Source organism: uncultured Sphingobacterium sp., from assembly GCF_964277905.1.
Taxonomy (GTDB): Bacteria; Bacteroidota; Bacteroidia; order Sphingobacteriales; family Sphingobacteriaceae; genus Sphingobacterium; species Sphingobacterium siyangense.
This window is the reverse complement of the sequence record NZ_CAXYKD010000001.1, coordinates 288,358-346,028: the sequence shown is the minus strand read 5'-3', so window position 1 is coordinate 346,028 and position 57,671 is coordinate 288,358. Positions and strand designations below refer to the sequence as shown.

The 57,671-nt window shown below is 39.6% G+C and carries 33 protein-coding genes and 5 tRNA genes (2 of these 38 only partly in view); 24 read left to right on the top strand and 14 right to left on the bottom strand.

Annotation, left to right across the window (positions count from 1 at the left end; translation table 11 throughout):
- The 9 genes from ACHWSC_RS01350 to ACHWSC_RS01310 all read right to left on the bottom strand — a co-directional run.
- A protein-coding gene (locus ACHWSC_RS01350) for a S41 family peptidase (protein WP_394675543.1) crosses the window boundary here: on the bottom strand, positions 1-546 show its beginning. 1,035 nt of this gene lie to the left of the window's left edge; 546 of the gene's 1,581 nt are visible here — the first part of the coding sequence; its start codon is at positions 544-546; its stop codon lies off the left edge, out of view.
- 70 nt (positions 547-616) lie between these two features.
- Positions 617-1,162 carry a transcription termination/antitermination protein NusG gene (gene nusG / locus ACHWSC_RS01345; RefSeq protein WP_046672242.1) on the bottom strand — a complete coding sequence of 182 codons (546 nt, stop codon included), beginning with the start codon at positions 1,160-1,162 and terminating at the stop codon, positions 617-619.
- 20 nt (positions 1,163-1,182) lie between these two features.
- The gene (gene secE / locus ACHWSC_RS01340; RefSeq protein WP_028072657.1) at positions 1,183-1,377 is read right to left on the bottom strand and encodes a preprotein translocase subunit SecE; all 195 of its coding nucleotides are present in this window, start codon (positions 1,375-1,377) and stop codon (positions 1,183-1,185) included.
- Positions 1,378-1,400: 23 nt separating this feature from the next.
- Positions 1,401-1,471: transfer RNA gene (locus ACHWSC_RS01335), tRNA-Trp, on the bottom strand.
- A gap of 159 nt (positions 1,472-1,630) precedes the next feature.
- Entirely contained in the window at positions 1,631-2,815 is a 1,185-nt protein-coding gene (gene tuf / locus ACHWSC_RS01330) for an elongation factor Tu (RefSeq protein ID WP_070566283.1), read from the bottom strand.
- Between the two features lie 72 nt (positions 2,816-2,887).
- Positions 2,888-2,959, bottom strand: a tRNA-Thr gene (locus tag ACHWSC_RS01325).
- Positions 2,960-3,054: 95 nt separating this feature from the next.
- A tRNA-Gly gene (locus ACHWSC_RS01320) sits at positions 3,055-3,127 on the bottom strand.
- Positions 3,128-3,177: 50 nt separating this feature from the next.
- A tRNA-Tyr gene (locus tag ACHWSC_RS01315) sits at positions 3,178-3,258 on the bottom strand.
- A 26-nt stretch (positions 3,259-3,284) separates the two neighbouring features.
- Positions 3,285-3,357 (bottom strand) — tRNA-Thr (locus tag ACHWSC_RS01310).
- Positions 3,358-3,683: 326 nt separating this feature from the next.
- On the opposite strand from ACHWSC_RS01310, the gene ACHWSC_RS01305 reads away from it, so the two are divergent.
- On the top strand, positions 3,684-4,847 hold the full coding sequence (locus ACHWSC_RS01305) for a BamA/TamA family outer membrane protein (protein ID WP_120333429.1): 1,164 nt from the start codon (positions 3,684-3,686) through the stop codon (positions 4,845-4,847).
- 189 nt (positions 4,848-5,036) lie between these two features.
- Here the strand turns inward: ACHWSC_RS01305 and ACHWSC_RS01300 are convergent, their stop codons facing one another.
- The 4 genes from ACHWSC_RS01300 to ACHWSC_RS01285 form a co-directional block, all read right to left on the bottom strand.
- Positions 5,037-5,555 carry a hypothetical protein gene (locus tag ACHWSC_RS01300; RefSeq protein WP_120333430.1) on the bottom strand — a complete coding sequence of 173 codons (519 nt, stop codon included), beginning with the start codon at positions 5,553-5,555 and terminating at the stop codon, positions 5,037-5,039.
- Positions 5,556-5,638: 83 nt separating this feature from the next.
- Positions 5,639-6,958: a sensor histidine kinase gene (locus ACHWSC_RS01295; protein WP_394675542.1), complete on the bottom strand. Its 1,320-nt coding sequence runs from the start codon at positions 6,956-6,958 to the stop codon at positions 5,639-5,641.
- Positions 6,959-6,961: 3 nt separating this feature from the next.
- Positions 6,962-8,323, bottom strand: coding sequence for a sigma-54-dependent transcriptional regulator (locus ACHWSC_RS01290; protein WP_394675541.1), 1,362 nt, complete (start codon positions 8,321-8,323; stop codon positions 6,962-6,964).
- Between the two features lie 32 nt (positions 8,324-8,355).
- Entirely contained in the window at positions 8,356-9,738 is a 1,383-nt protein-coding gene (locus ACHWSC_RS01285; RefSeq protein ID WP_201670221.1) for a TolC family protein, read from the bottom strand.
- Between the two features lie 645 nt (positions 9,739-10,383).
- On the opposite strand from ACHWSC_RS01285, the gene ACHWSC_RS01280 reads away from it, so the two are divergent.
- From ACHWSC_RS01280 to ACHWSC_RS01200, 17 genes are all read left to right on the top strand, one after another.
- On the top strand, positions 10,384-11,637 hold the full coding sequence (locus ACHWSC_RS01280) for an efflux RND transporter periplasmic adaptor subunit (protein ID WP_120333433.1): 1,254 nt from the start codon (positions 10,384-10,386) through the stop codon (positions 11,635-11,637).
- A gap of 66 nt (positions 11,638-11,703) precedes the next feature.
- Positions 11,704-14,070, top strand: coding sequence for an ABC transporter permease (locus ACHWSC_RS01275; RefSeq protein ID WP_394675540.1), 2,367 nt, complete (start codon positions 11,704-11,706; stop codon positions 14,068-14,070).
- A gap of 91 nt (positions 14,071-14,161) precedes the next feature.
- The gene (locus ACHWSC_RS01270; protein WP_046672289.1) at positions 14,162-14,839 is read left to right on the top strand and encodes an ABC transporter ATP-binding protein; all 678 of its coding nucleotides are present in this window, start codon (positions 14,162-14,164) and stop codon (positions 14,837-14,839) included.
- 44 nt (positions 14,840-14,883) lie between these two features.
- Positions 14,884-17,289 (top strand): ABC transporter permease, encoded by a 2,406-nt coding sequence (locus tag ACHWSC_RS01265; RefSeq protein WP_394675539.1) that lies wholly within the window; start codon positions 14,884-14,886, stop codon positions 17,287-17,289.
- A gap of 48 nt (positions 17,290-17,337) precedes the next feature.
- Complete coding sequence (locus ACHWSC_RS01260; protein ID WP_394675538.1) at positions 17,338-19,713, top strand: ABC transporter permease; 2,376 nt, start codon at positions 17,338-17,340, stop codon at positions 19,711-19,713.
- A gap of 62 nt (positions 19,714-19,775) precedes the next feature.
- Positions 19,776-22,196 carry an ABC transporter permease gene (locus ACHWSC_RS01255; protein ID WP_394675537.1) on the top strand — a complete coding sequence of 807 codons (2,421 nt, stop codon included), beginning with the start codon at positions 19,776-19,778 and terminating at the stop codon, positions 22,194-22,196.
- Positions 22,197-22,230: 34 nt separating this feature from the next.
- Positions 22,231-24,702 (top strand): ABC transporter permease, encoded by a 2,472-nt coding sequence (locus ACHWSC_RS01250; protein ID WP_394675536.1) that lies wholly within the window; start codon positions 22,231-22,233, stop codon positions 24,700-24,702.
- 47 nt (positions 24,703-24,749) lie between these two features.
- Entirely contained in the window at positions 24,750-27,158 is a 2,409-nt protein-coding gene (locus tag ACHWSC_RS01245) for an ABC transporter permease (RefSeq protein ID WP_394675535.1), read from the top strand.
- A 69-nt stretch (positions 27,159-27,227) separates the two neighbouring features.
- Entirely contained in the window at positions 27,228-29,609 is a 2,382-nt protein-coding gene (locus ACHWSC_RS01240; protein ID WP_394675534.1) for an ABC transporter permease, read from the top strand.
- Positions 29,610-29,641: 32 nt separating this feature from the next.
- On the top strand, positions 29,642-32,005 hold the full coding sequence (locus ACHWSC_RS01235) for an FtsX-like permease family protein (protein WP_394675533.1): 2,364 nt from the start codon (positions 29,642-29,644) through the stop codon (positions 32,003-32,005).
- Between the two features lie 215 nt (positions 32,006-32,220).
- The gene (locus tag ACHWSC_RS01230) at positions 32,221-34,611 is read left to right on the top strand and encodes an ABC transporter permease (protein WP_205399675.1); all 2,391 of its coding nucleotides are present in this window, start codon (positions 32,221-32,223) and stop codon (positions 34,609-34,611) included.
- Between the two features lie 99 nt (positions 34,612-34,710).
- Positions 34,711-37,071, top strand: coding sequence for an ABC transporter permease (locus ACHWSC_RS01225; protein ID WP_394675532.1), 2,361 nt, complete (start codon positions 34,711-34,713; stop codon positions 37,069-37,071).
- Positions 37,072-37,170: 99 nt separating this feature from the next.
- Positions 37,171-39,564 (top strand): ABC transporter permease, encoded by a 2,394-nt coding sequence (locus ACHWSC_RS01220; protein ID WP_394675531.1) that lies wholly within the window; start codon positions 37,171-37,173, stop codon positions 39,562-39,564.
- A 51-nt stretch (positions 39,565-39,615) separates the two neighbouring features.
- Entirely contained in the window at positions 39,616-42,006 is a 2,391-nt protein-coding gene (locus ACHWSC_RS01215; RefSeq protein ID WP_394675530.1) for an FtsX-like permease family protein, read from the top strand.
- Between the two features lie 33 nt (positions 42,007-42,039).
- Complete coding sequence (locus tag ACHWSC_RS01210; protein ID WP_394675529.1) at positions 42,040-44,445, top strand: ABC transporter permease; 2,406 nt, start codon at positions 42,040-42,042, stop codon at positions 44,443-44,445.
- A complete protein-coding gene (locus ACHWSC_RS01205; protein ID WP_262707332.1) occupies positions 44,438-44,572 on the top strand; it encodes a hypothetical protein in 135 nt (44 codons plus the stop codon). Before ACHWSC_RS01210 ends, ACHWSC_RS01205 begins: the two co-directional genes overlap by 8 nt.
- 66 nt (positions 44,573-44,638) lie before the next feature.
- The gene (locus ACHWSC_RS01200) at positions 44,639-47,044 is read left to right on the top strand and encodes an ABC transporter permease (protein WP_394675528.1); all 2,406 of its coding nucleotides are present in this window, start codon (positions 44,639-44,641) and stop codon (positions 47,042-47,044) included.
- Positions 47,045-47,193: 149 nt separating this feature from the next.
- On the opposite strand, the gene ACHWSC_RS01195 is transcribed toward ACHWSC_RS01200, so the two are convergent.
- Positions 47,194-47,862 (bottom strand): hypothetical protein, encoded by a 669-nt coding sequence (locus ACHWSC_RS01195; RefSeq protein ID WP_394675527.1) that lies wholly within the window; start codon positions 47,860-47,862, stop codon positions 47,194-47,196.
- Positions 47,863-47,988: 126 nt separating this feature from the next.
- On the opposite strand from ACHWSC_RS01195, the gene ACHWSC_RS01190 reads away from it, so the two are divergent.
- The 6 genes from ACHWSC_RS01190 to ACHWSC_RS01165 all read left to right on the top strand — a co-directional run.
- Complete coding sequence (locus ACHWSC_RS01190) at positions 47,989-48,213, top strand: helix-turn-helix transcriptional regulator (RefSeq protein ID WP_070566237.1); 225 nt, start codon at positions 47,989-47,991, stop codon at positions 48,211-48,213.
- Positions 48,214-48,417: 204 nt separating this feature from the next.
- Entirely contained in the window at positions 48,418-50,859 is a 2,442-nt protein-coding gene (locus ACHWSC_RS01185) for an ABC transporter permease (RefSeq protein WP_394675526.1), read from the top strand.
- A 26-nt stretch (positions 50,860-50,885) separates the two neighbouring features.
- A complete protein-coding gene (locus ACHWSC_RS01180; RefSeq protein WP_394675525.1) occupies positions 50,886-53,333 on the top strand; it encodes an ABC transporter permease in 2,448 nt (815 codons plus the stop codon).
- Positions 53,334-53,589: 256 nt separating this feature from the next.
- Positions 53,590-55,983: an FtsX-like permease family protein gene (locus tag ACHWSC_RS01175; protein WP_394675524.1), complete on the top strand. Its 2,394-nt coding sequence runs from the start codon at positions 53,590-53,592 to the stop codon at positions 55,981-55,983.
- 101 nt (positions 55,984-56,084) lie between these two features.
- Positions 56,085-56,744, top strand: coding sequence for an ABC transporter ATP-binding protein (locus ACHWSC_RS01170; protein WP_046672265.1), 660 nt, complete (start codon positions 56,085-56,087; stop codon positions 56,742-56,744).
- A gap of 97 nt (positions 56,745-56,841) precedes the next feature.
- Positions 56,842-57,671, top strand: the 5' portion of a protein-coding gene (locus ACHWSC_RS01165; protein ID WP_394675523.1) for a transglutaminase-like domain-containing protein. It continues 22 nt past the right edge of the window; 830 of the gene's 852 nt are visible here — the first part of the coding sequence; its start codon is at positions 56,842-56,844; its stop codon lies beyond the right edge, outside the window.

Sequence of the window (57,671 nt, the reverse complement as noted above, 5' to 3'; positions counted from 1 at the left end):
ATAGCCGTCCGAGGTAAACGTTGGGCGATATTTTGTGTACAGATTTTGTGGTTGTATACCCTCAATAGAAAGAATTTTAGAGCCTGCTACCAAACTTGAATCTAACGTTCCATTTTTTGAGAGATAGAGTGTATTTTCCTGCCAATGAAATCCCAGTTGTGAAAAGGGACCCTTACTTTTTTGATAACGGACTTTATCCTTACCTTTCGGGTCAAATTTGGAAATAAGGGGACTCAGCGTCATATGCCCCTGCCGAACTTGAGCCAGTACAGATGCTAATGCCAACTGAAACTGATTCGGCAATAATGGCTGACGGATCGCCCTACGAAGGCTGTCGAACTTAACCTTTAACTGATCTTCCCGCACATATAGAAACAAGTCTGGATGCATTTTCCATAAGTTATGCTCAACATAGTTGATATCTTGCTGCATAGCTTCCACCGCCAGGGGAGTTTCAATAAATCGATTGTACTTCTCGACATTTGCACAGCTCAGCAATGTCAGCACATACACCAATACGAATAGATAAATAGTTGGCCTTTTCATTTGTAGTAAGATACAAAAAAAAGCCTTCCAATTTTCATGAAAAGCTTTTCTCTATCGTTAATTACTAATCTTACTCTTTTTCTACTTGCATGTAGTTTAGTTCAAGTGGCGTCTTACGACCGAAGACTTTCACCATCACGATTAATTTCTTTTTATCTTCGTGGACTTCTTCGATTTCTCCGGTAAATCCGTTGAAAGGACCGTCGTTGACTTTCACTGTTTCACCCACATAGTAAGGAACGTTAATGGTTTCACCTTGCTCGGCCATTTCATCCACTTTACCTAGGATACGATTTACTTCTGCTTGGCGCAAAGGAACCGCGTTACCAGCTTTATCGCCCAAGAAACCAATTACACTATTGATATTTTTGATGATGTGCTCTAACTCACCGTCAAGAGCTGCTTCTAATAAAACATAACCAGGATAGTAGTTACGTTCTTTAGCAACTTTCTTACCATCGCGCATCAAGTAGTATTTTTCCATTGGAATCAACACCTGAGGAATCAAGTGCTCAATACCTAAACGGCTAACTTCGGCATCAATATATTGCTTTACTTTCTTTTCTTTACCACTTACAGCACGAACTACGTACCACTTTAAACCTTGATCTGCCATAAATAAATACGATTGAAAAATTAAGAAGCAATACCGTACAAGAATTCTAACCCTACGCTTGAAGCTTTATCCATTACAAAGACAACCAATGCAATAAGAAGAGATGCAACAAGCACAATAACAGCTGAACTTTGTAACTGAGACCATGTAGGCCAAGTCACTTTCTCAGTGATCTCTACATAAGAGTCTTTAAAAAAATCAAGTACTTTTGCCATTTTAGTTTATCTGTTTTTATAAGCACGGGCACCAGGACTCGAACCCAGACCAAAGGTTTTGGAGACCTTCGTTCTACCTTTAAACTATGCCCGTGTATTTCTTATTTTGTGATGCAAATATAGTGTTTTAAACCACTTTCTGCAAATCTTTTTTCACTTTTTTTTATTTTAATCCGATAAATCGCTTATCGAAAAAATAAGCTAATCAACCTCAGTCGATTAGCTTATTTTATTTAGAATAATCTGATTCAGATTATAAAATTTCAGTTACTTGACCAGCACCTACTGTACGACCACCCTCACGGATAGCGAAACGTAGACCTTTTTCCATTGCAATAGCAGAAATTAATTTCACGCTGATTGTAACGTTATCACCTGGCATAACCATTTCAGTACCTTCTGGTAAAGAGATCTCTCCAGTTACGTCAGTTGTACGGAAATAGAATTGAGGACGGTATTTGTTGAAGAATGGAGTGTGACGACCACCTTCAGCTTTTGACAATACGTAAACCTCAGCTTTGAAATGATCGTGAGGAGTTACTGAACCTGGTTTACAGATAACCATACCACGTTTGATATCAGTTTTCTCAATACCACGTAACAATAAACCTACGTTATCACCAGCCTCACCGTAATCTAAGATTTTACGGAACATCTCAACACCTGTTACTGTAGATTTCAAGTTCTCAGCACCCATACCTAAGATCTCAACTGGATCACCAGAGTTGATTACACCTCTTTCGATACGACCTGTAGCAACTGTACCACGACCTGTGATCGAGAATACGTCTTCAACTGGCATCAAGAAAGGTAAGTCAGTCAAACGTGGAGGAATTGGAATGTAGTTATCTACAGCATCCATTAATTCCATGATTTTCTCAACCCACTCAGGCTCACCGTTCAATGCACCTAAAGCAGAACCTTTGATTACAGGGATATCATCACCAGGGAATTCGTAGAATGATAATAACTCACGAACTTCCATTTCAACTAAGTCTAACAACTCAGGGTCATCAACTAAGTCAGTTTTGTTCATGAATACTACTAACGCAGGAACACCTACTTGGCGAGCCAACAAGATGTGCTCACGAGTTTGAGGCATAGGACCATCAGTCGCAGCAACTACGATGATAGCACCGTCCATTTGAGCAGCACCAGTTACCATGTTCTTAACGTAGTCAGCGTGACCTGGACAGTCAACGTGTGCATAGTGACGGTTAGCTGTAGAATATTCTACGTGTGCAGTATTGATTGTGATACCACGCTCTTTTTCTTCAGGAGCAGAGTCAATTGAATCAAATGAACGAGCTTCTGACAAACCTTTATCAGCCAATACTTTAGTGATAGCAGCTGTAGTTGTAGTTTTACCGTGGTCAACGTGACCGATAGTACCAATGTTTAAGTGTGGTTTACTACGGTCAAATTTCTCTTTTGCCATGTTTATGCGAATTAGTAATTATAAATTATTTCTATTTGTTATATACTCTTGCTTAACTTTTACACAAGTACGAGCCAAAGATGGGATTTGAACCCACGACCTCTTCCTTACCAAGGAAGTGCTCTACCCCTGAGCTACTTCGGCTTACTAAAAAACCTTATTTACGTATTAATGCCCCCACCTTTAGATACATTATTATCAAAGAAGATAGAGACTAAATTTAATACTTGAAAAATTTGAGCGGAAGACGAGGTTCGAACTCGCGACCTATAGCTTGGAAGGCTATCGCTCTACCAACTGAGCTACTTCCGCTTAATAATTAGAAACTAGAGTAAATCTAACACCCTAATTAAAATAAAGTGTGGAGGGAGAAGGATTCGAACCTTCGAAGCCGAAGCAACGGATTTACAGTCCGTCCCATTTGACCGCTCTGGAACCCCTCCAGACCTGTAACTTTCGTTACATTTAGAGCCTCTTATCGGAATCGAACCAATGACCTACTGATTACAAGTCAGTTGCTCTACCAGCTGAGCTAAAGAGGCTTCTAATATCTTTATTTAAACTTACATTCTATCAACGTCTGACCAAGTATTTCTACCTTTTCAGCGAGTGCAAATATCGAATTTACTTTTGATTTCTGCAAGTTTATTTTTTATTTTTTTTCATTTAAAGAACTAAGCAAACTTTCGTTGTTTTGAACCGTTGTTCCCTTGTTTGCTGATGCAAAGATAGACACAAAACTCACTTTACAAAAATATTTGTCAAAAAAAAAAGACAGTTTTTGGCAATTATACTGATATGCAGCACAATAATTTTTGATTGCATATTTACCTGTTTTGGTTATTTGGCTAATATACTATCTTTGGGCATGCAAATTTTACCGCAATCACTTTCAAAACTTACCCGATACTCCGTACTATTTACGGTACTTTTAATGGGATCGGCCGAATTGAAAGCTCAAAATATTATTCAAAAATTGAGTAAAAAATTTCTTTCCGCTGAAAGAGATTCTACACGTTCCGGTAGTTTTATGGTTTTACCGGCCGTTGGTTATGCGCAGGAAACGGGAGTTGAATACGGCCTGGCGAGCGCTTATAATTTTTATCTGGACAAATCTGATCCCAAAATCCGCACCTCCACTGTCATGGTCATGGGAACCTTTACATCCAATAGTCAGTCCAACTTCAAACTGCAGACCGATCTTTGGACTAAAAACAACGATTACCATCTGATTAGTGAAATACGCTACCGTAATTGGCCCTTTAACTATTATGGTGTCGGTATGGACACTTGGAAAGCAGATGAAGAACGCATTGATCAAAAATTATTTCGCGTCAAACTCGAAGCTGAGAAAAAAATCAGCAACGGCCTTTATTCAGGTATCAACATTCAATACGATAACTTCACCATTCGTAGCGATAGTGCCGATCGTATTTTCAATCATTCCGATCTTATTGGGAAGCATGGCGGGCAACAGCTACTGGTAGGTCTTTCGCAATTGTTTGACAATAGGGACAACGTTTCTTATACAACAAAGGGGTATTATGCTAAATTGCGGCTGGCCTATGCGCCAAAGTTATGGACAAGTACTGATTTTACGGGGGCAAACCTCGATGTAGATCTCCGTGGCTTTATTCCCCTGCACAACCAAGTCACGCTGGCCCTGCAAGGAATCTTTCGTTCCACATTTGGAAAAACCGTCCCATTTTACAACTACCGTGAGCTCGGTGGAGACATGATGATGCGCGGTTATTACCTCGGACGTTACCGGGACAAGAATTATCTTGCCTCACAGGCTGAACTGCGTTATCGCTTTCATCCACGCTTTGGCATCGTTGGATTTTCAGGACTCGGATCCACCTTTTCCAAGGAAAATAGCAGTCGATATGTCGCAAGTTATGGTGGTGGTTTACGCTACTTCTTTAGTCTCGAACACAATAGCAGCATACGCTTTGATTATTCTTTTGGTGAACAAAGACCCGGAGAAAAACGACAGTCGGGTTTCTATCTGTCCCTAAGTGAAGCTTTTTAATAAACAAGAGCATCCATATAGGCATGGATGCTCTTGTTTATTCTTGCCTAATGACATCCACTTTTTTCCCTCCTCTCTACTACCCTCAAAATCAGCTAAAATAGTTGATGCCCAACGGAACGCGGTAGATGACTGACCATCGACAGTCAAAAAAGAAATCGGAACAGCAGCCTAAATCGGAACAGCGGCCTAAAATCGAATCAGAAAATTCTCTTTTCGCTGTCCTTTTCTAAAGTAAACCAACCCAATTCGGTATAGATCTATCGTAACTACACTATGATCATCCTCCTTCAGCTTATTCCAATAGGCTTCCCTTTTCACTGATAAATGGGGCTCGTTTATAATTAATAGATCTCGATCCCCAACATTTTCCAAAAAATTCAGATCAAGATCGTCCTGGTCAATATAATAAATATGTCGGTACGCATAACGTCCACATTGGTCGTGCAAAAGATTCCTATAACTTTCGAGCGGCTGATCGGCCCAGTAGCTAAAATTGTCGTAAGCAAATGTCCTTAATAATCGATCGATTAATGCATACTTTTTCTGTTCTACCTTGCTCTCGTTTTGAATAGTTTGTGGTAATTCTGAAACGCTCGCTTTGGATGTCTTTTGATAAATTACTTCGTCTACCAATTTATAAACAAAAGGAGAATGGGTCCCATGGCGACTATGGGATACAAAATAATGTCGCCAATACTTAAGCATGTAGTTCATTTCGCTGCAAACATCGCTAAATTTTATGATTTTTCACATGGAACATTAGGTTTTAGTTTGCAGGAATGATCCCCCTAAAACTGGAGAATAAAAACACTTCCTTCTCCTTCCGTACTATTGAGGAAAATAGTTCCCTTGTGCAAAAGCATAATCTGTTTGCTTAGGGTAAGGCCGACCCCTGTACCCGTTTTCTTCGTTGTAAAAAATGGTGTAAAGATCTGCTCCTGAAGATCAGCAGGAATTCCTGCCCCGTTATCTTCAATCCGAATCTGCACCTTTCCGTCTACTTCAAGAGCAGATAAACTAATATAGGCTTCTTCCCTATTTTTAACCGCATCTATTGCATTCAACATTAAGTTGATAATAACCTGCTCGATCAAATTGACATCGGCAGATAAGATTAGCCGTGTATTTTTCAGAATAATATCGACATCAATATTTTTCTGGATCAAGGTTGGTTCAAGCAACTGATAGATATGTTCAAATAACTGCGAAATTTGGATCGGCGCTAGCTGAGGCTGATCGACCTTATTGATCATACGATAACTCTTCGCAAAATGTAAAAGTCCTTCGCTACGACGTTTGATGGTGGAAATGCCTGTTTTTAGATCATCAATATCTTCAGCTCCTTTAAAATGGTCCAAACGACCGTTTAAGGTTTCAGCAAGTGAGCTGATCGGAGCGATGGAATTCATGATTTCATGTGTCAGTACACGTAATAATTTATGCCATGCCTTTGTTTCAGTCTCATCAATTGCTTCGTTGATATTTTGATACACCACAATGCGAAACAAGGCGTCCTGTGTCTCAAAGCTTGAACTCTGAATCAATAGCTTTATTTTTCCTTTACTTGATTGAATAGACTCCATCTGCTGCTGCCCGTTTTCAAGCAACATGGTTTTTTCATAAAGATCATTGTTTTTTTTCTTCAATCCCGTGATATTTCCAAGGTGTGGCAAATGAAATAGCTGTTTGAAAGCCTCATTTACCCACATGACCTTACCACTATCCATCTCATAAAAGATAATCGCCGAATTTAGCATATTGATCACACGATCCAGGTATTGGTGCTGAATCTCCTGCTTAATGCTGATCTCCTTATAAGTCTCGTTGATCTGATTAAAGGCCATAAAAAGCTGCCCTTCAACTGACTTTGTATTTTTCACCAAGAAACGTCTGGTAAAGTCGCGGTATTTGACCGCTTCGGAAAATTCAATCAGCTGCCTGGCCAAAAAATTATACTGTGCATATAGGTTAAAACCCAGGTATAGCATCATACAAAAGATCAAAGTCGCCTGTACATATTCTCTTTTAAGTAGCAAATAAGCGCTCACAAGTGCTGCTACCAGCAGTAAGATAACCTTGATTGCATTTAAGATTTTTCCGTGCCTCATCGACTAAATATCATATTTCTCCAAACGTCTATAAAGTGCCGCCCTGGTAAGCCCTAATTCTTTTGCGGCTTTACTGATATTTCCGTTATAACGTTCAATCGCCGATTTGATTGCTTTACGTTCCAATTCTTCCAGATTTTGACTGCTGGAACTGGATTCGACAACGCGGTTATCTATTTGTTGTTCTATTGGCGAGAAAAAAAGATCATTTCCAGCTATACTGAGCTGATCAGCCATAATAACAGCACGCTCGATGCTGTATTGGAGTTCTCGGACGTTTCCGGGAAAATGATACGCACACATTTTTTTTACCGCATCCGTTTCAAAGCCTTCAATCCGCTTATTGTATTTCTTCGAATAGATATCGAGAAAATGATCAGCCAATAGCTTGATATCCTCTCCTCGTTCACGCAATGGCGGCACCTGAATTTCAACGGTATTGATCCGATAAATTAAGTCTTTTCGAAAACGGCTTTCATCTGCGAGCTGTTTCAAAGGAACATTGGTTGCTGAAATCAAACGTATATCCACCGATATTGGTTGATAGGAACCCAACGGTGTAACCTGTCTATTCTGCAGTACGGTTAACAGTTTGGCTTGTTGCTGCAAAGAGATATTGCCAATTTCATCGAGGAACAATGTTCCCCCATTTGCAGCTTCGAATCGACCTTGGCGGTCTTCACGTGCATCTGTAAATGCGCCCTTCTTATAACCGAAAAGCTCACTTTCAAATAATGTTTCTGTCAGCGCCCCGACATCAACCTTAACATAAGTCCGATCTGAACGTAAGGATCTTCGCTGAATGGCTTGAGCAATCAGGTCTTTCCCGGTCCCATTTTCACCTAATATTAATATATTCGCATCTGTAGGGGCAATTTTCTCCAATTTATATTGCAGTTCGTCCATAACAATGGAATTACCAATCAAATCAGGACTGCTTCCACTACTGAGTAAGGAACTTTTACTTTTCTTTTCTTTATTTTTTGATTCGGCAAGAGCGCTTTCGATCGTTGCCAATAATTGCTCATTTTCCCAAGGTTTCACGACAAAATCTGACGCTCCCTGTTTCAGCGATTTTACAGCGAGATCAACAGCTCCATAAGCGGTAATCATAATGACATGTACCTGTGGAAACTTTTCTTTGATCCGGGACAACCAATATAATCCCTCATTACCGGTATTAATCGTACTTTTAAAATTCATATCTAAAAGCACCAGATCATAAGGTGTCTTCTCCAGATGTGCTATTAGATTCTCCGGATTGGGTTCAACTTGAATATGACTAACTTTAGGTTTAAGCAAGATTCTTGCCGCAGTTAATAAGTCCTGGTCATCATCAACGACTAAAATAGATGCTTTTTTCATACTTCCTGACTTCATTGAAGATACTAAGATAACTATAAATTCAACGAGCCTGCGTAATAATCATTGATATATTTTTGCAGCAGCCATTCATACTGTTTGACGACCAATTGAATCTGGCTGTTATCGAATTTATTTTTTGCGGTTAAAAAAATCACTGAATTACTGTTTCCCAATTCGAAAACTACCTTGGCAATACGAAAAGATTCCGCGTAGTTTTCATTTTGACTACGTAATTGTGTAATCATGTTACTTGCATTCTGCAAGTTAAAAACCGCATTGGACGTCGCCGACCGCAAAACATTTTGTTGGATCTCTTTTTGAAATCTAGCCGTCTGCAGATCTAATTTTGCCAAGCGGACGTTGTTATAAACTTGCAAATGATTAAAAATCGGAACAGAAAGATTGAGAGAAATATACTTTCCTACGTTATTACGCATTTGGGACCAATACGTTCCTTGAATCCCCAATTTAGAATAATTTGATCCTAAACCAGCGCTCAGACTCAAGGACGGATAATAGTACGATTTTGCAATCTTAATATCCCGCTCCGCCACTTTGATCCGATAATCCAGCGCCTGTATATCGGGCAATTGATCAACAGCCATTTCATAGAGCTGTTTCGCATCCAGTCGTTGCCCGCTTTCTTTTATTCCGAGGTTATCCAATTCGCCCAATTGATTTTCATCCATATTTAGTAAGGCAGCAAGCTTCACACGGCTACTGTATAGTAACTGACGATTATTTTCAATCGTGTTGACATCATTTGCCAGTTGTCCTTTCAGATCAAAGTAATCCCCAGGATTAATTGCACCTTCCTTATGCATACTCTCCGCACGTCTGACCTGTTCTCGGGTTACTTCAGTCTGCATTTCTGATTGCCGCAATATATCCTGAGCAGTTAAGCTTTGGATATAAGCGGTAATAACGTCTAGTTTTAACGCATTAATCTGCGTGTCAAAAGTCAATTTACCCGCTGTCTTTGCATCAGCACGCATCCTGATATCGTGAAATAAACGGAACCCTCTAAATATTGGAAGGCTTGCGCCCAAAGAAAAATTTCCTGTTGAGTTGTTGGATGAAATATATTGAAGGGTCGAATTATCCTGAGATCTTCCTGATGTTAGGCTATGTTGTAGGCTTGCATCAACATCGGGAAGTCTATTCGCTTTAGCCTGTGCTAAATTCACCTCAGCACGTCTCACATCGAGTTCATTCTGCAATAAGGTTGGATTCGCCTTTATTGCCAACTGAATACACTCAGCTAAGCTCCGCTTGGTAATTTGTTTATCGTCGACCACTGCAATTGTTGCTGTCCCAGCCACTCTTTCCGTTAGTCGCTGCTCCGTCTGTTGCGCCCCTGCCTTGGCATAACTCAATAAAAAGCATAATGTACTATATATATAGACTCTCTTCATATCCATTTTTTATTTTCTTGCTGACCATCGCCATGCCAAACAACAAAAACACTAACTATCAAATAGATACAAAAAACATATTTTCAAAAATGTTCATTAATGAACAGTCGGTGTGCGTAGTTGGACAATAGCAAAGACAAACTGTATAAATAGAAGAATAATTCAAATCAAGTTCGATAATTATTCTTCCATTCAATGGATATAAGTCGGTACTTCTTCGGTGTTTCTTCGGTCACAACCGAAGAAGCACCGAAGAAGTACCGAACAAGCTCCGACTAAGCACCGAACAAGCACCGAGTAAATAACGAAAGTAATACAGTTAAATCCTAAATTTTAACAGACCATTTTTACCAACCTTTAGGACCGATCGGTCAATATAGCGACCTACCCCTTACCTAATTTACACCAACAGAGTAACCTTTGCTCCACCGGAACTAATGTGCTTCACGGCAGCCAGATTATATTTGCCAAAAGCGCTTCAGTTGACGCCCAAAACAGCAAAAAACTTCCAGTTGTACGCCTTCGTACAAGAAGTGTCCGCTATCGAACACCAAGCTTAAAACTAAACAAAACAAGAACCTATCAATCAATAATTTACATTCTTGGCACAGCTTTCATAGTTACATACAAAATTGATATTAAATTATGGACAGACCTTTAGAAAAGAAGAAGTGGAATAGCAAACGTATCATGACTATTGTGGGGGTTGCTGGCTTAGTTGGATTGATCAGCGCCAGTTTCTATTTTACCTCCGGCAAAAGCAAACTGAATGTTGAAGCTGACCGCATCTCTATCGTCGAAATAAAAAATGGAAACTTTCAGGAATTTATCCCTATAAATGGCACTGTGCTTCCTATTAGCAGCATATACCTCGATGCTTCTGTTGGTGGACGTGTAGAAGAAAAGTTTGTAGAAGATGGCGCTATCTTAAAAAAAGGGGATGCAATCATGCGTCTTTCCAATACCGATCAGGAGCTTACCTTGGTACAACAAGAAACGCAAGTACTGAATCTATTGACACAGTCCCAAATAGCGCAGACCAATGCACAACAAGCATCGATTAACAACCGCAACCAAATGGCTGATGTAGAACAAGCTTATCGTGAAGCTGAACGTATCTATACCTTAAATAGAAAATTACTCGCTGAAAAAGCCATTGGTACACAAGAGTTCGAAAAATCAAAGAACGAATACAACTATCAAAAAGAGCGGGTCAACTTGACCAAACAGATCCTAAAACAGGACGAAATCTCCAATGCGCAAAAAACTAATCAGGATAAGCAAACTTATCAACGTACACAGAGTGCATTGGAACTGATGAAAAGAAAAATTGGTGATCTGATCGTTAGAGCGCCTGTTGACGGACAATTGACGGCTTTCGATGCAGAAATCGGACAAAACAAAAATGCCGGGGAACGGTTGGGACAAATCGACGTTTTGACAGGATTCAAAGTGCGTGCTGATATTGACGAACATTATATCAACCGTATTTTTCCAGATCTACAAGGTGAATTTTCTATCGGTGAAAAAACCTACAAACTCCGTATCAAGAAAGTCTATACACAAGTCACCAATGGACGCTTCCAGGTTGACATGGAATTTATCAATGATGTTCCAAAAGGGATCCGTCGTGGACAAACTTTGCAGATACGTTTAGCGTTAAGTGACGAGACAAAAGCATTATTACTGGCAAAAGGAGGATTCTATCAACAGACCGGCGGTAACTGGATCTTCAAATTGGATAAAAATGGAAGCACAGCGTATCGTGTGGATATCCAACTAGGAAGACAGAATCCGGAATATTATGAGGTCATCAAAGGTCTACAACCAGGAGATAAAGTTATCGTATCGAGCTATGAGACCTACGATAAGGTTCAAGAACTGAATATTAAAAAGTAACATCATATAGCGGTTATCGAGAACATCAGGTATGTCGATAACCGCTTTTATCATACGACCATAATTATGATTAAAAACTTTATTAAAACCGCACTTCGTAACCTTTGGAAAACCAAAGGTTACAGCTTTCTCAATATTTTTGGACTGGCGGTCGGGATTGCTGCGGCATCGTTGATTTTTTTATGGGTTGAAAATCAGTTGAGCTTCAACGATAATTTCGCCAACAAAAAGGATATCTACATTGTCAAATCAAAACAGACATACGATGGAGCAACCTATGTATTTGAATCTACCCCAGGACCCTTTGCCCAAAGCATAGCGAAAGAAATCCCGGGCATCAAGCATGCAGTACGCATAAGCTGGAATTCGCCAATGCTGTTTTCCGTCGGAGACAATAATATATTTCAAAATGGTGTATATGCCGATGGAAGCATCGCTGATGTGCTATCCCTTGCATTTCTTGAAGGGGATCGAAAGACTGCCTTTGATCAGGTCAATAACATTGTATTATCAGAAACTGCAGCGAAGAAATTATTTGGCAACCGTCCTGCCCTGGGAAAAACCGTCAAAACAAACAATAGTGAGCCATTTATTATTGCGGGGGTAATCAAGGACCTACCCAAAAATAGCAGCTATGATTTTCAATGGCTCATCCCTTTCAAAAAATTTGAAGCGGGTCAGGATTTTCTAAAAAATTGGGGGAACAATAGTGTTCAAACGCTAGTTCAGGTCGAAGATAATGCCAACGTCGATCAGATTAACAAGCAGATGATGGATTTCGTCAAACACAAGACCAATGGTGAAGTCACTTTTTCACAGAATTTCCTCTATCCAATGGAACGTTGGATTACCTACAATCAGTTTGATAACAGTGGTATTGAAAAAGAAGGTGGCATTAAAAATATTCGTCTATTTACCTTTATCGCTTGGGTTGTCTTACTGATCGCCTGTATCAATTTCATGAATCTTGCAACTGCAAGATCTGAAAAAAGAGCAAAAGAAGTTGGGATGCGCAAAGTGGTTGGTGCAAGTCGCAAATCGCTCATTATGCAATTCTTGGGAGAATCCCTTGTTTTGGCAATTATTTCCTCTCTTGTTGCTATATTGCTAATCTATATCTTCATCAGGCCGTTCAACACCATGATAGGCCAGGATCTTCAGGTTAATCTTTTAGCTCCCTCACACCTGCTATTTTTAACGACAATAACATTAGCATGTGGATTATTTGCAGGTAGCTATCCCGCATTTTTCCTTTCGGCATTCAAACCGCTTTCAACGATCAAAGGGACGAAACAGAAGGCCGGTAGTGGAAGTCTCGTCCGTAAAGGGTTGGTCATCCTGCAATATACAGCCTCAGTAGTGTTAATTATCTGTACTATTATCATCTACCAACAGATTCAGCACAACAAGAACAGAGATCTCGGTTTTGATAAGAGTCAGGTGTTGACCACAGCGCTACAAGGCGATATGGCCAAACATCTGCCGCTCATTAAAAATCAATTATTGACAACAGGAGTTGTGCAAGAAGTCGGTGTCAGTGACATGAGTATCCTCAATATCAACTCCAATACGTCCGGTTTTAGCTGGGATGGAAAAGATCCAAATGCCAGTATTTTGATAGGTATGTTACGTTCTGATGAGGGCCTTATTCCAGCTTTAGACTTAAAGCTTTTTGACGGTAGAAACTTTCATCAAAATTTTGTGGGCGACAGCACATCGGTTGTCATCAACGAAGCATTTGCAAAACTGATCAAAAAAGATGGCCTTGTGGCCGGTAACATCATCAGCTACGGTGAGGAAAAGTTTACCATCGCCGGTGTCGTCAAGAACTTCGTTTATAACAATGTGTATGCCGATCCTGAGCCGATGCTGTTTCTACCAATGAATAGAGATAATGGGATCATGACCATCAAAACAAAGGCTGGAGTAGATTTACCAGATGCCATTCAACAAATCGAGAAGGTCATCGTCAAAAATAACCCAGGCTTCCCTTTTGACTATAAATTTTTAGATGATAGTTTCAATAATAAGTTTAAAGCGGAGCTTTTTGTACAGCAACTATCCAGTGTATTTGCACTGATGTCTATCATTATATCCTGCTTAGGTCTATTTGGTTTAGCCGCCTTTGCAACAGAGCAACGCGCAAAAGAGATCAGCATTCGTAAAGTCTTGGGCGCCTCTGTTTCGGGACTTATCCAAATGCTCAACCGTGAATTTGTCATTCTTGTAGCGATCTCATGTATCATTGCCTTTCCTATTGCGTGGATGATCATGAGCAAATGGCTAACTAATTATGCACATCATATCGATATTTCCTGGACCATTTTTATCATCAGCGGTCTGACAGCTATTATCATTGCCCTATTGACCATAAGTTCACAGGCATTTAAAGCAGCGATAGCCAATCCGACAAAGACTTTAAGAGATCAATAAACAATAAAAAAGAATTTAATAACAGAACTAGTAACTGTCCAAAGCAATTTCGCCAAGGATACAAAACATAAAAACCATGAGCACAAAAAATATGATCAAAATCACAAATCTTCAAAAGTATTACCGCACAGAAGAAGTTGAAACCGTCGCATTAAACAACCTCAATATTCATGTCAAAGAGGGAGAGTTTGTTGCTGTAATGGGGCCTTCGGGCTGTGGGAAATCGACTTTACTCAATATCATTGGTCTATTGGATGATTTGGATGAAGGAAGCTATCTATTCAACGAGATTGAAGTTGCCAAATTCAAAGAACGCGGTCGCTCAGATCTTCGCAAACATAACATTGGTTTTGTGTTCCAGAGTTTCAATTTGATCGATGAGCTGACCGTATTTGAAAACGTGGAACTTCCACTGGTTTATACCAATGTTCCAGCAGCAGAACGCAAAAAACGTGTAGAAGAAGTTTTGGAAAAAGTGCAGATCATGCACCGTCGCAATCACTTCCCACAACAGCTTTCCGGAGGTCAACAGCAACGTGTGGCTGTCGCTCGTGCGGTTGTCAATAATCCCAAACTGATCCTTGCCGATGAGCCTACGGGTAACCTCGATTCCAATAACGGTAACGAAGTTATGCAACTCCTGACTGAATTGAACGAGGCCGGCACAACCATCGTCATGGTAACACACAGTGAGCACGATGCAAAATTCTCTGACCGTGTAATCCGCATGCTAGACGGACAAGTGATTATGGAAACAACTTCGGTATAAGACAACTCATATATAACCAAGATATTAATCCTAATAACCTATAGATGATGAGCACGATTAAATTAATTTTCAGACAACTATGGCGCAACCGTCTTTTCACATTTTTAAATGTATTTGGGCTTGCCATCGGAATAAGTGCCTGTTGGCTAATTTTCCGTATCGTCAATTATGAATTTAGTTTTGACCAGCATCATCCGGAAAGTGAGCAGATTTACAAGGTCCATACCTCCTATGAGGAAAAGGATAAATTAGATCATTTCGATGGTGTTCCTGCACCATTACCGGCATATATCAAGGAAAACTTTGTCAATGTTGAACTGACAGTACCCATCTTTAAACAATACTTCGAGCGTGTCAGTAATAATCGCGGAGCGCAGAAAATAGAGTTTGAAGATCAGTCCGAAATCATCGGTACCACGGGAGACTATTTCAAAATGACACCTTATGTTTGGTTAGCTGGCGACCAAAGGAATATACTAAAAAATAGCCATGAAGTCATCCTGACAGAATCGCGGGCTAAATTGTATTTCCCAAACACGTCAATAGACCAAATCATAGGACAGACCTTATCCTATGATAGTACATTGTACAATGTCGCCGGTATTGTAAAAGATCTAGCGCATCCAAGCAGCTTTTTGGGTAAAGAATTTATCCGGATTCCAGAACAGGAATGGAATAGCACAAACTGGAACAATTCAAATTCCAATTGGCAGCTCTTTATTAAGGTAAAATCATCGGCTTCCCTTCCTAACCTTATAAAGACAGCCGACAAAAAGGCGTATGAGATGACACATGCTGAATTTGACAAGTTTGGATTTAAAATGCATGTTAATACAGTTCCTTTAAAAGACTTACATTTTACTTCTTACGCGCAAAATAATGTTGATCAGAAAATAATGTACGGTCTTATCGGCATAGGTATATTTTTGCTCTTACTCGCCTGTGTCAATTACATCAATCTCGCTACAGCCCAAATCCCACAACGCGCCAAGGAAATTGGTATCAGAAAGACATTGGGAGAAAGCCAGAAAAGAATTACAAAGTCCTTTCTGCTAGAAACATTTTGCATTACGGCTTTTTCGGTGCTTTTATCTTGGCCTTTACTTATTCTCATTCAAACAGTTTTAGCCGCATATATTCCCGATCAGCTCAAGCTATATCCAGATCCCTGGGGTGTATCGCTATTTTTAGCAACACTTACAATTACGATTACCTTAATTTCCTCAGGTTATCCGATTTTATTGACAAACAAAGTCAAGATTGTTGAAGTCATTAAAATCTCGAATGCGCAAACGCTCAAATTTGGCAATCTTTCTTTTCGAAAAATGCTCATTGTTTTTCAATTTTTGATTGCCCAGCTATTTGTTATTTCAACTTGCATCATTGGTCTACAATTGAAACATGCACTACAGAATAACTACGGCTTCGATAAGGATGCGATCATTACCCTACGTTTTCCGAGTAAAAGCTATCAGGACAGTAATGTTGATCCCTTTGTTTTCAAACAAGCGATTAAGCACATCGCAGGTGTAGAACAGGCTTCCTTGGGGCATCTGCCCATGAGTAACGACCATTGGGGAAATGCCTTGTTTGCCAAAAGTGATACGGGACAGGTACAAGCCGATGTACAAATGAAATTTGTCGACCAAGATAACTTTAAGCTCTATAATTTTAAAATGCTTGCTGGCCGCCCGCTGCAATTGGCCGATACCAGCACAGGCATCGTGTTAAACTTAGCCAGCGTTCAAAAATTAGGTTTTAAATCTGCTGAAAATGCTGTAGGGAGCTTTGTTACGTATACAGACAAACAGCGTCAGATTGTGGGGGTAACCGACAATTTTCACACAAAAAATCTCCATGCTGCCATCCAACCAGTTGTCATGCTGAGTTCCATTAAAAAATGGGAATTAAACAGACTAAGTGTGAAACTCAACAATAATTCAACTACCTGGCCGGAAACTTTAAAACAGATTGAGAAAGAATGGAAAAAATATTATCCCAAAGCCCCATTCAAATATGATTTCTATGATCAGCAAATCAAAGAACTCTATAGCAGTGATCTAAAATTCTCGAAGATCATCAATCTATTTACGTCGACGACAATTCTCATCAGCTGCTTGGGATTGATCGGCCTGGTTACCATCACCACGGTACAACGTACGAAAGAAATTGGTATTCGAAAAGTGTTGGGAAGTACGGTACTGGGGATTATTGGCTTATTATCAAAAGATTACATCAAACTTATACTCATTTCTATTTTGATCGCTACCCCAATTGCTTGGTGGGCGATGCACAAATGGTTGGATGATTTTGCTTATAAGATAGATCTATCCTGGTGGATGTTTATCATTCCGGCTGCCGCAACCCTACTTATTGCATTTTTTACGATGAGCTACCAATCCATAAAAGCGGCACGCGCAAACCCCGTAAATAGCTTAAGAGATGAATAAGATGACAAAGAAGCTCATTAATGATCAATACAACTAACACCTGTCCCTATGATAAAGAATTATTTAATAACCGCAATTAGAGAATTAAGGAAAAGAAAATTCTATACCGCTATCAATATATTAGGTCTGTCGGTCAGCCTTACTGCCTCCATATTAATTATTTTCTGGGTACAGGACGAAAAGAGCTTTGATAAATTCCACCCAGACTTTGAACAGATTTACAAAGTCAATTCTCATTTGGATCCCGAGCACAACGGTTCGATATGGGGGACATCCCCCGGGCCTATAGGAAACTATGCCCAAAATGTACCGGAGGTAGATTACGCAACGCGAGTTTCACAGGATTACAGTACCACATTGGTCAATGACAAACTGAAACGTCCGGTAACTGATATGAACATCTATTATGTCGATGGTAATTTTTTCAAGATGTTTCATTTTCCATTACAAGAGGGCTCCCTCTCAGGTTTTCAGGAAAATTATAAACAGGCGCTTATCACCCCGTCGACAGCCGAAAAACTTTTTAGTACGCAAAAAGCCATTGGAAAAACTTTCCGTTACCAGAAAGATCTCTTCACTGTAGCCGGTATCCTAAACGATATTCCACAAAATTCCTCGATGCAATTCGATGTCGTTATCCCACTGGGGTATCACGCACAGCGGTTTACAAACTGGGGTGGTAATGGTAAATGGAAAACAATCGATGAAGATATGGGTAACTATAGTTTTTCAACGTATATTAAAGTCAAACCTCATGCTTCTGCAGCACTTATCGGAAAATCGGTCACAGACACTTATACCAAAGCCCGCGACGGTGAAAACTCGACTATATTTGTTTTAGATCCACTCAAAACCATGCATTTAATCGCTCCTGACGGAAATAAATCGACACTTCGCATGGTTCAGATTTTTGGGATCATTGCGATATTGCTCCTGGTGATCGGTGCGGTAAATTATGTCAATCTAAGTACCGCAAGAGCATTGGATCGGGCGAAAGATGTTGGTATCCGCAAAATAATCGGCGCCAACCGTCTCCATTTATTCCTACAATTTATCACCGAAACTGTTGTTGTATTTCTTTGTTCACTACTGATCGCTTTCATTCTTATAGTGATCCTTCATACCGGATATAATCAGATCGCACAAAAATCAATCAGTCTGTCTTTCCATAACACGACGATATGGCTGTATATTGGGGCAGCAATTATAGGCACATTGGGACTGTCCAGTATATATCCTGCGGTACAGCTTTCTTCATTCAATCCCATAAATTCGTTAAAAGGAAAATCAGTGAAAGGTGTGTCCTCAAATACCATGCGTAAAATATTGGTGGTTTTCCAGTTTACGCTCTCTGTGACCCTTATTGTATGCACCTTGGTGATCCGAAACCAATTGGCTTTTATCCAAAAGATTAACCTCGGCTATGACAGAGACCATGTCCTGACGCTCGGCCTTCCAGAGGAAGCCTACAAACATATGGACGCGATACGTGCTGAACTCAAAAGCAACAATGCCATACAGGCGGTCTCTCTATCCGGTGTTTACAACATGACGGATTTCGGAAATGCCACGGGCGATATCGATTGGCCCGGCAAGTCCAAAGACAACAAACTCATTGTTGCTCAAGCGACCATCGATAAGGATTTTATTCCTTTGATGAACATGCAATTCCTGGAAGGAAAAAACTTTAGCGGAATGCCGGTTGATTCGTCCGGCTATATTATCAACGAGACTTTGGCGAAACAAATGGGATTAAAACCGCCATACGTGGGATCCAATATGAGTTTCCACGATTTCCCTGGACAAATTATCGGTGTTGTGAAAGACTTCCACTTTAAATCCATCAAAGATAAAATAGGTCCAATGGTCTTCTGGACGCGCTGGGGATCGGGTACACTTTATGTTAAAACGAGTACGACAAAAGCCCCTGAGGCCATTAAAGCTTTAGAAAAGATCTATAACCGCTATCCATCGGATGCTCCTTTTAACTACACCTTTATTGATCAGCAATTTGATAATCTATATAAATCCGAGCAGCGCACAGGTTTGTTGTTCAATATTTTCGCTGGCATCGCCATTTTTATATCTGCTTTAGGTCTGTTTGCGTTGGCAACTCACGAAGCGCAAATGCGTGTAAAGGAAATCGGTATCCGTAAAGTTCTTGGCGCTAGCACCTTTGGAGTCGTCCGTCTATTGGGGAAAAATTTCGTGATACTCGTCTCCATTTCCATTCTGATTGCCTGCCCTATTGCAGTTTACCTGATGAAACAATGGTTAAGCAATTTTGCCTATAAAACAGATCTAGAGGTGCAAACATTTGTCTTCGGTGGTATCCTGGCCTTGCTGATCGCCATTTTCACCGTCAGCTACCAGGCTGTTCGGGCAGCTTTATCCAATCCCGTAGATAGTTTAAGAGACGAATAATAAGAAAAATACAGTAAAAGTGGATTAAACATATTGATACACTAAAACTAAAGAATAAAGCAATGATCAAGAACTATATAAAAATAGCCTGGCGCAATATCTCCAAAAATAAAGGGTATTCAACCATAAACATAATTGGCTTAGCAATAGGATTAGCCTGTTGCCTATTGATAGCAATTTATGTGCAAAATGAATTGTCATACGACAAATATCATGTGAATAAAGATCGAATTTACCGCATCGTCCATGACTATAAAGATGTAAGCAGCACAGAACAGCATCAAATCTGGGGCAATGGTCCAATCGGTGAAGCCATCAAAGCAGATTTCCCTGAAATCGAAAAGGTCGTTCAATTTTCAGGGCAAACGTCTATCCTTCTCAAACAAGGCGATAAAAGATTCCAGGAGGAAAATGTATTTTTCATGGACTCTACTGCATTTGATGTCTTTAGTTGGAAGGTTTTGGCCGGCGACCCTCATACAGCCTTAAAGAACGCCTATTCTGTCGTATTAACAGAAAGTACCGCTAAGAAATATTTCGGAGATCAAAATCCCATTGGCAAGACGCTTGAGGGAGGTTTAGCTGCTGGTCGTGCCGATGCAGGTCTATATACTGTAACGGCAGTCATGGCCGATGTCCCCCCTAATTCACACTTTACGTTCGATGCATTGCTCTCGATGAGTACATTCCGAAAAGCACGGCCGGACGTATTTAATAAAGAAGGCTGGGATTATGTAGACTTCTACACGTACTTTCTCGCTTCAAAAGACTTTGATCCTGTAAAGTTCGACCAGAAAATACCGGAGTTTCTCAAGCGGCAACTCCCAACAAATGAAAACCCAAATGCAAAATACAATTTCCATATCGAGCCACTTCTGCAAGCTTACATGCACTCGTCTGCGGATCGTCAACCCGGTACCAATGGAAGCTATCAGAATTTATACATATTCAGCATTATTGGCGGATTCATCTTACTGATCGCCTGTGTGAACTTTATGAATCTGGCTACATCAAGGTCAATGGAAAGGGCAAAGGAAGTAGGCGTACGAAAAACCATAGGAGCAAGCAAAAGCAATCTGATCTTTCAGTTTATGTCTGAATCATTGGTTCTTGTATTCGTCAGTAGTATTTTGGCTATACTGCTCGTTATGGCCTTTCTCCCCTTTTTGGAAGCATTCTCGGGCAAACACCTCAATTATTCATCCCTGAAAAATGGGACGACCTGGGCAATATTCCTATTCACCACCATTTTTACGGGACTTCTTGCTGCCAGCTATCCCGCGTTGATTCTAGCAAATTTCAAGCCGATTGCAGTACTTAAAGGAAGTTATAGCAACAGCAAAGGGGGTACATTATTACGTCGCGTATTAGTTGTTTTCCAATTTTGCCTTTCTATTGCGCTCATTGCAGGTACAGTCGTCGTCTTTTCTCAACTAGATCAATTACAGCACCGAGATCTTGGATTTCAAAAAGATCAACGGCTTGTGATAGATTATAATTTCGATGATAAGGTAAACAATAACCTGGAAGCGATAAAATCTACACTAGCAAAAGATAAAGATGTTTTGTCTGTCACTGCATCACGTACGGTACCGGGAACATTTTTTCCAAATGCAGGAACAGAAATCATGTCGGCAAACGGAACGATGAGTCAATTTGCTCCTTTCTTATATGAAGTCGATGTTGACTTTATTCCTAATATTGGTCTGCAAATGGCCGCGGGGCGTGCGTATTCCAGAGATTTCCCAGCGGATACGGCCCATTCACTTGTTATCAATGAATCTGCTGCAAAACAATGGGGCTATTCAAATCCACAAGATATTATTGGCAAGCAATTTCGTCAATGGGGAAGAGAAGGAACGGTTATCGGTGTAGTGAAAGATTTCAATTACCTTTCTTTACACCGTAAGATTGAGCCTTTAGCTTTGCGACTTGAACCAAGCAGCAGCCGGTATTTAACCTTGAATATCCAACATGTAAACCAGCCTGAGACCGTTGCCAGAATCGGCAAGCTGTGGAATGAACTTGTACCAAACCGTCCATTTTTATATAGCTTTCTTGACGACAATTTCAATCGACAATATGAAGCGGATTTTAATTTTAGAAGACTTTTTACAGCCTTTTCCGGACTGGCACTTTTTATTGCCTGTTTAGGTTTATTGGGACTTGTTACGTATACAGCCCAACAGCGTACCAAAGAAATCGGCGTACGGAAAGTTCTCGGCGCATCCATCTATAATTTAATCCTCCTGCTCTCTTCCGACTTCATCAAGTTATTGGCTGTAGCGCTTCTCATCGCGACACCGCTATCTTGGATGGCGATGAAAAAATGGCTTGACAACTTTGCGTATCACATTGAACCACAATGGTGGATGTTTGTCTTTGCTGGTTTTGCTACAATCATTATCGCATTAGTAACGGTGAGTTTTCAAACACTCAAGGCTGCCAAGGCAAATCCTGTAGATAGTTTAAGAGACGAATAACAATATAATTTAATCCCATCACGATATTCCAGCTATGAACAACCTCCTATTAAAATCGGCAATTCGACAGCTTTGGAAGAATAAACTATTCTCCCTATTAAATATTATTGGACTAGCCATCGGTATTACGTCATGTTGGGTCATATTTAAGATTGTCAATTATGAGTATAGTTTTGAAGCTGGAGTTCCTCAGCTTGATCGAACCTATCGGATCATTTCTCAGTTTAAAAATGATGGCAAGGATAATTACAATGGGGGATTGGCCAAGCCGTTTTATCAGGCCATCCGAAAAGAAATTCCGGGCGTGGAACTGGTCGCTCCAGCATTCAGAAATTATCAAATGGAATCTGTCACAATCAACAAGGGACAAAAAAATCAAAAACTTGTCGAGGACTTTGATGAGGCTGAAGGCAATGTGACGGAGACTACCAGTGACTACTTCAAGCTCGTTGGCTACAAATGGTTAGCAGGTTCACCTGAGAAAGCATTTTCAACTGCCAACGACATCGTATTGACAAAAAAAAGGGCAGCCATTTATTTCCCAAACCAGGCTGTCCAGGGCTTAATCGGCAAAACCATCTTTTATAACGACAGTATACCCAAAACAGTAACTGGCATTGTTGATGACCTTGGCTTCAACACGGAGTTCAATGGCACAGAATTCGTCTTGCTTAAAGAAGAAGTCTACCCACTGAATGTCTGGACGAATACCAATGGTACTGACAGACTTTATATCCGATTAAAAGATGGTGTAAAAGACCTTCCAATCCAGGCAACTATCAATAAAATCGGACAAAAAAAATGGCAGGAATTCAGCCAGGAAAAAAAACCTAAGTTTGACTACAACCGTAAGGTCGTGGTCATGCCACTAAAAGATTCCCATTTTGCAGTCCACATAAAAGAATGGTACGCCGAAAGAACAAGCAAAACCGTTATATATGGATTAATTGCCGTAGCTGCTTTTCTGATGCTTTTGGCCTGTATCAACTATATCAATCTTAGTACGGCACAAATCCCAGCGCGGAGTAAAGATATTGGTGTCCGTAAAACATTGGGAAGTAGTCAGGGAAAATTGGTTAGCCAAATTATTTTTGAATCGCTTTTAACCATTGCCATTGCACTTGTTTGTTCGGTCTTTCTGACGAAACTGGCCTTTTTCTATTTTCAGGAAATGATTCCGGAGAAAGTAAAGGATTTTACGAGTTCGACGACATCAATGCTGTTTATCGCAATTTTACTGACCGTAACGATTTTAATTTCCTCGGCATATCCCTCTTGGTTAATTAAAAAGGTACAGCCTGTCAATTTATTTCGGGCTGGCAAGCAGTTTCAAATCGGAAAAACACAAATCAACCTTCGGAAAACGTTGATTGTATTCCAATTCTTTATTGCTCAATTCTTTACGGTTTCAGCACTCATTATCGGCCAGCAACTCTCCTATACCCTCAACAAAGATATGGGATTCGACAAAGATGCTGTTGTTACCTTCGATCTACCTTCCAAGCTCATCAACAAATTTTATGAGGAAAAACTGGATCAAAGTAAGAAACAAACACTCCTACATGAGATCCAAAAAATAAAAGGTGTTTCGGCAGCGTCAATCGGTAGCAAGCCCCTATCAAATAATTATTCATCATCTTGGTTTCATCGACAAGACCCTACACTAAAAGAAAAAATTTCATCCGATATTTTCTTTAAAAATGCAGATCCGAATTATATAGCTGTATATGACATGAAGCTAATCGCGGGAAATAATCTACCACAATCAGATACTGTCAATGCCTATATTATCAATGAATCTGCTGTCAAGGCATTCGGTTTCAATTCCCCTCAAGATGCTATCGGGAAGTCAATTGGTCAAGAAGATAGTACTTTCCCGATTGTTGGCGTTATTAAAGATTTTCATGCCCAGGAATTCTATAAAGAGATCACACCTTTGGCTTTGCGCAGTTTTAGTCGCGGTGCTTATACCTTTAACATGAAACTATCGGGAAACAGCAAGGAATGGAAAAGTAGTATTGAAGCGATCAATAAAATCTATGCGCGGTTTTTCCCGGAATACCCGATCGAAGTAAAATTTTACGATGAAACGATTGCCTCTCTTTATCAAAAAGAGCAAAATCTAGCCAAATTAATTAACGTAAGTACAATTGTTGCTGTTTTAATTGGTTGTTTGGGTCTCTTTGGGCTGATTACCCTTGCGGCTTTCCAACGCAGCAAAGAGATCGGTATCCGTAAAGTTTTGGGTGCGAGTATTCCAAGTATCTTTCATTTATTAGCAAAGAACTTCGTACAACTCATTTTAATCAGCATCCTAATTGCCGCACCATTGACCTGGTGGACGTGTAGCAAATGGCTGGAAGATTTTTACTACCGCATCGATCTTACAGCAACACCTTTTATTTTAGGTGCTGGGCTAGCACTATTTGCAGCAATACTGACCATTAGTTTTCAATCGATCAAGGCGGCTATCCAAAATCCTGTCAATAGTTTACGGGACGAATAGCAACACTATAATATCAAATCAGAGGGTTAACAAAAAACGAAATAACAATGATTGTAAATTCACTTAAAACAGCCTATCGTTTTTTAAAAAAACATAAGTTGATCACGTTCATCAATATCACGAGTCTCGCGATTGGTATTACCGCGACGCTGGTTATTTTCCTGATGATCCAATACGACTACAGTTTTGACAAACATGTTCCCAATCAACAACAGGTCTATCGTGTTGTCAATAACGGAGAGTTCAAAAATGCCGGCGTCTACGTACCATTGGTGCGTACCATGCAAGCAGAGTTACCCAACTTGGAGGCCGTAGCCCCGATTTATCGAAGCCATGTCCAAAAGCTAAAAGTTTCTCTGGCGACAGACAAATTTCAAACTTTTCCAAAAGAACAAAAGATAGTTTTCACTAACAGTCAATACTTCGATATTTTCCCTTCAAAATGGTTGGCCGGAAGCGTTAAGGCTTTGAACTCATCAGGAAATATTATCCTTACAGAGAAAACATTAGAAAAGTTTTATGGAAAAGAACTGCCTGCAAATGTGATTGGCAAAACCATTATCTATGCAGATAGTATCCCACTTCAGGTCGCTGGTGTTATTGAAAATCCACAGCATAATTCGGATTTCAATTTTGAAAGCTTCATCGCTGAGCAGACGATCCCTCAGGATAACAATCTAAAAAACATGTATACATGGGAAGCTTGGAACAGCATATCTGATTCACATCAGGTCCTCATCAAAACAAAAGCACAAAGTAACCCTCTTTTAATAGAGCGTAATATTGCTAATCTCCTTAAAAAATATAAATACAAAGAAGGAGAGAAAATTAACGATAAGCTTGAATTACAAGCATTGGCAGATGTACATTTTGATACAAGATTTAATTATGAAGCGACCCATCCTGAAGCGCTTCGCAACCTCATTTTACTTGCATTTTTCCTGTTAGCCCTGGGGGCCGTAAATTTTATTAATCTATCCACAGCACAATCCATTGAAAGAGCCAAAGAAGTGGGTATTCGCAAGACACTGGGTAGCTCTAAGGCAACATTAATTAAACAATTCTTACTAGAAACATTCCTGATTACCTTGTCGGCTACACTACTCGCTGTTTTATTGCTTCCTTTGTTTCTACATGTCTTTGAAGGATTTATTCCCAAAAATTTAAGTTTAGACCGTTTAGACAAAACTGTTATTCTTTTATTCTTATTCGGGCAGCTTATCGTGGTCACCATTCTTGCGGGGTTTTATCCAGCTTGGGTATTGACCGGATACGCTCCTGTATTGGCGCTCAAAAACCAGCTTGGAAAAAATACCAATCTATCCCGAAGCACATGGATACGCAAAGCACTGACTATTTTCCAATTTGTATTAGCTCAGGCTTTTCTGATCTGCGTACTCGTTGTTGTCCGGCAGATCAATTACGTTTCCCATCGTGACATGGGATTTCAAAAGGACGCTATTGTCAATGTCTACATTCCGGGAGCTTTCCAAAATTCGGCAAAAGGTATAGTCCTTAAAAATGAACTCAAAAAGCTAACAGATATTAAGGCAATCAGTTTTGGGAACATTGCACCCGCGATGAACGGCTGGATGACCACAGGAATAACTTATGATCAGTCACCAACAAAGGAGTCGCTAACATTCGATAGCCGCTCTGGTGATGAAAATTATTTGGAAGTCTATCGGATTCCACTTTTAGCAGGGAGAAATATCCGTCTATTGGATTCAACCAGTGAAATGCTGATCAATAGAAAAGGTCTTGAGCTACTACATATCAAAAACCCGCAGGATGCCATTGGCAAAACCTTCGAAAATGGAAAAAATATCATCGTTGGAGTAATGGAGGATTTTGATCTAGCCTCTGCCCGGCAGGCGGTTAAACCAGTCTTGTATACCGGCAGTAAGGAAGGATACGTACTCCATATTGCTTTGGATCAATCACATCCCGAGAACTGGAAAAATACCATTGATAAAATAACAAGCAGTTACAAATCGGTCTTTCCAGACGACGAGCTCGATCTTAAATTTTTGGATGATGTCGTCCAAAATTTTTATACCCAAGAGAAACAGCTTTCTAAGCTTCTATCCTGGGCTGTAGGGCTTTCAATTCTGATTGCCGGCCTAGGCTTATTTGGATTAGCCATATTTACGGCAAATCAACGCACAAAAGAAATTGGAATCCGTAAAGTACTGGGGGCATCTGTTTTCCAGATCACATTTTTACTGCTTCGGAATTTGCTATCACTGGTTGCAATAGCCTGTCTGGTAGCTTTTCCAATTGCTTATTATTTTATGCATAGCTGGCTGAACGACTTTGTTTATAGAACTACGATAAGTCCCTGGATTTTTGGACTGTCTGCACTGGGATTGATTGCCTTTGCAAGTCTTGTACTATCAACCAAAAGTGTCTTTGCAGCAAAAGCAAACCCGATCAATAGTCTAAGAGATGAGTAAATCAGCGAGTAAAAGAAATAGGCTTATGTGTATTCATAACATGTATTAAGAACTTAAAACCCCATAACAATGATAAAGAACTTCATCAAAACCGCATGGCGAAGTATTTTTTCTAACAAATTCTACAGTGCCATTAATATTTTAGGATTAACAGCAGGAATGGTTGTGGGGATATTCCTATTGCTATGGATACAAGATGAGCTGTCCTTTGACCGATTCCATAAACATCAGCGCTCCATTTACAAAATTGGAATAGAGGGGGGAACGGGGATATCAAAACGAATCTTTGGATCCATCATTGCTCCCGTAGGAAATTTTGCAAAAAAGGAAATTCCTGAAGTCCAAGATGCAGTCCGTATTTTCAAAATTGGAGATGCTGCACTTAAATATAAAGAGAAGAGATTTAACGAAAAGAATTTTGCATTTGTAGACCCCAGTTATTTTACGGTTTTCGATTTTCCGCTACTACAGGGAAATTCAAAACAACCCTTCCCTGACAACAATTCCATTGTACTTACTCAGCGTACGGCACGTCGGTATTTCGGTGATGAAAATCCAATTGGAAAAACCGTAACATTGGGTATCGAGGACCTTTGTGTTGTATCAGGTGTCATTGCTGATTATCCTGAAAACTCTTCCTTTCAATTTCAAGTTCTGCTTCCCATTTCGAGATTTAATGAGCGGGCTTACATTAAAAATAAAACGACCTATGATAATAAGACCTTTCTATCTTCCATGGATGAAGATTGGTCTAATTTTTCATTCGAAACCTATCTGCTGCTGAGGCCTGATGCAAATCTTGCTACAGTTTCAAAAAAGCTACAGGCGATACACGAAAGGAACAAACCTGAGGATGCCCCTGTCCCCTACGTTACACAAGCACTCGCAAAGGTGCATCTCTACCAAATGGATGGTAGTGATGGCGGAATTGACAATGTTCGAGTTTTTATAGGTGTAGCAATTATGATTCTTGTAATAGCAAGTATTAACTATATCAATCTTTCTACTGCACGGTCGTTGTCGCGCGCCAAAGAAGTGGGGATACGTAAAGTTATCGGCGCAGGTAGAAAGGAACTTTTTTTCCAATTTATATTGGAAACAACCATACTATTTGTCATTGCATCAACATTAGCACTTGCCTTCGTATTTATTGGTCTCCCCCTATTTAATAATTTCTCAGGGAAGCAGATTTCGCTACAGCTCTTTAATCCTACGTTATGGATAAGCGTATTGATAATGCTTGTAGCAACACTGGCACTTACAAGTATATACCCTGCCCTGCTTTTATCGAAGTTTGATCCAATAAAGGTATTGAAGGGTCGATTTACCATAAAAAATTCCAGTGCACGAAAAATACTGGTTGTCCTGCAGTTCACTGTTTCTATAATCCTTATCACCTTAACAATTGTTATTGGCCGTCAATTGGATTTTATAAAACATCAAAATTTAGGCTACGAAAAGGATCATATTATTTCCGTTACTATGGCGCCAAAAATGTCCAAACATTTTGATGCTGTCAAAACCGAACTTCTAAAAAATAAGGATATTGATGATGTTATCCGTCTTGGCCGCGACATGGTTTATGGTGGTGCTTCAACTGGGGACAACGATTGGGAAGGAAAGCCCAGCAAATCCAATCTTTGGTTCAATATGACATATTCCGATCAATCGGCGCTCGACTTTTTTAAGATAAAACTTACGCAAGGTCGTAATTTCACAGGCTCCATAGCAGATTCAACCCATTTCATTATCAATGAATCGGCAGCGCGGGAAATGGGTTTAAAAGATCCGATTGGCGTACGTTTACGTATTCGAACAGTTCCGGGAACTATTATTGGGGTTGTAAAAGACTTTAATTATGCGAGCGCCAGACAAAAGATTGAGCCTATGGTCTTTCAATATAGCCCAAAAGATTGCTGGCAGCTATACATTAAAACAACAACTTCTGGTACAAAATCCGCATTAAACTCCTTGCAACAGATCTGGAAAAGTTATTATGATGATATGCCGATGAATTACAGTTTCCTGGACGAAAGCTATCAAAAGCAATATACGAATGAGCAGAAACAAGGCTCCTTATTCAATTTTTTTGCCCTGATTGCCATCGTCATCTCCTGCTTAGGACTCTTAGGACTATGCACCTACACCGCGCAGGTTAAAACCAAAGAAATTGGAATCAGAAAAGTTCTTGGCGCAACTGTATTTAACATTATACAATTACTAAACAAGGAATTTTTACTCTTAGTCATTTTAGCCAATGTCATCGCAGTACCAATCGCTGTATATTTCAGCATAAATTGGCTCGATGGTTTTGCCTTCAGAACGACTCTCCCATTTACCATATTTCTATATGCGGCGGGGATAACCATTGCTATTGCATTATTTACGGTGAGTTTCCAGTCCATCAAAGCGGCATACGCCAATCCTGTAAAAAGTTTGCACGATGAATAGTTTATATTTGAGAACCAAAACAACAGCATAAAATGATTCGATTATTCCTAAAAACAGCGCTGAGAAATTTGAAGCGCAGTCCCTTAAACACAACAATAAATATTTTGGGATTAGCATTGGGGTTTACTGTTGCCCTGATAAGTACATTATGGGTACTGAAACAATTTTCTTTTGATAAACATTACAGCAATTATCAACATATTTATCAGGTCATGATGACTGGGACTTTCAATGATGAGAAATCTACTGATCGCTCCACCCCTATTCCCTTGGTCAAAACGATCGCGTCTGATTTCAAAAATGAAATGCAAGATGCAGCACTGGTCACGAATATGGAGAGCAATAATCTTAAGGTAGGTGATAAGAAGCTTAATGCACCAGGGTTTTACGCCATGGGGAAATTTGCCGAATTATTTTCTCTCAAATCTGTACAAGGAAATAGTACCACACCGAGCAATCCATCGACCATCATAATTTCAGAATCCTTAGCAAAACGACTGTTTGATAAGGTAGATATCATCGGGAAAACACTTCAATTGAATGGCAAAGAACAGTATACTGTTCAAGGTGTTTATAAAGATATTCCTGACAACAACACTTTTTATGGCTTAGATTATGTATTGCCCTTTGTCGATTATCTTGCAAAAGACCAAGGTATTGAAGAAAGCTGGTCCAGCTGCTATTTCAGCACTTTCGCCAAGATCGACAATGATGCCTTTGTTCCCGCTTTGGAAAATAAACTAACCAATATCATCAACAAAAAACTGACGGATATAAAACCTGAGATCCTGTTACATCCGATGTCCAAATGGCATTTATATGATTCGTTCAAGAATGGAAAGAACGTAGGCGGACAGATTCAATATGTATGGATGTTTGTTTGGATAAGCGTATTCATCATTTTATTGGCTAGTATCAATTTCATTAACCTGAGTACGGCAAGAAGCCTAAAAAGAGGAAAAGAAATCGGGGTTTTAAAATCTGTTGGCGTCAATCGCAGACAGCTTATCGCTGGCTTTCTTGTGGAATCCATCCTCGCAGTAGCCTGCGCATTTTTGTTAGCTGTTCTATTCGCGACATTGCTTTTGCCTTGGGTCAAAACGATTACACATACGACACTGCATATCCCTTTTACCGATATTCGTTTCTATGGCTACTCCTTAGTAGGAATAGGCGTTATAGGTCTTTTAGCAGGCATGTACCCGGCGTTATTTTTATCGGCATTTAATCCTATTCTTGCCCTTAAAGGTAAAATCAACAGCCGAAAAGGCGGATCAAGAAGTAGAAAGGCAATGGTCATCGTGCAATTTGCTATTTCTATTTTTCTGATGATATCCACTTATCTGGTGATTCAGCAACTGCATTACACAAAGGATCGTCCAATAGGTTATAAAAGTTCAAATTTGATAAACATTACTTCATCCAATTCAACTATCGTCAAAAACTTTGATGTACTTCGAAAAGAGTTGATCGGTCAGCGCCTTGTGGCAGATGCCGCCCTTTCTTCCAACTTTGTGAACCACCTATCCTTAACAGGTGGTGGCTTTAATTGGCAAGGTAATGATTCCAAAGACGGTGCGATCATGGGGATCTTCACCGTAGATGAAAACTTCGCGAATACTGTACAGTGGAATTTTATAAAAGGACGCAATTTTTCAAAAGATTTCAAAACAGATTCAACGGCTGTTATTCTGAACGAAGCGGCGGCCAAATTTATGGGAGTTACCGATCTAAACAGTAAACAGCTTTCACGTGCCGGTATCAATTACCACATCTTGGGTATTATTCAAAATACGCTTTCCGAATCTCCTTTCAAATCCATTACACCGACGGCTTATTTTCTAAAATTTTTACCAAAGAATAAAATAACGCTTCAACTGGATGAAAATCAAGACCTCAAACAAAACCTAAAAGCGATTTCCACAGCGTTCAATCGCATAGACCCTGATCTTATTTTTGATTATACATTTACGGATCAGGAATATGCCAAAGAGTTTCAACAGATGGAAATGATCAAGAGCTTAACCAGTTTATTTACAGGGTTGGCCATACTCATTTCATGTCTTGGTCTCTACGCGCTGGTTTCCTTTCTTACGGAGCAACGAGAAAAAGAAATCGGTATTCGTAAAGTATTGGGTGCATCAGAACTTGGCTTGTGGCGGCTACTTTCCACAGAATACATTTGGCTCACAGGCATTGGCTTTTTAGTCGCAGCCCCTTTAGCCTATCTCCTCATGGAATCATGGCTCGAAGACTATGTTTACCGCATATCAATTACATGGACGGTCTTTGCTATCACAGGCTTAACCGCGCTAATCATCACCTTATTAACCGTTAGTTACCAAGCGATTAAAGCAACATTAGCAAATCCTGTAAAAACCTTAAGAAGCGAATAATACCAATTTGTTCGGGGACGGACACTATACTGTCCGTTTCCGAACATTTAAAACCACCATAAAAACACATCAAAAACCTAAAAATCAATACATTATATTTATGGCAAACGAATTGAACTACTTGGCTTTGCTATTTTTCGAATAACGGAGCCTTCTACTAAAGCGAGCTAAGTGACAAGAATATAGCCTAATTAACAGTCTAAATGCTCATAACCATGTTAAAGAACTATTTTAAAATTGCTTGGCGGAATATCAGAAAAAACAAAGGATTTTCTCTTTTAAATACGTTTGGCCTCAGCATCGGGATAACATGTTTTCTATTGTTGGCAGCGTACATATATCATGAATCCAGTTATGAGCGTTTCCTTCCCAATGCGGACCGTCTAGCTTATATTAGCCTCACCTATAAAGCACCCAATAGCACAGAGGAAGTAAATTCTGCGGTAACACCAACAGGTTTAGCTCCTGCTTTACAAGCTGAATTTCCGGATGTAGAACAGGCAACCAGATTCTACAGCTATTCCAAAGGCGGTAAAATAGAATCCAAAGAGGCACTAATAACTGAAAAAGGCCTACTTTATGCTGACCAAAATGTTTTTAAAACTTTAGGTTATACCTTTCTCGAAGGTGATTCTCGATCAGCCTTAGCAGAACCAAATCAGATTGTCTTAACAAAAAAACTCGCAGCGAAATATTTCCCCAATCAGTCGGCCATCGGTCAGACACTATCCATTGACAAAGTCAACTGGAAAATCACAGGTATCATTGCAGACCTGCCCACAAATACACAGTTGAACTTCTCTGCACTCCTTTCCAACAAAGGATTAGAACGCTACAAAGAAATGGCTTGGTCATCTGCAAATGATATAACCATAGCGCTCCTAAAAAACAAAGATCAGTTCGGTTCGATCCAACAGAAATTGGACCAAATGACAAAATCAAAATTCGCCGAAGCAACAAAACAGGGCTATCAATTTCGATTTATCCTAGAAAAGCTGACCGATATCCATCTTCACTCCAAAGCAGCAGGTACAGGAAACATTACTTATATCTATATTTTACTGGCGTTAGGTGCTGCGCTTATTATTTTAACCTGCATCAATTTTACAAATTTGGTATTAGCGCATGCCCTTGAACGCAAGAAAGAAATCGGTGTCAAGAAAGTTCTGGGTGCAGCAAAGAAAACAATATTCTTTCAGTTCTTTTTTGAATGTAGCCTCATGGTTTTTCTAGCGGTTGCTTTTAGTCTTCTGACTACAGTACTTTTGTTACCCGTATTCAGTTCATTTATGGGTACCGAAATGAAATTAACCGTATGGACAGACCCTCGGTTTTATACGATTTTACTTGTCTTCATAGCCTTGTTGACGCTTCTGTCGGGTGGCTGGCCTGCCTATTCAATTGCTAGTTCAAAACCTATTTCCATTTTTAAGCGAAAACTAACTGAAAGACAACATGGTATATCATTAAGCAAGGTGCTCGTTACTTTTCAATTCAGTATCTCTATATTTTTTATTATCTGCACCTTATTTGCGGGTAGACAGATGGATTTTATCCAGTCTAAAAACACTGGATTGGATCGCTCTGATATGCTGGTCATTGATGGCCGAGGATGGCAAGATAAAGAAAGGCAGCTATTAAAAGAAAAGTTAATGCAGCTCAATAGTGTCCAGGGTGTTACCGCTTCGTATGACAATCCCGTCAATATCCAAGGAGGCTACAGCATTAGGGAGGTCGAAGGCCAACCCAATGATTTTGATATGGATGTCACTGCAATTCCGATTGAAAAAGATTTCGTATCCGTTTTTCATATTCCATCTGTCGCAGGTACACCGTTGTCAGATGCGGACATTTTGCGCGCGCAGGACACTATTTCACCAGAATATGGCTTTGTAGTGAATACACTTGCTGCATCCGCCATGGGTTTTACTCCTGAACAGGCTATTGGAAAGAAAATCAATTTGAACGGACGTAAGGGCAGTATCAAACAAGTTGTGGCGAGTTTTAACTTTGCATCATTACACAACGAAGTCAAACCAATTGTACTTTTTCCAGAATATGATTATTTCGGCAATATTTTCATTCGACTCAATCCGACGTCGCCGGTAAAAGATGTTCTTGCGCAGATCAAAGCTGTTATAAAAGATATTGATTCAAAAAACAGTTTTGAATATCACTTTCTCAATGATGATTATAACAAGTTATATCTCAAAGATCAGCAAACAACACGGGTAATGCAGTTATTTTCCTTCATTACAATTGCTATCGCCTGTATGGGACTATTTGCATTATCAGCTTATGCCGTGCAACAACGCTTTAAAGAGATCGGTATCCGTAAAGTATTAGGTGCTTCAACGATCAAGATTGTCAACATATTGAGTGTTGACTTTATGGCCCTAGTCCTGTGTGCTGTATTGATCAGTGTACCCTTAGGCTGGTATGCCATGCACCGCTGGGTAGAGAATTTTGCTTACCACATCACGCTAGACTGGTGGGTATTTATTGTGGCGGCGATAAGTGCATTATTGGTATCATTTATCACCATTAGTTTTCAAACCATAAAAGCTGCGATTCTAAACCCGGTTGATAGTTTAAGAGACGAGTAATTGTTTTAGTAGCTAAAAACAATAAAGACACCTGATAACTAACAAGCTGGACCTTTAAAATTCAAGTTTTCTCTATTTATCGATAAAAATACGACAAATATGCTTAAAAATTACATCAAAATAGCATGGCGGAACCTATGGAAAAGCAAGGGGTACTCTGCGATTAATATTATTGGACTTTCTATCGGAATGACAGCGGTACTGATCATCGGTATATGGATAAAACATCAATTGCAATTCGACAATTTTTACAGCAATAAGGAAAGCATATATAAACTTTGGAACAAATATGAAGATCAGCAAAAAATCTACGTAAACGATATCACTTCGGCACCGGCATCTCAGGCTCTGCTAGCAGATTACCCCGAGGTTGAACGCGCTGCGCGGATGTATTGGAGCAGTACCGCCCTGATGTCTTTTGGCGATAAGAAGATTAAATCCAAGGGAAATGAAGTCGATCCAGCATTTATTGAATTATTTGATTTCAAACTTCTTAAAGGGAATAGCAAGAAGGCTCTAAAAGATACAAAAGATATCGTCCTGACGGAAAGTCTTGCTAAGAACATATTTGGCAAAACTGATCCAATAGATAAAACGATTCTTCTCGACAATAAAGAACTGTATAGGGTATCGGCAATTATGCAGGATCTCCCCAGTAACACAAGTTTCGACTTTACCTATCTGATACCTTTAGAAAAAGCCGAAACCTATTCATCTGGCTGGGGTTCAAACACTTTCTATACTTATATCAAGCTGAAAGAAGGAACCGATGTTGATCTTTTTAATAAAAAGCTAAATAATATAATCAACAAGAAAACAAACCATGAAATAAAAGGCTCCATGTTCCTCTATCCGATGTCCAAAATGCATCTGTATTCAAAATTTGAGCAGGGTATTGCTGTTGGCGGAAAAATAGATCAAGTTAAATTGGTGGCGGGAATAGGTTTATTAATATTATTGATCGCCTGTATCAATTTTATCAATCTCAGTACTGCCCGCAGCCAAAAAAGAGCAAAAGAAGTCGCAGTAAGAAAAGTTGTAGGAGCCCAACGCTTCCATTTAATCATACAATTTCTTTCCGAATCTTTATTGTTAACCTTTATTTCAGGTACATGTGCTATCGTATTGACAATACTGACTCTTCCTCTATTTAACCAGGTTTTAGATAAAGCATTAATCTTTTCATTTTCAGATTCATCGATCTGGTTTTCCCTGATTGGTTTTATTTTCCTTACAGGGATACTTGCAGGGCTATACCCTGCTTTCGTGCTCTCTTCTTTTAAACCGATAAAATCGCTCAAAATATTTGGACGGACAAACAAGTTTTCCCTGAATTTTCGAGAATTACTGGTTGTATTTCAATTTGGTATTGCTATTATACTGATTATAGCAACCATTATCGTACGCAAGCAAATAGAATATGCCAGCCAGCGTGAAATAGGTTATGAAAATTCACAACTTATCGAAGTACCCATTGAAGGCGGCATGGAAAAGAATTATGAGGCTATTAAGTCGGAGCTGATCACTGCCAACATTGCCGAAGCTGTTACTCGTACGGGCTGGTCAATTACTAAAAATGGAGCCAGTTCCGGAGGTAGTTTCCTTTGGCCTGGAGCTAACCCAGAACAAGCAAAGAAAATGGGTTTTGAACTTGGACGCACTGAAAGTGACCTTGTTAAAACTCTTGGATTAAAGCTCATTGCTGGTCGAGACATCGATTATGGCAGGCTGCCGGGAGATAGTGCTTCTGTAATGGTTAATGAAGTTGCTGTCAAAGAAATGAAACTGGAAAATCCAATAGGAAGCTATCTCAAATGGGGCGATAAAACTTATACTATCGTTGGTGTAATCAATGATTATATTACGGGGTCACCTTATAGTCCAATAACCCCCTTACTGATTTATCCTTCAAAAAATTGGATGTTGAATATGGTTATACGCACCAGTCCAAACAGAGCTATGGAAATGAACCTAAAGCAAATTGAGGAAATTATTAAAAAGTTCAATCCGGCCTACCCCTTCGAGTACCAGTTTGTGGATCAGAAATTTGCAGCTAAATTCAAAGATCAGCAACAGACTGCTCAACTCGCATTCATTTTTTCGGGATTAGCTATTTTCATCTCTTGTCTGGGCTTATTTGGGCTTGCTTCTTATATTGCTGAGCTAAAGACCAAAGAAATTGGCATTCGTAAGGTACTAGGCGCCTCGGTAACTGGAATTACGGCTATGTTATCCAAGGATTTTGTTAAGCTTGTCATTATTTCCATTCTAATTGCTTCGCCAATAGCTTGGTGGGCAATGAACAAATGGCTACAGGACTTTTCCTATCGAATTGAAATACAATGGTGGTTTTTTGCACTAGCAGGAATTTCTGCTTTATTCGTAGCTTTCTTTACGGTAAGTACACAAGCCATAAAGGCTGCCAATAGTAATCCCGTAAAGACATTAAGAGACGAATAAGCGCAAAAATTAAGTACGTAAAAAGTAAAGGGTAAAAAATAGAGCGACAGTTGGTTCGCTTCAATCGAATAAAGCATTGCAAAACGAAAAATTAAAACCATGATAAGGAACTATATCAAAATCGCATGGCGCAACCTGATGAAAAACAAATCCTTCTCCCTGATTAACATCATCGGATTGGCGATCGGTATGGCCGGAGCATTACTTATAGCACTTTGGTTGCAGAACATGTTAACCATGGACCGCTTTCATGAGAAGGGTGATCGCCTGCACGTATTGAGTAATCGTGACGAATTTCAAGGCGAAAAATCAGCCTGGGCCTATACACCTAAAATACTAGCGCCCTCATTGGCTGCAGATTTTCCAGATATCGAAGCTTTTACCAGATATAATGAGGGGCCTCAATTTTTAACAACTTTCAATGAAAAGAAACTGATCGCAAATACTGTTTTCATCGATCCTGGTTTTTTCAAAATGTTTTCTTTGCCTTTTGTGAAAGGAGAACAGAATGTGAGATTTGATCATCCCAAAGGTCTTGTGCTCACGGAAAGTTACGGAAAAGCGCTGTTTGGAAATGAAGATCCAATTGGAAAATCAGTTCGGATAGACTCTGTTAATCAAGTCACCGTACAGGCTATACTTAAAGATCTTCCGAGTAATTCAAGTTTCAAATTTGACATCCTCCTCCCATTTGAATATGCAAAAATAATCGGTTACGTAGACGATAACTGGAGCAATAATTCAATAACTACTTATGTCTTGTTAAAAGAAGGTACTTCAGTCAACGCATTTAACGACAAAATCAGAACCTATCTGAGAGATCATATCAATACGAGTAATAAAGCTGCCGGTTATACTTCTGCAAGAAATACGGGTGAGATTTTTGCCTTCCCCTATCCAGATTCTTTCCTTTACAATAGCGGAAAAGGAGGAAATTATACTTCCGGACGTATCGATATCGTCAAGCTATTTGCTTGGATTGGTGTATTTATTTTATTGGTGGCAAGCATCAATTTTATGAATTTGAGTACGGCACGTTCCGAACGCCGTGCGAAAGAAGTCGGTGTCCGCAAAGTAATTGGGGCAAATAAGACAAGCCTAATGGCGCAGTTCCTGGTTGAAAGCATATTAATTAGCCTGATCGGCATGGTACTCGCAACTATCCTTGTTTTTATGGTCCTGCCATTTTTTAACGAGCTGGTGGGAAAACAGCTTAGCCTATCGTTATTAAACTTACCAACCTGGCTTTTTTTAATTGGTTTTGCCTTATTTACGGGTGTGTTAGCGGGTACCTACCCAGCCTTTTTCCTTTCTTCATTTCAGCCTATTAAGACCTTGAAAGGGAAATTTGTTTCTAAAACAAGAGGCCTTAGTATTCGCTCACTTTTAGTCGTCATTCAATTTAGCCTCGCTATTATATTGATTATCGCAACAGTCATTGTCGCGAAACAAATCCAATATACCAAACAGCGCGACCGAGGTTACAATGAAAATGGGCTACTTTATAGCAGTATCCAAGGTGACCTCGAGAAGAATTATAAAATTCTTAGAAATGAATTGTTAGCCAGCAACGCAGTTGTTTCTGTATCTAAAAACATGTCGCCGGTAACTGATTTCTATAGCAATGGCTGGGGGTTTACGTCCGGGACACCAACGGAACAGGACAAACGCATTTCCTATAACCGTTTTAGTACCGATGCCGATGCCGTAAAAAATCTAGGCCTAACACTAATACAGGGGCGGGATATCGATATTTACAAGTTTGCGACAGACAGTACTGCCTTGATTTTAAATGAATCCGCGGTAAAAAGTTTGCACCTCAAAAACCCAGTCAATAGCATTGTGGATGGTGATGGAACAAAATGGACCGTAGTTGGGGTGGTCAAAGATTTCATAATGGGATCGCCATTTGGAGACAATAAACCTATGGTGATATTAGGACCGCAAGCCTGGTTTACAACGATCCATTATCGTTTAAATCCAAACAATGACATCGCAGACAACTTAAAAACGATTGAGTCAATCTTTAAAAAGTTCAACCCAGACTATCCTTTTGAATATAAATTCATTGACAAGACCTACGAAGAAAAATTTAAGGAGACAAAAGCTATAGGTACACTGGCCATGATCTTTGCTGGATTGACGATCTTTATTTCCTGTCTGGGTTTACTGGCATTAATCGCCTATATGGCCGAAACACGTATGAAAGAAATTGCTGTCCGCAAAGTTCTTGGAGCAAGTGTCACCCAAGTAACCTCTTTGCTTTCGATCGATTTTATTAAGCTTGTTGTGGTCGCAATTTTTATCGCCACACCTATCGCTTGGTGGGCCATGGATAAATGGTTACAAGATTACAGTTATCGAATTGAGATACAGTGGTATTATTTTGTCATTGCTGGACTATTGGCTATTCTGATCAGTATGGCCACGATAAGCTATCAAGCAATTAAGGCTGCATTAGGCAACCCTGTTGACAGTTTACGCGATGAGTAGCCCAAAGTTTAACAACATTGTTTCGTATAGTTTTAAACCATAAAGAAAGGAATGAATTCATTCAAACTTACTTTTCGCAGCCTCATTAGCAACCGACAATATACCTGGATCAATATCTTGGGCTTAAGTATTGGTTTTTCCTTGTGCCTTCTCGTATTTGCTCTTGTCATTGAAGAAAATTCGTATGACAAAAGCTGGAGAAATGCGGATCATCTCTTTCGGATTGTGACCATAGATTCAACGGCTGGCCTTGAACGCCAAATGTCCAGAACATTCGTTAATTTAAGTACGGAACTCAAACAAGTATTCCCGGAGATTCAAAATGAGGCTCGGATAGAATCCAGAAAATATTATTTAAAACCGCATGCAAGCTCAGCACACCCCATAGGCATACAGGTTTTGGAGTCGGAAATAAATATCTTGGATATGTTGAGCATCAAGGTTCTCGAAGGCAATCCCAAACAGCTGGTCCAAGGAAAAACAAACTTGCTCATCGGCAAAGAATTCAAAGAAAAGTACTTTAAGAACGAAAATGTCATCGGCAAAGTCATCCAAAGTGCCGACCCCTATACCGATAAACCATCCGATTATATCATTACGGGTGTTATGGATAATCTTCCTTATAATTCAACGCTTAGAGCTTCCGCCATTGCTTTAGTCCCCAAAATATCGATGGAATTAAGCAAAGATGGGTCAGGCTACTACACCGAACAATTTGTACAACTAAAACCCGGAACACCAAGAATAGATCTTGAACAGAAACTAAATCATTGGTATAAAGGATACCTCAGTCCCAACACAAAACATGTGACTTCCTTTCGCCTGCAGCCTATTCAGGATATATATATGGAGCCATTAGGCAGTGCAGATATCAGCGGCAACCAAAAAACAACAAACATATTTGTGGGTGTTGCCGTTTTGGTCTTTATTATTTCCTGCATCAATTTTATTAATATTTACGCTGTAAGAACAGTTAAAAAATTAAGGGCACTTCATATACATAAAGTATTGGGGGCCAGCCGATCCCAGATGATCAGACGAATGCTATTAGAAACAATCCTACTGTTTTTTATTTCCGCATTATGTAGTTTGGTACTCTTTAGACTTGCACTGTCCCAACTGGAACACTTTATAGGCTATGATCTCGCTTATATTAAATCCATACAGCTCCCGTTGCTATTGGCATTTATGACGACTGCAATTGCCCTCGGCGTGCTAATTGGTTTTTATCCAGCATGGCTAATCTCTGGTATTAAGAGTTCAGATGCCTTAAAAAATAAGCTATCAAAAATTCCCAATGCGGAAGTCTTTATCAAAAAAATGCTTATCACAACACAGTTTAGCATTACTATTATCGTCATCATTGGCCTTATAACAATCAAGTCCCAACTCAGTTATATGCAAGCAGCTCCCTTGGGAATGGAAGTCAAAAATGTGCTAAACATCGATTATTTCAATAAGGGTACACAAAATACAAATATAAAAGATCGAATTGGTCAACTTACCGGGGTTGAATCGGTCAGCGTCGCTGCCTGGACGCCGACAATCGGGTCAGGCTACCTTGCCAAGACAATCGTTGACAAGGACGATCCAGGGAAAAATATCCAAGTCAGTTTCATCGGTGGCGATGTCGATTTATCCAAGACTTTGGGAATCCAGCTGGTTAAAGGTCGATTATTGACTCCTGAAGATTATACGCATGTTGAAATGGATCTGGGAGAAGACGAAGGTATAAATAATGCCCTTGTGACCGAAAGTACGGCAAGAAAGCTTGGGATAGAAAAACTCGGTATCCTGTATAAAGACCTTCAAATTATCCCAGTCGGAATCATTAAAGATTTCCATAGTGAGTCTTTTCGTAGAAAAATAGTACCAACAGTGATTTTGGCAAAAGATTTTAACGGAAGCGGCAATATGCTGATAAAAGTAGGGAAAGGACAAGAACAACAAATCTTTCGATCGGTATCTCAAATTATACAAAATACCTATCCTGATAAACACGTTTCCTTCCATTGGATAGATGAGTTGATTGCAAAACAATATGAAAAAGAGAGCAAGCAAGTGCAATTATTTATCCTATTCAGTGCATTGACATTGTTGATCTCTGCCTTAGGAATTACAGGATTGATCATGCAAAATCTCGAACAGCGTACTAAAGAAATTGGCATACGCAAAGTCCTAGGCGCAACAGTGCTCGACATATCACGTCTCTTTTCAAAAGATTATCTCATCTTATCCACCTTGGCTATTTTTATTGCCAGTCCAATAGCGGGGTATTTTTCAAAAAAATGGCTTGAAGATTATGCGTACAATGTGGGCGTACAATGGTGGTTCTTTATCCTTGCCGCGCTTGCCATCTTTTTGATCAGCATCATTACTGTCAATTTCCAAACAATACGTGCCGCACTAAACAATCCAGTAGATAGCTTACGAAACGAGTAAATATTCATTTATAGTAATAGAGGGGGCCTCAATATGATCAAGAATAATTTAAGAATAGCATGGAGAAATTTAACCCGCAATTTCTCCACTTCGTTTATCAACATCGTTGGGTTGGCCATGGGAATTGCAACCTGCCTTCTGATCAGCTTATATGTGACCGATGAATTTAGTTTTGATCGTTACAACGAGCATGCAGACCGTATTGTACGTGTTGTTTTCAGAGGAACAGTAAAGGGCGGAACGATCAATGAGGCACATGTGATGCCACCTGTAGCTTCGACTATGAAGTCAGAGCTGCCCGAAGTTGAAGAAACTGCACGACTACGAATCGGTGGATCCCCCCTATTTGTCGTCAATAATAAAGTGTTTCACGAAGAAAAAATGGCTTTCGTAGATGCTTCTTTCTTCAAAATTTTCACGCTCCCTTTTATTAAAGGGGATTTGTCTACAGCTATTTCTTCCCCAAATTCTGCAGTGATTTCCGAATCCACTGCCTTAAAATACTTCGGCACAAATAATGTTGTCGGTCGAGACCTCCTCATCAAAGACAGTCCAAATATCCTCAAAATCACTGGAGTAATCAAAGATATCCCTCAAAACTCCCATTTTCATTTTGATGTATTTACCTCTTTGGATGCACTGGAAGATTCACGATCAGATTCGTGGATGACCTCCGAATATTATACTTATGCGCTGCTTTCGAAAAATGCGTCACGTGAAAAGCTCGAAAAAAACTTAGCCGTCCTATTCGACAAACATGTTGCCACACAATTTATGGCAGGTTTTGGCATGAGTTACCAAGAATACAAGAAAACGGGAAATAAGATCGGTCTTTACCTACAGCCGCTCACAGATATCCATCTACATTCGAATTTCAACTACGACCTCAGCGCTCCGGGGGATATACGTTACGTTTATATTTTTAGTGCTATTGCACTCTTTATGCTATTGATTGCCACAATTAATTTCATGAATCTATCTACAGCCAGTGGGTTTAGACGGTGTAAAGAAGTAGGAGTACGAAAAGTATTAGGTGCCGACAAGCAAAAACTGATGCGACAATTTATGCTGGAGGGCGTCCTCCTGACTTATATTTCCTTGGGAATAGCTTTGGGAATTGTTTTACTTGCCCTTCCTCTATTTAATCAGATTTCAGGAAAAGAGATTGAAATTCAAAAACTTGACGCTTTTAAAATTATCCCCTTCCTACTGACTTTTGGTTTAGTCGTCGGTCTATTTTCCAGCAGCTATCCCGCGTTATATTTATCCTCATTTAATCCGCTCCGTGTATTAAAAGGGAAAATAAGTCGTTCGACTAAAGGCCTTAATTTACGCAGTGGGCTTGTTGTATTTCAATTCATCATTTCCGTCGGACTTATCTTTGGAACCGTGGTTGTTGTTCAGCAGCTGGATTATATGCGTCATATTAAACTTGGATATAACAAGGATAATGTCCTTATTATACCGAGCTGGCCTTTGGGAAAAAACGAAAAGACATATTATAATTTATTGATGCAAGATAGCAGAATCAAGCATGTCTCTCATTCGTCCTATCTCCCTGCCGGAGAAAGTAACAACAACAATTTTTTCATCTATCCAGATGGCAATACTGATCAATGGGTCAAAACGATTCGTTACGATATAGATGAAGAATATATTCCGGTTATGGGTATGCAGCTTAAAGAAGGACGAAATTTCGCAAAAACATTTGGTAATGACAGCCTTTCTGTCATCATCAATGAAACCGCAGCAAAAGATCTAGGTTGGAACGATCATAGCCTTGGCAAAATATTGACCAATAAAGATAACAAAAGCTATCGTGTTATTGGTGTCGTTAAGGATTTCCATTTTCGCTCTTTACATGAGCAGATCTCCCCGCTTGTGATGGTTCTTAGCGATCAAGCCGGGAGTTTGATTCTCAAAACCCAAACAGCCGATATGGAGAAGCTCATTCAAAAATTAGCGTCTCTCTATCGATCCTTTCCAACAGACATTCCATTCAGCTATTCCTTTCTGGATGACCGATACGCACAAACCTACCAAGCAGAAGTGAAAACGGGTAAATTACTGAGCATCTTTGCGGGACTGACTATTTTTGTAGCCTGCCTTGGTTTATTCGGCTTGGCTATTTTCACCGCCAATCAACGCAGAAAAGAAATAGGGATCCGAAAAGTTGTTGGAGCTACAGTTCCCGACATCACGCGTATGCTTTCCACGGAGTTCGTCAAACTCGTTCTAATAGCCATTATCATTTCTTCTCCCCTAGCTTGGTGGATGATGCACAAATGGTTAGAGAATTTTGCGTACCGTATTGAGATGCAATGGTGGATGTTTGTGCTAGCAGGAGCGCTAGCCGTTTTTATTGCTTTAATTACTGTAAGTTCACAAGCGATACGAGCGGCCCTAACAAAGCCTGTTGACAGTCTACGTGATGAATAAAAATAAACTTGTCTGTTCAGCTGTGGACAAAGCACTGTCCGATATCGAACAGCAAGGAAAAGAATCAGGAAGGCAATACACTAATGATCAACAGGATAATTACTTGGCCAAACATTTGTATTTTTAATTTTCTAAATGGAGCAAACAAGCTATCAGCAGCTCCACGACCGGAATAAATTCTTAGTATAAGACAATGAACTTTACAAACTTCAAAATTGCTTGGCGAAATATTCGAAAGAAAAAAGTGCAAAATCTGATCAATCTAATTGGATTGACCTGCGGTATTACTTTTCTACTACTTGTAGGCGCCTATGTATGGGATGTACATCAAGTGAATAGTAATATCAAAAATATCGATCGGCAATTTTTGTTGCAAAGCAAGTATAAGAAAGAAGGATTTGGTATTAACTTAACCACATTAGGGGCGCTCCCCAAAGCCTTACATGAGGAGTATCCCAATCTGGTCTCTAATTATTATCGGATTGATGGATTGACAGGTATCGTAGCAAACGGTGCGACAATCCATGAGGAAGGGATGTCTCTCGGAGATCCTAGTCTATTGACGATGTTTGGATTCCATATTTTAGCGGGCAATGCCAATACGGCTTTGAATAATCCCTTTTCAGTTGTCATCAGTGACAAAGCAGCCATAAAATATTTCGGTCATGTGGATGTACTTGGAAAATCGCTACAAATAAAAAATTTCAAGGGTGAAAAACACGATTTTGAAATTACAGCAATCATCAAATCCGATGTCCAAAATGCCATTATGGATCTCACAAAGAATATGCATGCCGACATATTTTTACCGATCATCAACGAGGAATTCTTTGGCCGATCTATAGACAATTGGAATAACCCATATATTGCCGGTTATGTTGAATTGAAACCAGGTGTAAGTTTGGAACGGGTAGATGCCGCCATCGAAACGCTAGTAAGAAAAAATACCGATAAGGAATTTTCCAGTCAATATAGCCCCAATCTAAAACCATTGAAAACTTATTATTTGGATGACAACCAAGGGGCTGTCCGTAAAATGATACAGACGTTGATTTGGACTGCCATTTTTATCTTGATTATGGCTATCATCAATTTCATCAATTTTAGTATCGCTCAGCACATTACCCGATTAAAGGAAATCGGTGTTCGCAAAATGATGGGATCATCTCGAGTGCAGCTTATTAGACAACTGATGACCGAATATATCCTGATCGTGGCCATAGCAACATTCATCAGTCTGCCAATCTATATCGTCACAAGTCCAATCTTCGAACATATCTTGATGCGCAAGCTGCCTACGTTGATGGAATTGCCGATTTATTTTTTTGGTCTATTGGGTATAATGACGTTATTAATTGGTTTACTGGCGGGTCTATATCCAGCAATTAAGCTTTCCAATATAGCGGTACTTCCTGCAGTCAAAAATCAGTTTTCGACCTTGGGAGGCAAACAGCTGGTACGAAAAATTCTTTTGTTTTTTCAATTTGGGGTAGCCTTGCTCCTGCTGGCCTGCACACTAATTATTTCCAAACAAGTGGACCTATTTCTCCATAGCAATCTAGGTTACAACAAGGACTACTTATTAACCGTTCAAGTACCTAGAGATTGGTCCGAAAATGGTGTTCGCAAAATGGAGACTTTACAACATGAACTCAGCCAGCAACCAGAAGTAAAATCTGTAAGCTTATCTTATGAAACACCTGGATTACTGGGATTCAATATGCAATCTGCATTCGGTACGGTTGAAAACAAAGAAATCCAGGTACAACGGATTACAAGTGATAGTCACTTTTTGGGAACCTATGAGATACCGCTAATTGCGGGAACTTTTCTTCCTAAAAACTATGCTACTCATGCGGATAATAGACCAGTTGTCATCAACAGGAAGGCTATGGATGATTTTGGCTTTAAAAATGCCGAGCAGGCGATTGGTCAGCAAATAGCAATAAATGATCCTAGTTACAAAATGACTATTGTGGGCGTTGCTGAAAATTTTGTAGCCAACACACTTCATCAGGCATCCCCGCCTATTATCTGGATAGATGTACATGAGAGCCTTCAATACCGATACCTCAGTATTCGCTTACAAAAAGGCTCTCTTTCCAATGCAGTACAACAACTAGAAAAAAAGTGGAAAACGTTGCTGCCTGATGCACCGTTCGAGTATCAGTTTATGGATGAACGTATCAAAAGTTTATATGAAACTGAGCTGCAGCTGCATCGCGCTTCCCAGATTGCTACGGTTGTTTCGCTACTGATCGTGGCATTGGGACTTACCGGATTAATATCGCTTTCCATCCATCTGCGCAATAAAGAAGTCGGCATTCGTAAAGTACTTGGGGCTTCACTAGCACATTTGATGTTGCTCTTTTCAAAAGAGTACTACGGAATCTTCCTATTTGCTGCATTTACGACAGTTCCACTAAGTTATCTATTGATGCAATACTGGCTGCAAAATTACATTATCCGAGTAGAAATCAATGCGTTTACCTACTTATTGCCATTGGGAACTTTGATTGGTTTGCTGAGTTTATTGGTTGGTATTATTGTATTTCGATCAACTCGGTTTAATCCAGTTGAAAAATTAAGAGATGAATAAGAAAAATAAGCCGTAGGGTGTGCAAAAATTATTATCAAGCTGAATTGGGTGTAGTAGTTTATAATTGGTTCCCTACGGCTCAGTATCTTTATACCCTTCCAGTAGCTGTTCGCAACGAACAGCTACTGGAAGGGTAACTCCTTATTCTTTTAACCAGCATAGCTTTTCGATAGATAAACAAATCCATATTTTGATTCTTTCCGAATAAGTTTAAGCTCATCAGACCGATTGAGCAAATCTTCAAGTATCTTCATCAGGTTTTTAGGTTTTACATATGTACCGAGTATTATACAAACCAATTTATGTATTTCATAAGGACTCCTATTTTTATTAAAATACCCCGTGCCAACCTGCGCTTCGATAATTCTCTTGACCTTTCGAAGCTCATTCAATGTAGAAGGTTTATTTGGATCAAAATTATGGCGGATGTCCATGATCTTAAATTGGATCTCCTGTACCCCTTCTTCAATGGATAATCTATATAGGTGATAAATAACCTCATCATCCAATGTATTGACATGCAACTCATAAGCATACTTTTGCTTGGATAAATTCATCCCTAAAGGCATCATGGCATGTATACTCCCCACTTCTAACACACGACAAAAAATATAGTAATCAATAGCAAGAATCGTTTTAATTTTGAAAGACTCAACTTTGCTTATAAAATCTAGTGCTTTTCCCATTAAAAAAGATACTTCTTCGGGTGAGAGACCATTTGAAATACGCTGTAATATCATCCGATAAAAGAACTGCATTTCCAACGGTTGACAACGATGCTTATACACCCGTTTGAACACTTTAAAATTATTTCTCATTATAGTTCATATAGTTATTCCATACAAAGAAATAGAAATAATTTAAAAATTTAAAACATTTGTATAAATAAAAATAACATTTTGTATATTTATCTATACAAAACAAGAGCATACTAAATCATAACTATGACAAAACTAGGTGAATTTTTAGAGAAAAAATCCGTTAATAAATCGCGAATTGCGCGCAAAACGGGTTTAAGTAAGGCAAGAATCAATGAGTTAACGATGACCGAAACGGCTAAATTACGTTTGGATGAAATGTACCTGATCGCATTGGCTATTGATACAGATCCAGCTAAAATGATGTTCGAACTATGTGATCATCTCCAGCTGAAAGAGATTGAAGAGTAAGCAATTCTCTATTTACCGTCAGCGCCTAGAACGTCTGTGCGATACTGAACGCCAAACTGTTCGATATCGTACAGGCTAGCTTTTTAAAGTCAAAACAACAGACTAGTTATCAACACGTTAACAAAATGGCAACGCAATTGATTTCAGCTTAAACGTCTGTTTTGATTATAACTACCAGTCATTCAGACCTTAAAAATTTCTGCTATGATAGGAAATAATCTCAAGATAGCTTGGCGGAATATGGCAAAAAACAAGCTATATTCATTCATCAAGATTGGAGGCTTTGCCTTTAGTATTGCGATCTGTATTCTTATTGTTTTATATATAAAACATGAGACGAGCTACAATAAGTTTTATCCGGCTATGGATAGAATTTACCGCTTGGTCGTTCAGTTACCCATTGAGAATAAAACCGAGCGCTGGGTTTCACTTTCTGCGCCAGTAGCGCCAACCTTAAAAGCAGAAATACCGTCCATTGAGCAAACGGGGCGCATTCTACCCAATCCGTTATTCGGTGCGGGCAGCAACCAATTGTCATTAAATAACAGCTCAGATAGCCATTACGATGATGGATTTGTCTATGTCGACCAGTCCATTCTCGACATGTTTCCTATGCCAATGGTTTCGGGCCAGCTGTCCCATGCACTCGATAAGCCCAACACATTGGTTATTACCAGAAGCAAAGCCGAAAAATACTTTAAAAATGATCCAATTGGACAAACGATCTATCTCAACAACAATAAATCGAAGGCCTATACCATCACTGGGGTCATTGAAGATATGCCCAACAATTCGACCCTTGCCGGTTATAGTTTTTTTATGTCGCTCGCTGGAGAACCTTTTTATCAAGGCGAACAGACTGCTTGGCTCAATAACAATTATACCGTTTATGTCAAATTAAAACCCAACGTAAATGTTGCACTGGCAGAAAAAGAAATTTCAAAGAATTATTTAGAGATACATTATCTCCCTGAATATCTAAAATCAGGACGTAAACTTAATCCGCTTTTCAAGCAGGCAAAAATAACTTTACAGAATGCCCTCGACATGCATTTAAAATCTGCGGATATAAGCGACGATAAAGTTAGTACATTGAACAGAGGCGATATTCGCATGGTTTGGACCTTCGCAACAATAGCTTTATTTATTTTGTTCATTGCCTGTATTAACTTCATCAACTTATCGACAGCAAATGCAGCAACGAGAGCAAAAGAAATTGGTATCCGTAAGACTATTGGCTCCTCCAGGAAGCTGCTTGTTGGACAATTCCTTGTTGAAGCAATTTGTTATAGTGTATTGTCACTGATTATTGGGTTATTTCTAAGCTGGTTACTACTACCCGTATTCAACCATCTAGCCAACAAATCCTTGACCATTCCTTGGATAGCGACGTACTTCTTTCCTTCTCTTTTGGTGGCCATATTGGTGATCGGTGGTCTTGCCGGAATCTACCCAGCACTGTACCTATCCAAATTTAAACCAATCACCGCACTCAAAAACAATGTCATTGGCGCTAAATCTTCGCTATTTAGGAATAGTTTAGTTGTCTTTCAATTCGCGACCTCAATTATCCTTATCGTTGGAGCATTGGTAACCAATAAACAGATAAACTACATATTGGACAAAGATCTGGGATTTGACAAGGAACAAGTCGTTGTGCTTCGCGGCATTGGTACATTATCGAAACAGCTTCCAAGTTTAAAAAATGAACTAAAGAGCCTCCCCAATGTTGCTTCCGTTTCCATGGGTGATTTTCTTCCAGTCCCCATCGATGGTGCCAAACGAAATGGTAATCCGTTCTGGGTCGATGGCAGAAAAGATCTTGATATGGCTACACAGGGCCAATTTTGGGAAATCGATCAGGATTATCTGAGTACATTCGGTCTTCATTTAAATAAAGGACGAAATTTTGATCCCACCAGAGCCACCGATAGCAGTTCGGCTATTATCAATCAGAAATTGGCCGACGAGCTTCACTTAAAGAATCCCATTGGTGCAAAAATCACCAATGGCAATACATGGACGGTCATTGGCGTAGTAGATGATTTTATTTTTGAGTCGCTAAAAGATAAGGGGTATGCAGGACTTTGTATGACATTACAAGGCAATCCTTCCCTCCTCTCTATTAAGGTAAAACCGCAACATCTCAAAGAGACGCTCGCTGATATCACAGGAATATGGAACAAATTTGCCCCAAATCAACAAATTAACTATAGCTTCTTGGACGAAGGTTTTGAGGCCCTTTATCAAGACGTGGAACGGACCAAGAATATATTCACTTGTTTCGCTCTTGTTGCCATTTTTGTTGCTGCGCTCGGGCTTTTCGGTCTCGCAACTTATGTGACACAACAACGGACCAAAGAAATTGGCGTACGTAAGGTACTTGGAGCCAATGCGATTAGATTACTCCGATTATTGTCTGGAGATTTTATAAAATTGGTGTTTGTAGCCTTGGTCATTGCCACACCAGTTGCGTGGTGGGCAATGAACCAATGGCTTACAGATTTTAACTATCGGATCGAAATAAATTGGCTCTACTTCATTCTTGCAGGAATGAGTGCCATTTTAATTGCTTTAGGCACAATCAGCTATCAGACTTGGAAAGCCATTCGCGCCAATCCTGTGGATAGCCTGCGTGATGAATAAATACAAAACCGTAAAAGACTTTTATTATGATAGGAAATAATTTAAAGATCGCTTGGCGAAATATGGTCAACAACAAACTGTACTCGATCATCAAGATCGGCGGATTCGCTTTTAGCATTGCGATTTGCATTCTTATTATGCTGTACATTCGACATGAAACCAGTTATGATAAAATGTATCCCAACATGAACCGTGTTTTCCGTCTTATCGTTTCGGCACCCGATGGTGATAAAGTGAGGCAAACCTTTGCCTTTCCTGCCCCAGCAGCTAAAACCTTGCAAGAGGAAATCCCAAGTGTTGAATTAGCCGGTCGCATTTTACCCAATACCTTATTTGGTGCCGGAAGCAATCTGTTTACTGTAAATGGCCGCGCGGAGAACTACCTTGATAAAGGTTTTGTATATGTTGATCAGTCCATTTTGGAAATATTTCCGCTTCCTGTCGTACAAGGACAGTTATCACATGCGCTGGACAAACCCAATGCAATAGTCATTACCAAAAGTAGGGCTCAGAAATATTTCAAAGGAAATGCGGTAGGACAAACGATCTATTTGAACAACAATAAAAATGTCTTATACAACATAACGGCTGTGATCGATGATGTCCCGAGCAATTCCAGTCTCTATGGCTATGATTATTTTATTTCCCTTGCAGGCGAACCTTTCTACCCTGGTGAACAAAACAATTGGGGCGCGACAAATTACATTACCTATGTAAAACTGAAGGAGAATGCAGATATTGCCAATGCACAGCGTAGCATTTCAAAAAACTATATTCAGGACCATTATATTTTGCTCAACAAAAAAAATGGAATGAAAATATCGCCAGAAATGATGCGATCAACCGTATTGCTTCAAAACGCCCTTGATATGCACCTGCACTCGAAGAATATTTCGGAATATGGAATGGCGACACAATATCAAGGCGACATTAAGATGGTCTGGATATTCGCAGGAATTGCATTTTTTATATTATTGATTGCCTGTATTAACTTCATCAACTTATCAACGGCGAATGCAGCAACGCGAGCCAAAGAAATCGGGATTCGAAAAACCATTGGATCAAATCGAAGGACACTGATTTTCCAATTTATGACCGAAGCGATATGTTACAGCCTTATTTCACTCCTTACAGGGTTATTATTAGCCTTCCTGTTATTACCGCTATTTAACAATCTAGCCAACAAAGCGCTGTTTATACCGTGGACAGTGTGGTACTTTGTGCCTTCGCTGATCTTGAGCATGTTGTTCATCGGCATTCTTGCCGGTTTATACCCAGCGCTCTATTTATCAGGTTTTCAACCTATCAACGCATTAAAAAGCAAATCGGTCACCAATCTTAAATCTTCGTTGCTACGCAATGGACTGGTTATTTTCCAATTTGCAACATCTATTATATTGATGATCAGTGCACTTATTGCGAATCAGCAAATCAGTTTTATGCTCAATAAAGATATTGGCTTCGATAAGGATCAGGTAATCGTACTCCGCGGTATAACAGGTATTGCCTCTCAGGCAAAAGAATTAAAAAATGAATTGAAAGCCATTCCAACAGTAAGTGATGTCTCCATTGGCGACTACTTACCGGTTCAATTGGATGGCGCAAAAAGAAATGGGAATCTTTTTTGGGCCAAAGGAAAAGAAGATCTTGAATTGGGCGAAAGCGGGCAATTCTGGAATATCGACGAAAGCTACCTCACTACATTTGGACTAAAACTTATAGCCGGCCGAAACTTTGATCCACATATCGCATCGGATAGTTCTGGTGCTATTGTCAACAAAAGAATGCTTGCTGATCTAGGCATCAAAGGAAATCCAATTGGCGTACAAATTACCAATGGTATGACGTGGACCATTATTGGCGTCGTCGACGATTTTATCTTTGAATCGATGAAAGATGAGGGCTATTATCCCGTTTGTATGACCCTCGCCAGTAGCCCCTCCATGCTTTCCATCAAGACTAAATCTACAGAAATGTCCAAAACATTGGCCGACATTAATACCGTCTGGAACAAGTTTTCTCCAAATCAAAAAATCGATTACAATTTCCTCGATGCCGGCTTCGCAGATCTATATCAAGATGTCCAACGGACCAAAAATATCTTCAGTTGCTTTGCTTTTGTAGCCATTTTTGTTGCAGCTCTGGGACTTTTCGGACTGGCAACCTACGTGACCCAGCAACGAACTAAGGAAATCGGTGTCCGCAAGGTTCTCGGCGCAAGTTCCATCCGATTACTCAAATTACTCTCCGGAGATTTTATAAAATTGGTGTTTGTAGCTTTGATCATTGCTACACCTGTTGCGTGGTGGGCAATGAATCAATGGTTGACAGATTTCAACTATCGAATAGAAATCAATTGGTTCTACTTTATTCTAGCGGGTCTCAGTGCAATCCTGGTTGCTTTTGGAACCATTAGTTATCAAACCTGGAAAGTCGTCCGTGCCAATCCAGTCGATAGTTTAAGGGATGAATAAAGTCATAAGATCTTAAAAATTGGTATTTGTTGCCTTGGTAATTGCCTTGCCTGCTACATGGTGGGCAATGAACCATTGGCTTAGGGGGAATGGATGTTCGATTCTGGACGTAAACTGTTCGAAATCGAACATCCAAAAACAAAACAAAAACACGATAAGTAATTTATAATAAAACTATTACGACACTGGCAAGGGGATTGTAATTTTAATTGAGTGAATTGGTTCGCATTAGTTTAAACATAATATCCTCCAAAAAATGGCAAAAAATGATTTCAAACTAGCTTGGCGTAAACTCTTAAAAAACAAAGGTTTTACTTTCTTAAATATTGTTGGTCTGACCTTGGGTTTTACGGGTTTTATCCTTTCCTATCAATACATCAATCGGGAAACGAGTTACGATAAATGGAATCCACATTTTAAGGACATCTACCAAATTGGTCTTGAAGCAGAAGGTGCCTTTACGAACGAAACTTCACCTTCTCTGGCTCCTTTGCTAAAACAGAATTTACCTGATATTGTATATGCAGGTCGGAAAATAGTTTACAATTATGGAAGTTATCCGCTTTTCGGAGAGAAGACGGTACTTATTAAAAATGCTGCATTAATTGATTCTTCTGCTGCGCGGATTTTTCAGATAGAAAATGCGACTGGGCCGCTCTACAAAAACAAGGACCAAAAGGAAGCGACCATGGTCAAAAGTCCTATTGCCGAACAACTATTCAAAAAAGAAGACTTAAATTTTGACAGTCCCCAGTCGATTCCAGCGCTAAGTCAACAAATTGGAATGAAGGAAACAATCTACGGTACCATCAAAAAGCAAGGCCTGTCCATGATTGATTACGATCTCCTTTTTATCCGTGAACCGCAGGATCTCTTCGCGGATAATAATCCCTTTTTGTATCAAACTTATATTCAGGTTCGCCCCGGTACGGATATCACAACGTTGACCAATCGCATCAATGCGCTTTACCAGAAAGAAATTGCACCAAAAGATAAAATACGTTCATCCAGTTATGCCAAAGGAAAAATCTATCTTGATCCACTTGCCAACCTTCACCTTCGGCCAAAAACGGGAAATAACACGGCTTATATCATTACGTGGATTATTGGTATTCTTTCGGTCTTAATTCTTTTACTTGCTTCAGCCAATTTTGCCAATATGATTATGGCACAGGCGGATCAACGACTTAAAGAGCTTGCCCTAAAAAAAATATTGGGAAGCTCACGTTGGGCTATCGTCAGGCAGTTGGTACTGGAAGTATTTATTCTGACTTTCAGTGCTGCAATTCTAAGTTTCGTTACTTTGGCCCTTACAGGAAATATTCTCCAAAAATGGTTCAATGATGATCTTAAGGGGTATATTTTGAGTTCGGAAACAATCGTACAACTTGCTATTGCCGTACTATTGACAACAATTCTATCGGCAATATACCCAGCTATCGTACTCTCTGGCTTCAAATCCGTCAATCTGCTCAAAGGCGGATTATCCTCAATACTAAAGAAAGGAACATTCCGAAATGCCTTGCTAACTTTCCAGATCAGTATGGCCATCCTGTTTATCTCGGGCATGCTAGTGATTAGAGCACAGCTTCAGTACATGCAGCAGGCGGATAAAGGGTTTGAGCCGGCCCAGGTTATCAATTTCAAGGGAGTAGGTATGTATTACAATAAAAACAACTACGAACAATTAAAAAGGCGATTAGACAATGATCCGAGTATCGCATCAGTCGCATCAGCGACAAATATCCCAGGAGAGGGCGAACAGCCTCCTAAAATGGATTTTTCTTATGCACAAAAAACTGTTTCATTTGCACATGTCGGCATTGATCCTGGATACTTCAAGACGTTAAACATCTCCAGTATACAGGAAAACACCAATATTTCAATAGACCAACTGCTTCGCGATTCCTTGGCGAACTATGCTATTATCAACGAATCTGCAGCTAAGAATTTAGGACTTGAAAACCCTATAGGTGCTAAAATCAAAGGCTGTGATGTCAACTTCGAAATTGTCGGTCTAGTCAAAGACAGTAAAGCTTATGGCTTCGAGAATGCCGTACAACCGAGCCTATATTCATTTAAAAGTGAATGCGGCAGCATGCGCTTGCAAACAACCCTCATGGTCAAAACAAAACCAGGTATGGTCGATCGGGCAATTCAAACAGTCAAAACAGAGTGGGAGAAAAATCCATCTGCAAAAGATCTGCCCCTTGATTATTCCTTTATGGATGAGCAATATGCTTTACAGCACAAAAAACAGCAAGAATTGCAGACTGCTTTTAATAGTTTCACCAGCCTTTCGGTTATCATTGCGGCCTTAGGGCTGTTCAGTATGGCGGCATATCAGGCGGCTTTACGAAAAAAGGAAATGAGTATCCGTAAAGTACTAGGAGCTTCGGTACAATTGCTCTTTATTCAATTGAACAAACCATTTTTCAAGCTCTTTCTGATCGGGATCGGCATAGCCCTTCCAATCGCTTATTTCCTTATGAATAGGTGGCTTTCCAATTTCGCCTATCACATTCAGCTGTCCTGGTGGTCGTTTTTGATCCCAATATTTTGCATATTTATACTCATATTGGTTTCGATCAGTTTCCAATCTATCAAAGTCGCAAAAACAAATCCAATAGATAGCCTGCGCGATGAATAAAAGATAGTATGAGCAGTGATGGCTTTATCCTACAGTTGAACAATAATTATGGTTACTAGAAAAAATATAAATTCGAATATCTAAGATCTCAATACTAAAAAATGATACAATTAAAAAATTTATTCAAGTGGTATAACGTAGGTGGTACACGCTCATTCGTCCTTAAAGATGTAAGTCTTGATATCGCTGAAGGTGATTTTATCTCCATCATGGGACCTTCAGGGTCCGGAAAATCGACTTTATTAAATATTATCGGTATGCTCGATGAACCTGATGAAGGTGAATATATTTTTATGGGCGAGAATGTGTTGGAAATGAAAGCGAAAAAAAGAACGCAACTATACCAATCCCACATCGGCTATGTATTTCAAGCTTACCATCTCCTGGATGAGTTGACCGTATATGAGAATATTGAAACACCCTTGATCTATAAGGACATTTCGAGCAAAGAAAGAAAAGCTATTGTTGCCGATATGCTCGATCGCTTTGGTATTGTTGGTAAGAAGGATCTCTTCCCAGCCCAACTATCCGGTGGCCAACAACAGATTGTAGGTATAGCGCGTGCATTAGCGGGATCGCCTAAATTATTGTTAGCCGATGAGCCTACGGGTAATTTAAATTCCAAACAAGGCGAAGAAATCATGGATCTATTCAAACAGCTCAACGATGATGGTGTTACAATTATACAAGTAACCCATTCTGAAAAGAATGCCGAATACGGTAAAAGAGTTGTCAATATGCTGGATGGTCAGCTCAAATAATTGTATGCCAATTTAACCTGGATAATCCCTACGCAGTACATCAATTACGGTAGGGATTTTTTTAGCTCATATTTCGAATCAATTCTTTAACTTCGTTATGATGAATGAGAGAGAGTTGAAATCGCTAATATCCCTGTTGGACGACACCGACCAACAGATTATTCAGGAAGTGGAACACCAGTTAAAAAGCCAAGGTCCTGAGATTGTACCCTATTTGGAAAAATTTTGGGAATCAAGCTTCGATCCCAGAATACAGGGACGTTTAGAGAATATCATTCATGAAATTCAATTTGATCAGACCAAAAACGAGTTACAGATCTGGAACCTGAGTAACTCATTCAATCTACTGGAAGGATTAATTATCCTCAATAATTATCAATATCCTTCTTATGAGGACCACAAGATTATTTTGGCGATAGAAGATCTCAAAACTGAGGTATGGCGCGGTTTGCATTACGACATGAGCCCACTGGAAAAAGTGAACCTAATGAATCATGTTCTTTTTGGCTCTTTCGGCCTAGCAGGAAATACAAAGGATTATCATCATCCACAGAATTCCTATATTGGTCAAGTACTCGATACCAAACAGGGGAATCCCTTAACCCTATCCTGCATTTATAGTATCATTGCACAAAAATTGGACATTCCAATCTACGGTATCAATTTACCAAAGCATTTTGTATTGGCGTATATGGATTCGGATGAAGAAGGGAATGAAAATGTGCTGTTTTACATCAATGCCTTTAATCGTGGTCAGGTTATGCAAAAAAGCGATGTAAATTCATTTTTGAAGCAACTGAACCTCAATCCGGATAGAGAATTTACCTACCCCTGCGACAATGTGACAATCATTAAACGAGCTTTGCGAAACCTAATGTCTGCCTACGAGGAACATGAAAGTTCAAACAAGCAGCAGGAAATCAAAGC

Bases quoted from the DNA above. Each gene is read 5' to 3' on its own strand.
- nusG (WP_046672242.1), bottom strand. From the start codon at position 1,162: ATGGCAGATCAAGGTTTAAAGTGGTACGTAGTTCGTGCTGTAAGTGGT.
- secE (WP_028072657.1), bottom strand. From the start codon at position 1,377: ATGGCAAAAGTACTTGATTTTTTTAAAGACTCTTATGTAGAGATCACT.
- tuf (WP_070566283.1), bottom strand. From the start codon at position 2,815: ATGGCAAAAGAGAAATTTGACCGTAGTAAACCACACTTAAACATTGGT.
- ACHWSC_RS01305 (WP_120333429.1), top strand. From the start codon at position 3,684: ATGCAAATTTTACCGCAATCACTTTCAAAACTTACCCGATACTCCGTA.
- ACHWSC_RS01300 (WP_120333430.1), bottom strand. From the start codon at position 5,555: ATGCTTAAGTATTGGCGACATTATTTTGTATCCCATAGTCGCCATGGG.
- ACHWSC_RS01295 (WP_394675542.1), bottom strand. From the start codon at position 6,958: ATGAGGCACGGAAAAATCTTAAATGCAATCAAGGTTATCTTACTGCTG.
- ACHWSC_RS01290 (WP_394675541.1), bottom strand. From the start codon at position 8,323: ATGAAAAAAGCATCTATTTTAGTCGTTGATGATGACCAGGACTTATTA.
- ACHWSC_RS01285 (WP_201670221.1), bottom strand. From the start codon at position 9,738: ATGAAGAGAGTCTATATATATAGTACATTATGCTTTTTATTGAGTTAT.
- ACHWSC_RS01280 (WP_120333433.1), top strand. From the start codon at position 10,384: ATGGACAGACCTTTAGAAAAGAAGAAGTGGAATAGCAAACGTATCATG.
- ACHWSC_RS01275 (WP_394675540.1), top strand. From the start codon at position 11,704: ATGATTAAAAACTTTATTAAAACCGCACTTCGTAACCTTTGGAAAACC.
- ACHWSC_RS01270 (WP_046672289.1), top strand. From the start codon at position 14,162: ATGATCAAAATCACAAATCTTCAAAAGTATTACCGCACAGAAGAAGTT.
- ACHWSC_RS01265 (WP_394675539.1), top strand. From the start codon at position 14,884: ATGATGAGCACGATTAAATTAATTTTCAGACAACTATGGCGCAACCGT.
- ACHWSC_RS01260 (WP_394675538.1), top strand. From the start codon at position 17,338: ATGATAAAGAATTATTTAATAACCGCAATTAGAGAATTAAGGAAAAGA.
- ACHWSC_RS01255 (WP_394675537.1), top strand. From the start codon at position 19,776: ATGATCAAGAACTATATAAAAATAGCCTGGCGCAATATCTCCAAAAAT.
- ACHWSC_RS01250 (WP_394675536.1), top strand. From the start codon at position 22,231: ATGAACAACCTCCTATTAAAATCGGCAATTCGACAGCTTTGGAAGAAT.
- ACHWSC_RS01245 (WP_394675535.1), top strand. From the start codon at position 24,750: ATGATTGTAAATTCACTTAAAACAGCCTATCGTTTTTTAAAAAAACAT.
- ACHWSC_RS01240 (WP_394675534.1), top strand. From the start codon at position 27,228: ATGATAAAGAACTTCATCAAAACCGCATGGCGAAGTATTTTTTCTAAC.
- ACHWSC_RS01235 (WP_394675533.1), top strand. From the start codon at position 29,642: ATGATTCGATTATTCCTAAAAACAGCGCTGAGAAATTTGAAGCGCAGT.
- ACHWSC_RS01230 (WP_205399675.1), top strand. From the start codon at position 32,221: ATGTTAAAGAACTATTTTAAAATTGCTTGGCGGAATATCAGAAAAAAC.
- ACHWSC_RS01225 (WP_394675532.1), top strand. From the start codon at position 34,711: ATGCTTAAAAATTACATCAAAATAGCATGGCGGAACCTATGGAAAAGC.
- ACHWSC_RS01220 (WP_394675531.1), top strand. From the start codon at position 37,171: ATGATAAGGAACTATATCAAAATCGCATGGCGCAACCTGATGAAAAAC.
- ACHWSC_RS01215 (WP_394675530.1), top strand. From the start codon at position 39,616: ATGAATTCATTCAAACTTACTTTTCGCAGCCTCATTAGCAACCGACAA.
- ACHWSC_RS01210 (WP_394675529.1), top strand. From the start codon at position 42,040: ATGATCAAGAATAATTTAAGAATAGCATGGAGAAATTTAACCCGCAAT.
- ACHWSC_RS01205 (WP_262707332.1), top strand. From the start codon at position 44,438: ATGAATAAAAATAAACTTGTCTGTTCAGCTGTGGACAAAGCACTGTCC.
- ACHWSC_RS01200 (WP_394675528.1), top strand. From the start codon at position 44,639: ATGAACTTTACAAACTTCAAAATTGCTTGGCGAAATATTCGAAAGAAA.
- ACHWSC_RS01195 (WP_394675527.1), bottom strand. From the start codon at position 47,862: ATGAGAAATAATTTTAAAGTGTTCAAACGGGTGTATAAGCATCGTTGT.
- ACHWSC_RS01190 (WP_070566237.1), top strand. From the start codon at position 47,989: ATGACAAAACTAGGTGAATTTTTAGAGAAAAAATCCGTTAATAAATCG.
- ACHWSC_RS01185 (WP_394675526.1), top strand. From the start codon at position 48,418: ATGATAGGAAATAATCTCAAGATAGCTTGGCGGAATATGGCAAAAAAC.
- ACHWSC_RS01180 (WP_394675525.1), top strand. From the start codon at position 50,886: ATGATAGGAAATAATTTAAAGATCGCTTGGCGAAATATGGTCAACAAC.
- ACHWSC_RS01175 (WP_394675524.1), top strand. From the start codon at position 53,590: ATGGCAAAAAATGATTTCAAACTAGCTTGGCGTAAACTCTTAAAAAAC.
- ACHWSC_RS01170 (WP_046672265.1), top strand. From the start codon at position 56,085: ATGATACAATTAAAAAATTTATTCAAGTGGTATAACGTAGGTGGTACA.